This window comes from Faecalibacillus sp. H12 (assembly GCF_013361255.1).
GTDB lineage: Bacteria > Bacillota_I > Bacilli_A > Erysipelotrichales > Coprobacillaceae > Faecalibacillus > Faecalibacillus intestinalis.
In genome coordinates, this window is the sequence record NZ_JABWDK010000001.1 from 443,749 (window position 1) to 501,419 (window position 57,671).

Annotated in this window: 59 protein-coding genes and 1 other annotated feature (2 of these 60 only partly in view); of the genes, 1 reads left to right on the forward strand and 58 read right to left on the reverse strand. The window is 29.6% G+C overall.

Annotated features, from left to right (window positions below; genetic code table 11):
• From HUU89_RS02560 to HUU89_RS02695, 28 genes are all read right to left on the reverse strand, one after another.
• Window positions 1-2,980, reverse strand: the 5' portion of a protein-coding gene (locus tag HUU89_RS02560) for a PolC-type DNA polymerase III (protein WP_175300916.1). The gene continues 1,337 nt to the left of window position 1, outside the view; 2,980 of the gene's 4,317 nt are visible here — the first part of the coding sequence; the start codon lies at window positions 2,978-2,980; its stop codon lies off the left edge, out of view.
• A gap of 56 nt (window positions 2,981-3,036) precedes the next feature.
• The gene (locus HUU89_RS02565) at window positions 3,037-4,116 is read right to left on the reverse strand and encodes a M50 family metallopeptidase (protein WP_175300917.1); all 1,080 of its coding nucleotides are present in this window, start codon (window positions 4,114-4,116) and stop codon (window positions 3,037-3,039) included.
• Window positions 4,101-5,264 (reverse strand): 1-deoxy-D-xylulose-5-phosphate reductoisomerase, encoded by a 1,164-nt coding sequence (locus HUU89_RS02570; RefSeq protein WP_119363406.1) that lies wholly within the window; start codon window positions 5,262-5,264, stop codon window positions 4,101-4,103. Before HUU89_RS02570 ends, HUU89_RS02565 begins: the two co-directional genes overlap by 16 nt.
• A gap of 3 nt (window positions 5,265-5,267) precedes the next feature.
• Window positions 5,268-6,050 (reverse strand): phosphatidate cytidylyltransferase, encoded by a 783-nt coding sequence (locus HUU89_RS02575; protein ID WP_175300918.1) that lies wholly within the window; start codon window positions 6,048-6,050, stop codon window positions 5,268-5,270.
• Window positions 6,050-6,787, reverse strand: coding sequence for an isoprenyl transferase (locus HUU89_RS02580; protein ID WP_175300919.1), 738 nt, complete (start codon window positions 6,785-6,787; stop codon window positions 6,050-6,052). The genes HUU89_RS02575 and HUU89_RS02580 overlap by 1 nt, the downstream gene beginning before the upstream one ends.
• An 81-nt stretch (window positions 6,788-6,868) precedes the next feature.
• Window positions 6,869-7,414 (reverse strand): ribosome recycling factor, encoded by a 546-nt coding sequence (gene frr, locus HUU89_RS02585; RefSeq protein ID WP_022001526.1) that lies wholly within the window; start codon window positions 7,412-7,414, stop codon window positions 6,869-6,871.
• Window position 7,415: 1 nt separating this feature from the next.
• Window positions 7,416-8,132, reverse strand: coding sequence for a UMP kinase (pyrH, locus tag HUU89_RS02590; RefSeq protein ID WP_032090093.1), 717 nt, complete (start codon window positions 8,130-8,132; stop codon window positions 7,416-7,418).
• Window positions 8,133-8,183: 51 nt separating this feature from the next.
• The gene (tsf, locus tag HUU89_RS02595; protein WP_022001524.1) at window positions 8,184-9,065 is read right to left on the reverse strand and encodes a translation elongation factor Ts; all 882 of its coding nucleotides are present in this window, start codon (window positions 9,063-9,065) and stop codon (window positions 8,184-8,186) included.
• 87 nt (window positions 9,066-9,152) lie between these two features.
• Window positions 9,153-9,986, reverse strand: a complete 834-nt coding sequence (gene rpsB, locus HUU89_RS02600; RefSeq protein ID WP_022001523.1) for a 30S ribosomal protein S2 — start codon at window positions 9,984-9,986, stop codon at window positions 9,153-9,155.
• A 144-nt stretch (window positions 9,987-10,130) separates the two neighbouring features.
• On the reverse strand, window positions 10,131-11,030 hold the full coding sequence (gene xerC / locus HUU89_RS02605; RefSeq protein WP_032090095.1) for a tyrosine recombinase XerC: 900 nt from the start codon (window positions 11,028-11,030) through the stop codon (window positions 10,131-10,133).
• Window positions 11,020-12,321 (reverse strand): methylenetetrahydrofolate--tRNA-(uracil(54)-C(5))-methyltransferase (FADH(2)-oxidizing) TrmFO, encoded by a 1,302-nt coding sequence (gene trmFO / locus HUU89_RS02610; protein WP_032090096.1) that lies wholly within the window; start codon window positions 12,319-12,321, stop codon window positions 11,020-11,022. Before trmFO ends, xerC begins: the two co-directional genes overlap by 11 nt.
• 34 nt (window positions 12,322-12,355) lie before the next feature.
• Window positions 12,356-14,431 carry a type I DNA topoisomerase gene (gene topA / locus HUU89_RS02615; protein ID WP_117870872.1) on the reverse strand — a complete coding sequence of 692 codons (2,076 nt, stop codon included), beginning with the start codon at window positions 14,429-14,431 and terminating at the stop codon, window positions 12,356-12,358.
• 65 nt (window positions 14,432-14,496) lie between these two features.
• The gene (gene dprA, locus HUU89_RS02620; protein ID WP_107029456.1) at window positions 14,497-15,249 is read right to left on the reverse strand and encodes a DNA-processing protein DprA; all 753 of its coding nucleotides are present in this window, start codon (window positions 15,247-15,249) and stop codon (window positions 14,497-14,499) included.
• A 67-nt stretch (window positions 15,250-15,316) separates the two neighbouring features.
• Window positions 15,317-15,946, reverse strand: coding sequence for a ribonuclease HII (locus HUU89_RS02625; protein WP_032090099.1), 630 nt, complete (start codon window positions 15,944-15,946; stop codon window positions 15,317-15,319).
• Complete coding sequence (ylqF, locus tag HUU89_RS02630) at window positions 15,939-16,796, reverse strand: ribosome biogenesis GTPase YlqF (RefSeq protein WP_032090100.1); 858 nt, start codon at window positions 16,794-16,796, stop codon at window positions 15,939-15,941. Before ylqF ends, HUU89_RS02625 begins: the two co-directional genes overlap by 8 nt.
• Before the next feature lies 1 nt (window position 16,797).
• A complete protein-coding gene (lepB, locus tag HUU89_RS02635; protein ID WP_227391646.1) occupies window positions 16,798-17,343 on the reverse strand; it encodes a signal peptidase I in 546 nt (181 codons plus the stop codon).
• A gap of 82 nt (window positions 17,344-17,425) precedes the next feature.
• On the reverse strand, window positions 17,426-17,776 hold the full coding sequence (gene rplS / locus HUU89_RS02640; RefSeq protein ID WP_022001515.1) for a 50S ribosomal protein L19: 351 nt from the start codon (window positions 17,774-17,776) through the stop codon (window positions 17,426-17,428).
• 105 nt (window positions 17,777-17,881) lie between these two features.
• Entirely contained in the window at window positions 17,882-18,601 is a 720-nt protein-coding gene (gene trmD, locus HUU89_RS02645) for a tRNA (guanosine(37)-N1)-methyltransferase TrmD (RefSeq protein ID WP_022001514.1), read from the reverse strand.
• On the reverse strand, window positions 18,591-19,091 hold the full coding sequence (gene rimM / locus HUU89_RS02650) for a ribosome maturation factor RimM (protein WP_147580241.1): 501 nt from the start codon (window positions 19,089-19,091) through the stop codon (window positions 18,591-18,593). The genes trmD and rimM overlap by 11 nt, the downstream gene beginning before the upstream one ends.
• A gap of 35 nt (window positions 19,092-19,126) precedes the next feature.
• On the reverse strand, window positions 19,127-19,375 hold the full coding sequence (locus tag HUU89_RS02655) for a KH domain-containing protein (protein WP_022001512.1): 249 nt from the start codon (window positions 19,373-19,375) through the stop codon (window positions 19,127-19,129).
• A gap of 2 nt (window positions 19,376-19,377) precedes the next feature.
• Entirely contained in the window at window positions 19,378-19,650 is a 273-nt protein-coding gene (rpsP, locus tag HUU89_RS02660) for a 30S ribosomal protein S16 (protein ID WP_022001511.1), read from the reverse strand.
• Between the two features lie 86 nt (window positions 19,651-19,736).
• Window positions 19,737-21,125 (reverse strand): signal recognition particle protein, encoded by a 1,389-nt coding sequence (gene ffh / locus HUU89_RS02665; protein WP_032090102.1) that lies wholly within the window; start codon window positions 21,123-21,125, stop codon window positions 19,737-19,739.
• A 9-nt stretch (window positions 21,126-21,134) separates the two neighbouring features.
• Window positions 21,135-21,464, reverse strand: a complete 330-nt coding sequence (gene ylxM, locus HUU89_RS02670; RefSeq protein WP_022001509.1) for a YlxM family DNA-binding protein — start codon at window positions 21,462-21,464, stop codon at window positions 21,135-21,137.
• Window positions 21,464-22,450, reverse strand: coding sequence for a signal recognition particle-docking protein FtsY (gene ftsY / locus HUU89_RS02675; RefSeq protein ID WP_032090103.1), 987 nt, complete (start codon window positions 22,448-22,450; stop codon window positions 21,464-21,466). The genes ylxM and ftsY overlap by 1 nt, the downstream gene beginning before the upstream one ends.
• Window positions 22,451-25,411, reverse strand: coding sequence for a chromosome segregation protein SMC (locus HUU89_RS02680; protein ID WP_175300920.1), 2,961 nt, complete (start codon window positions 25,409-25,411; stop codon window positions 22,451-22,453).
• Window positions 25,412-25,428: 17 nt separating this feature from the next.
• Entirely contained in the window at window positions 25,429-26,001 is a 573-nt protein-coding gene (locus HUU89_RS02685; protein WP_032090105.1) for a xanthine phosphoribosyltransferase, read from the reverse strand.
• 10 nt (window positions 26,002-26,011) lie between these two features.
• A complete protein-coding gene (locus tag HUU89_RS02690) occupies window positions 26,012-27,385 on the reverse strand; it encodes an ATP-binding protein (protein ID WP_175300921.1) in 1,374 nt (457 codons plus the stop codon).
• Window positions 27,386-28,057 carry a response regulator transcription factor gene (locus HUU89_RS02695; protein WP_032090107.1) on the reverse strand — a complete coding sequence of 224 codons (672 nt, stop codon included), beginning with the start codon at window positions 28,055-28,057 and terminating at the stop codon, window positions 27,386-27,388.
• 149 nt (window positions 28,058-28,206) lie between these two features.
• On the opposite strand from HUU89_RS02695, the gene HUU89_RS02700 reads away from it, so the two are divergent.
• Entirely contained in the window at window positions 28,207-29,460 is a 1,254-nt protein-coding gene (locus tag HUU89_RS02700; protein ID WP_175300922.1) for an aminotransferase class I/II-fold pyridoxal phosphate-dependent enzyme, read from the forward strand.
• Window positions 29,461-29,499: 39 nt separating this feature from the next.
• On the opposite strand, the gene HUU89_RS02705 is transcribed toward HUU89_RS02700, so the two are convergent.
• From HUU89_RS02705 to HUU89_RS02850, 30 genes are all read right to left on the reverse strand, one after another.
• Entirely contained in the window at window positions 29,500-30,246 is a 747-nt protein-coding gene (locus HUU89_RS02705) for an SDR family NAD(P)-dependent oxidoreductase (RefSeq protein WP_147580236.1), read from the reverse strand.
• Between the two features lie 17 nt (window positions 30,247-30,263).
• On the reverse strand, window positions 30,264-30,821 hold the full coding sequence (efp, locus tag HUU89_RS02710; RefSeq protein WP_175300923.1) for an elongation factor P: 558 nt from the start codon (window positions 30,819-30,821) through the stop codon (window positions 30,264-30,266).
• A 120-nt stretch (window positions 30,822-30,941) separates the two neighbouring features.
• Window positions 30,942-32,168 carry a nicotinamide riboside transporter PnuC gene (pnuC, locus tag HUU89_RS02715; protein ID WP_175300924.1) on the reverse strand — a complete coding sequence of 409 codons (1,227 nt, stop codon included), beginning with the start codon at window positions 32,166-32,168 and terminating at the stop codon, window positions 30,942-30,944.
• A gap of 139 nt (window positions 32,169-32,307) precedes the next feature.
• Window positions 32,308-33,957 carry a CPBP family intramembrane glutamic endopeptidase gene (locus tag HUU89_RS02720; protein WP_175300925.1) on the reverse strand — a complete coding sequence of 550 codons (1,650 nt, stop codon included), beginning with the start codon at window positions 33,955-33,957 and terminating at the stop codon, window positions 32,308-32,310.
• A complete protein-coding gene (locus tag HUU89_RS02725) occupies window positions 33,950-34,882 on the reverse strand; it encodes a DHH family phosphoesterase (protein ID WP_119363424.1) in 933 nt (310 codons plus the stop codon). The genes HUU89_RS02720 and HUU89_RS02725 overlap by 8 nt, the downstream gene beginning before the upstream one ends.
• 61 nt (window positions 34,883-34,943) lie before the next feature.
• Window positions 34,944-36,143 carry an acetate/propionate family kinase gene (locus tag HUU89_RS02730; RefSeq protein WP_022001497.1) on the reverse strand — a complete coding sequence of 400 codons (1,200 nt, stop codon included), beginning with the start codon at window positions 36,141-36,143 and terminating at the stop codon, window positions 34,944-34,946.
• 149 nt (window positions 36,144-36,292) lie between these two features.
• Complete coding sequence (locus tag HUU89_RS02735; RefSeq protein WP_022001496.1) at window positions 36,293-36,505, reverse strand: alpha/beta-type small acid-soluble spore protein; 213 nt, start codon at window positions 36,503-36,505, stop codon at window positions 36,293-36,295.
• 59 nt (window positions 36,506-36,564) lie between these two features.
• Window positions 36,565-37,761, reverse strand: coding sequence for a tRNA uracil 4-sulfurtransferase ThiI (gene thiI / locus HUU89_RS02740; protein ID WP_119363426.1), 1,197 nt, complete (start codon window positions 37,759-37,761; stop codon window positions 36,565-36,567).
• 3 nt (window positions 37,762-37,764) lie between these two features.
• Entirely contained in the window at window positions 37,765-38,898 is a 1,134-nt protein-coding gene (locus HUU89_RS02745) for a cysteine desulfurase family protein (protein WP_175300926.1), read from the reverse strand.
• A 63-nt stretch (window positions 38,899-38,961) separates the two neighbouring features.
• A complete protein-coding gene (locus HUU89_RS02750; RefSeq protein ID WP_175300927.1) occupies window positions 38,962-40,704 on the reverse strand; it encodes a septation ring formation regulator EzrA in 1,743 nt (580 codons plus the stop codon).
• Window positions 40,705-40,771: 67 nt separating this feature from the next.
• Window positions 40,772-41,605: a DMT family transporter gene (locus HUU89_RS02755; RefSeq protein ID WP_175300928.1), complete on the reverse strand. Its 834-nt coding sequence runs from the start codon at window positions 41,603-41,605 to the stop codon at window positions 40,772-40,774.
• A gap of 40 nt (window positions 41,606-41,645) precedes the next feature.
• Window positions 41,646-42,554, reverse strand: coding sequence for a riboflavin biosynthesis protein RibF (gene ribF / locus HUU89_RS02760; RefSeq protein ID WP_254697681.1), 909 nt, complete (start codon window positions 42,552-42,554; stop codon window positions 41,646-41,648).
• A complete protein-coding gene (gene truB / locus HUU89_RS02765; RefSeq protein ID WP_022001490.1) occupies window positions 42,554-43,396 on the reverse strand; it encodes a tRNA pseudouridine(55) synthase TruB in 843 nt (280 codons plus the stop codon). Before truB ends, ribF begins: the two co-directional genes overlap by 1 nt.
• A 64-nt stretch (window positions 43,397-43,460) precedes the next feature.
• A complete protein-coding gene (locus tag HUU89_RS02770; protein ID WP_032090119.1) occupies window positions 43,461-44,300 on the reverse strand; it encodes a metal ABC transporter permease in 840 nt (279 codons plus the stop codon).
• A complete protein-coding gene (locus tag HUU89_RS02775) occupies window positions 44,293-44,982 on the reverse strand; it encodes a metal ABC transporter ATP-binding protein (protein WP_022001488.1) in 690 nt (229 codons plus the stop codon). The genes HUU89_RS02770 and HUU89_RS02775 overlap by 8 nt, the downstream gene beginning before the upstream one ends.
• Window positions 44,983-44,996: 14 nt before the next feature.
• Window positions 44,997-45,953 (reverse strand): metal ABC transporter substrate-binding protein, encoded by a 957-nt coding sequence (locus HUU89_RS02780; protein ID WP_052010865.1) that lies wholly within the window; start codon window positions 45,951-45,953, stop codon window positions 44,997-44,999.
• On the reverse strand, window positions 45,950-46,363 hold the full coding sequence (locus tag HUU89_RS02785) for a Fur family transcriptional regulator (RefSeq protein ID WP_147580228.1): 414 nt from the start codon (window positions 46,361-46,363) through the stop codon (window positions 45,950-45,952). Before HUU89_RS02785 ends, HUU89_RS02780 begins: the two co-directional genes overlap by 4 nt.
• A 117-nt stretch (window positions 46,364-46,480) precedes the next feature.
• Window positions 46,481-47,968 carry a L,D-transpeptidase family protein gene (locus HUU89_RS02790; protein ID WP_175300930.1) on the reverse strand — a complete coding sequence of 496 codons (1,488 nt, stop codon included), beginning with the start codon at window positions 47,966-47,968 and terminating at the stop codon, window positions 46,481-46,483.
• Between the two features lie 79 nt (window positions 47,969-48,047).
• The gene (locus HUU89_RS02795) at window positions 48,048-48,983 is read right to left on the reverse strand and encodes a carbohydrate kinase family protein (protein WP_032090122.1); all 936 of its coding nucleotides are present in this window, start codon (window positions 48,981-48,983) and stop codon (window positions 48,048-48,050) included.
• A 76-nt stretch (window positions 48,984-49,059) separates the two neighbouring features.
• Entirely contained in the window at window positions 49,060-50,049 is a 990-nt protein-coding gene (locus HUU89_RS02800; RefSeq protein WP_175300931.1) for an aldo/keto reductase, read from the reverse strand.
• An 8-nt stretch (window positions 50,050-50,057) separates the two neighbouring features.
• Window positions 50,058-50,633 carry a histidine phosphatase family protein gene (locus HUU89_RS02805; RefSeq protein WP_032090124.1) on the reverse strand — a complete coding sequence of 192 codons (576 nt, stop codon included), beginning with the start codon at window positions 50,631-50,633 and terminating at the stop codon, window positions 50,058-50,060.
• A 91-nt stretch (window positions 50,634-50,724) separates the two neighbouring features.
• Window positions 50,725-51,303, reverse strand: coding sequence for a TetR/AcrR family transcriptional regulator C-terminal domain-containing protein (locus HUU89_RS02810; RefSeq protein ID WP_147580225.1), 579 nt, complete (start codon window positions 51,301-51,303; stop codon window positions 50,725-50,727).
• 50 nt (window positions 51,304-51,353) lie between these two features.
• Entirely contained in the window at window positions 51,354-52,685 is a 1,332-nt protein-coding gene (locus HUU89_RS02815) for an MATE family efflux transporter (RefSeq protein WP_175300932.1), read from the reverse strand.
• An 83-nt stretch (window positions 52,686-52,768) separates the two neighbouring features.
• Window positions 52,769-53,302 carry a 2'-5' RNA ligase family protein gene (locus HUU89_RS02820; RefSeq protein WP_175300933.1) on the reverse strand — a complete coding sequence of 178 codons (534 nt, stop codon included), beginning with the start codon at window positions 53,300-53,302 and terminating at the stop codon, window positions 52,769-52,771.
• Window positions 53,292-54,149, reverse strand: a complete 858-nt coding sequence (locus HUU89_RS02825) for a YitT family protein (RefSeq protein ID WP_032090127.1) — start codon at window positions 54,147-54,149, stop codon at window positions 53,292-53,294. Before HUU89_RS02825 ends, HUU89_RS02820 begins: the two co-directional genes overlap by 11 nt.
• Before the next feature lie 99 nt (window positions 54,150-54,248).
• Complete coding sequence (locus HUU89_RS02830) at window positions 54,249-54,506, reverse strand: DUF1294 domain-containing protein (RefSeq protein WP_254697682.1); 258 nt, start codon at window positions 54,504-54,506, stop codon at window positions 54,249-54,251.
• Window positions 54,506-54,781: a helix-turn-helix transcriptional regulator gene (locus HUU89_RS02835; protein ID WP_052010867.1), complete on the reverse strand. Its 276-nt coding sequence runs from the start codon at window positions 54,779-54,781 to the stop codon at window positions 54,506-54,508. The genes HUU89_RS02830 and HUU89_RS02835 overlap by 1 nt, the downstream gene beginning before the upstream one ends.
• A 12-nt stretch (window positions 54,782-54,793) precedes the next feature.
• Window positions 54,794-55,591 carry a YihY/virulence factor BrkB family protein gene (locus HUU89_RS02840; protein ID WP_032090129.1) on the reverse strand — a complete coding sequence of 266 codons (798 nt, stop codon included), beginning with the start codon at window positions 55,589-55,591 and terminating at the stop codon, window positions 54,794-54,796.
• A 62-nt stretch (window positions 55,592-55,653) separates the two neighbouring features.
• Complete coding sequence (gene tyrS / locus HUU89_RS02845; RefSeq protein WP_175300934.1) at window positions 55,654-56,886, reverse strand: tyrosine--tRNA ligase; 1,233 nt, start codon at window positions 56,884-56,886, stop codon at window positions 55,654-55,656.
• Between the two features lie 31 nt (window positions 56,887-56,917).
• Window positions 56,918-57,115: a binding site (T-box leader), on the reverse strand.
• A 62-nt stretch (window positions 57,116-57,177) separates the two neighbouring features.
• On the reverse strand, window positions 57,178-57,671 hold the end of the coding sequence (locus HUU89_RS02850) for a LacI family DNA-binding transcriptional regulator (protein WP_032090131.1). Its footprint extends 511 nt past the window's final position; only the last 494 of its 1,005 coding nucleotides appear in the window; the start codon falls outside the window, past its right edge — the gene reads right to left on this strand; the stop codon is at window positions 57,178-57,180.

Here is a 57,671-nt window from a genome sequence, read left to right on the forward strand (position 1 = left end):
TTTCAGCAACTGTAGAAATTGTTCCTGCTCTAAAGACATGATCTTCTCCAAAAATAGTTTTAGTAAATGCATGAGCATTTGCTTGATACGCTCCCGAGAAATTTAAGTCGATATCAGGTACTTTATCCGCATTGAAACCTAAGAAAGTTTCGAACGGAATATTATGTCCTTCACCTTTCATTGGTTTACCACATACAGGGCAAATCTTATCAGGTAAATCATAACCATCAGCAGCAACACCTTCTTCTAAAAATTCACTATGACTACAATGAAGACATAGATAATGTGGTGGTAACGGATTTACTTCTGTAATTCCTGACATTGTTGCAACGAATGAAGATCCTACCGAACCTCTGGAACCTACTAGATAACCATCATCATTTGATTTTTTTACTAGTAAGTGGGAAATATAATAAATAACCCCAAACCCATGTTTAATGATATTACTTAATTCTTTTTCTAATCTTTTTTCCACAATTTCGGGTAATTTTTCACCATAAAGTCGATGTGCTGTATCATAACAAATCTTTGTTAAATTTTCATCTGCATTATCAATTGTTGGTGTAAATAATTTATCATGAATTGGTCGGATTTCTTCAACCATATCTGCGATTTTGTTTGTATTTGTTACAACATATTCATATACTTCATCCGCTGGTAGATAATCATAACATATTAACATTTCATCTGTTGTTCTTAAATATTGAGATGGTGTAAATGCACGTGGATTTTTTCGGTCACATAAAGGGTGAGCACGATGTCCAATCCCAATTTTGGGTTGTGATATAAAAACATCTCGATAAATTTTATCCTTTTCATCTAAAAAATGGACATCTCCAGTAGCTACAATAAGTTTATTTAATTTTTTTGCTGCTGTAATAAGACGTTTTATTGAAATAATTAAATTTTCTTCAGATTCAATTTGTCCACGATCAATTAAATGGTAGTAATCTTGAAAAGGTTGTATTTCCACATAATCATAAAATTCTAACAATTGTTCCAACTTTTCATCCGAAGAATTCAAAGCTGCTTCAAAAACATCTGAACGATAACAGCTAGTCCCATATAGCAATCCTTTACGATAATATTCCAATCTTTCTTTTGGAATACGAGAACCATCATGGAAATAAGTTGTATTTGCTTCAGAAACAATTTTAAACATATTTTTTAAACCTTCTTTGTTCAAAGCAAGTGCTGTCATATGATATGGGAAAACGATTTTATAAGCATCGTCTTTTTGTAATTTATTTAAATCAAGTAAATTATAATTTCCACTTTGCATAATAGAATGTAACATCGTTGTAAATACAGCACCTAAAACTTCAGCATCATAATCAGCTCTATGTGCTACATCATCGTCATAATTTACACGATAAACACGACATACATTTCCTAAACGATAAGATTTCATTGGTTTCATAATAGCTCTTGCTAATGCCAAAGAATCAATAACCGGATTAGTTATAGGTTTTTGATTTAACCTCTTTAAACTTTCATTTAAAAAACCAATGTCAAATTTAGCATTGTGAGCCACTAAAATAGCATCACCAAAGAATTCTAATATTTGTGGTAAAAACTCTTTAATTGTTGGTGCATCAGCAACCATTTCATTTGTAATATTTGTAAGTTGAGAAACACGTGTTCCAATCTTTTTACCAGGATTTACAAAACTTTGTAAGCGATCAATCACTTCACCATTTTTAATTTTAACTGCACCAAATTCTGTAATCCCATCATGGATAACAGAAAAACCAGTTGTTTCCAAGTCAAATGATACATATGTGGCATCTTCAATAGACATATCTTTTTCATTAAAAACAATATTAAAATAAGGTTCTATCATATTTAATTCAACACCATAGATCATCTTAATGCCCGCTTTTAAACTAGCTGCTTGAGCTTCAGGAAATGATTGAACGTTTCCATGATCAGTAACTGCAATTGCTTTGTGTCCCCATTTGGCCACTTGATTAATATAATCCGAAACATTGCCTATTCCATCCATTGCTGACATCTTAGAATGTGTATGAAGTTCAACTCTTTTAACTTCCGCAGTGTCTTGCCTTCTTGCTGGTTCTTTAATAACTTCTATTTGGCGAGCCATCATAACAGTTTCTCTCGCATAATTATCTAAACGAATTTCTCCTGTTGCTTTGATCCACACTTTACCTTTATCTAGTACTTTAATATCCTCTAAAGTATTAGTTGTATTGTTTTCAAAGCGTTTTACCATAATTGAATCCGTATAGTCAGTGATCCATAATGTTTGAATATGTTTTCCTGCACGTGTTTTGATTAATTCAGTTTTAAAGACATACCCTTGAATCGTACAATTATTTTCCATCGTTTGACTGTTAATTTCAGATAACTTTAAAAAAGTTGCATCACCCTTTGGTTTTCGATAATTATTTTTATAATCTACAGTTGATTTTACTGGTTCCGATTTTTTTATTTCGGACATATCTATTTTCATTGGTTCATAGCTGTCCATTTCTTGTAATAAATTATTTAATTCATCATTATCTTGTTTAACATAAAAACTAAAATCTTTCTCTATTCCAATTTCCACAAAATACTTTTTAATTATTGATTTTAATTGTTGGAATTGTTCCAATTGTATTTCATTTAACAAACCAATCGATATAGTTTGTTTAATTTCAATATCTTCGATTTTCAACGAAGAAAATAATGGTGAAATTTGTTTTAGTTTTTCAATAATATACCCTAAATAAAGTGAAACATCTTTTGACTCAAAATTAAAATCATCATAACAAATTACAAATTCAGCCGGGTAAGGAAAATCAAGACCATGATCAAGTAAGAGTTGATACTCTGTAAATGGAATCAAATCCTTACTCAATATATAAAATGTATAATGGTTATCATGATGTACAATAACTTTTTTCAATGAAGCATGTAATAAAACATTAACATCTTCGATTATATTCAATTGTTTTAATAGTATTATTAATTTGTTCATATTACACCTCAAAAATCTTACCTATTATAACACAAAAAAAGGCTTAAGCCCTTTTTTTAGAAAAATTTTCCAATATCATTTATAGTTACAAAAATCATTAGGCCAAAAGCAAGAATTAGTCCTGCCATTTGTAAAGCATATTTCATTTTTGTTGGAATTTCTCGACGAATAATTTTTTCAACTAATGCAAATAATACTTGACTACCATCTAGTCCTGGAATAGGAAGTAAATTAAACATTCCAATATTTGTTGATAGTAAAGCAGTCAATGACAACAATGTACTAATTGAACCAGATTGTGTAACTTGTGCAGTCACTGTATAAATTCCTACTGGGCCAGAAAGTTGTGAAACAGTATGTGTTAAATCTGTAATAAGTTTTCCTAATGTTGTAAAAATCAATAATGCATATTCTATAAATTGATTAATTCCTTGTCTTATAGCCTCAATAAAAGTCAATTTTTTAGTAGCCGCTGTTATTCCAATGACATAAGACTTGGATTCACTATTGTACTTTCCTTCAACTGTTTTTTCAATATTTTGATTCCCTCTTTTAAGGAAAATTTGCATTGTAACTGTATCCGTATCTAATTGCAAATTTTCATTAGATAAGACAGATTGAATATCTGAAAATGACGCAATGATATGTTCTTCACCATTAATTGTGATTTTATTAATGGTGTCTCCAGCTTGAACTCCAGCATTATAAGCACCATTGTTTTTAACAACACTTCCAATTTCAGAAGTATTTGTTTGTACTTCAACAAACGAATAAATACCTATTAATAAAACAAGGGCAAGTACAAAATTCATAAAAACACCAGCTAACATAATAATGCATTTTTTCCATGTTTTAATTCCTTTTAGAGTTCTTTCATAAGGAACATCTTTCATTAATTCGCTGTCTTCTTGATCAGCTTCACCTGCCATTGCAACATAACCACCAATAGGAAGTGCACGAATTTGATAATCTGTTTCTCCTTTTTTCTTAGAAAAAAGTTTAGGACCCATTCCAATAGAAAATTCAGCACAATAAACACCAAATAATTTAGCAGTTAGAAAATGTCCTAATTCATGGATTAATACAATAGCTCCTAGTATTACAAAAAAGACAAGAATATTTATAATCGTCTGCATGTTTCATTTATCTCCTTTAAAACAAAATCTCTCGCCCATTGATCAATATCTAATAATTGATCAATAGTTGGATCTTTAACCAACTCATGAGCATTCATAGCTTTTTCAACTAATTCCTCTATTTGTAAAAATTCAATTTTTCCTTCTCTAAACAAAAGATTAGCCATTTCATTTGCACCATTTAAAACACATGGTAAGCTTCCACCTGTTTTTCCAGCACGATATGCTAAAGAAAGCGCATGAAATCTATTGAAATCTGGCTTTTTAAAAGTAAGCGAACCAAGTTGTGTTAAATCTAAAGATTTACCATTAACTAATTTTTTTCTTTGTGGATAAGTTAACGCATACTGAATAGCCAAACGCATATCAGGTGTTCCCATTTGCCCAATGACAGAAGTATCTTCAAACTCTACAGCAGAATGTAAAATACTTTCTGGATGAATCAAGACTTCAATTTGATCATAATCTACATCAAACAACCATTTTGCTTCCATGACCTCTAATCCCTTATTAAATAAAGTAGCACTATCAATCGTAATTTTAGCCCCCATTGACCAGTTAGGATGATTCAACGCTTCTTTAACAGAAACACCTACAAGTTCTTCTCTTGTTTTATCTCTAAAACTTCCGCCACTTGCTGTTAATAAAATACGTTTGATTTTATTCATCTCATTTCCTTGAAGCGATTGGAAAATTGCTGAATGTTCACTATCTACTGGTAATAATTTTACACCATGTTCTTTAACTAATTTTGTAATAATATGTCCTGCAACCACAAGTGTTTCTTTATTAGCTAAAGCAATATCTTTTTTAGATTCAATAGCATGAATTGTTGGTAACAAACCTGCAAACCCTACAATTGCATTTAATACAATATCAACTTGATCAATTGTTGCAATTTCATCTAAACCAGCACTACCAAAAACAAAACGAATATGTGGATACTTTTCTTGAAGATAGTTACAATCCTTTTCATCGATAACACAAACAACTTGTGGATTGATTTTTTGAATTGTTGTTTCAAGTAATACAATATTTTTGCCCGCAGACATTGCAACAACATTAAATTCATCTTGATGATGCAAGCAAACATCAACAGTTTGTTGACCAATAGAACCTGTAACACCTAAAATCGTAATATTTTTCATTATCTATAACCCCACAATCATTAAAAAGAAACTAAAAATCAATACATTAAAAGTTAAACTATCAATACGATCTAAAATTCCGCCATGTCCTGGTAATAATTTTGAATAATCTTTAACTTCAAAATATCTTTTAATGGCACTAAAAATCAAATCTCCTATTTGACTTGTCGTTGTCATTACGATAATTGCTGGTACAATAATCCAATGATGTGCCAATATTCCTGTAAAATATGCAAAAACCAATCCTAAAATACTTCCTAGAACAATTCCACCAATTGACCCTTCAATTGTTTTTTTAGGAGATAATCTTGGAATCAACTTATGTTTACCAAAAGCCATACCAGCAAAATAAGCTCCTGTATCACTACCAAAAGTCGCAATTGCTAATAACAATAAATATTCCCAACCATAGTCAACTCTTAAAACAAGTAACGCATGTAATCCAGAACAAACAAGAACACCCATCGTAAAAACATAAGCACTTCTTTCAATATTACATTTATCATCAAAAATCATACATGCTAAAATAACCGCTAAATAAACCAAAATAGAATAGCTAGAAATAAGTAATTGATTTCTGTTAAATAAAAATCCTGTAACAAAAAACAAACCAACAATGATATACATATACATTCCAATACGTGGTCTAGAACAAATATGTAACATTTCATAAACACTAAGAGCCATTGCAACCCCTATAACAATTTTATAAAAAATACCCCCAAAAATGACTGCTGGAACTACAATTGCAATCAAGCACAGTGCAGTAATAATTCTTTCTTTCACTATTTTAAACCTCCATATCTACGCTCCCTATTTTGATAAAGCCAAATTGCTTTATGTAATTCTTTTTCATCAAAATCTGGCCAACAAACAGGAGTAAAAATAAACTCTGCATAAGCAAGTTGCCATAACATAAAATTAGATAATCTTTGTTCTCCACTTGTTCTTACCATTAAATCAACATCAGGTAAATTCGCAGACATTAATGTTGAACCAAAATAATTTTCATCAATATCCTCAATATCAAGTTTCCCATCTTTTACATCTTGTGCTATTTTTTTAGTTGAACAAACGATTTCATCTCTACTACCATAAATAAAAGCAAAACAAAGTTTTAGTCCAGTATTATCCTTTGTTCTTTCTATAGCAGTATTGATAATATCTCTTGTTGCCTTTGGAGCTTTTTCTAAATGCCCAATCATACAAATTTGAACATTATTTTCAATTAATTCTTTTAAATAAAGTTCAAAAAATTTTTTGGGTAATTTAAATATAAATTGTACTTCTTCTTCAGGACGAGAAAAATTTTCTGTAGAAAAAGCATAAACTGTCATTGCTTTAACACCAAGTCTATTAGCCTCTAAAGCAATCTTACGAATTGTCTTTGTCCCTTCGTTATGGCCATAAGTTCTTGGCATCATTCTCTTTTTAGCCCAGCGTCCATTGCCATCCATAATAAAAGCAATATGTGCTGGTATATTATTCATGTCTAATTCATAGTTTTCAATTTGATCATTCATAGAATAATCCTCCTTAAAGTCATGATTGATTATAACATAAAACCTTAAAATAAAAAAGCGCCTAATAAGACGCTTCAATAATTATACAGTCATAATATCTTTTTCTTTTACTTTACCAATTTCATCAACTTCTTTGACAAATTTATCAGTTAATTTTTGAACACGATTTTGACCGTCTTTAATTTCATCTTCACTACCATCGCATTTTTTAATTTCATCATTAGCATCACGACGAATATTTCTTATAGCAACTTTAGCATGTTCAGCGAATTTCCAAACATTTTTTGCATATTCTTTACGTCTTTCTTCTGTTAATGCTGGTACAGTAATACGAATAATTTCTCCATCATTTTGAGGAGTTAAACCTAAATCAGCTTCATAAATTCCATGTTCGATATCTTTTAAAGCAGATTTATCATAAGGTTTAATTACTAATTGTCTACCTTCTACAACAGAAACACCAGCCATTTGATTAATTGGTGTTGGTGATCCGTAATAGTTGACCATTACACGGTCTAACATTGCAGGAGTAGCTCTTCCAGTTCTAACTGTTGCTAAATCTCTTTGGTAAGCTTCGATTGCTTTTTGCATTCTATCACTTGCATCATCTAAGATCATATTTATCATATTATTTTCCTCCAGAGATAGTTGTTCCTATTTTTTGTCCATCACAAGCTTTGGCAATATTACCATCTTCTTGCATATTAAATACACATAAATCAATATCGTTATCTTTACATAATGTAATAGCTGTTTGATCCATTACTTTTAAATCTTTTGCTAAAACATCACTATATGAAATTTCATCAAATTTTACTGCAGATTCATCTAACTTAGGATCAGCAGAATAAACACCATCGACCCCATTTTTAGCCATTAAAATAACATCAGCATTGATTTCAGCGGCTCTTAATGCAGCTGTTGTATCAGTTGTAAAATATGGACTTCCAGTTCCAGCACCAAAAATAACAATTCTACCTTTTTCTAAATGTCTAACAGCACGTCTTCTAATGTATGGTTCTGCAATTTGTCTCATTTCAATTGCTGAAAGTAAACGTGTTTGAACTCCTAGTTGCTCTAAAGCATTTTGAACAGCTAAACCATTCATTACTGTTGCTAACATTCCCATATAATCAGCAGAAGAACGTTCCATACCCATTTGTGCACCAGTAACACCACGCCAAATATTACCACCACCACAAACGATGGCAATTTCAACACCTAAATCTTTAGCTTCTTTGATTTGTCTTGCAATATCGGCTACAGTATTAGCGTTTATACCAAAATGATCGTCACCGGCTAATGCTTCACCACTTAATTTTAATAAAACTCTTTTATATTTCATAAAATGTTCTCCTTTTTTAAAAAAAGGACACACTTGTAGTGTCCTTAAAAATTATTGTTTCATTTGTGCAGCTACTTCTTCAGCAAAGTTTTCTTCTTTCTTTTCGATACCTTCACCAACTTGGAAACGAGCCATTTCTAACACTTTAGCTTTTCCTAAGTATTTAGCAACTGATTCTTTTGGTGTTTTAATGAATTCTTGATCTAATAAACACCATTCAGAGAATACTTTATTTAATTTTCCACGTTTGATACCTTCTAATACTTTTTCAGGTTTGTTAGCTAATTTAGGATCATTAGCCATGATTTCTGTTTGAACTGCATCTTCTCTATCTTTTTCAACTTGTGGAATTTCATCTTGTGAGATATATTTTGGATTGATAGCAGCAACATGCATAGCAATGTCTCTTGCTTTTTCTTCATCACCGTCAGCTAATTTAACGATTGATACCATTTTTCCACCCATATGTGAATAAGCACCAAATACTTCATCATCATTTTTAGTGAAAGTTTTAATTCTTCTTAAAGATAATTTTTCACCAATTTTTCCAGATGCTTCTGCAATTGTAGTTTCAATAGTTTTTCCATCAACTTCAATTGCTTTTGCAGCTTCTAAATCAGCAGGGTTATTTGCAGCAACTGCTTCACATACATTATTTACTAATGCAACGAATTCAGCATTTTTTGCTACGAAGTCAGTTTCAGAGTTAACTTCAACCATAGCAGCTACATTTCCGTTAATAGCGAAAGCAGATAACCCTTCAGCAGCGATTCTATCAGCTTTTTTAGCAGATTTTGCGATTCCTTTTTCTCTTAACCAGTCGAATGATGCTTCGATGTCACCATCACATGCTTCTAATGCTTTTTTACAATCCATCATTCCAGCACCAGTTTTTTCACGTAATTCTTTTACTAATTTTGCACTAATTGCCATTTTCTTTTCCTCCATGAATTTTATTTTATTAAAAAGGGAAAGCTTTGCTTTCCCATCACAACATATTTATGATTTCCAGCCTTGAGATTATTCTTGAGTTGGTCTAGATTCTCTTCTTTGAGCTGGTCTACCAGCTTTATTTCTTGGCCCTCTTCTGTTGTTGTTTTCTACAGAAGATACAGCATCATTCATAGTAACTTCTTTTTCATCTTCATCTTTAACATAAGCAACAGTTAATGGTTCACTTTTAGCTTCACAAATTGCATCTGCCATAGCAGCAACAATTAATTTAACAGCTCTAATAGCATCATCATTTGCTGGGATTACATAATCAACTTCATCAGGATCACAGTTAGTATCAACAATACCAAATACAGGGATTCCTAAGATTCTTGCTTCAGCAACAGCGTTGTGTTCAGCTTTAGGATCTACAACGAATAAAGCACTTGGTAATCTTCTCATTTCTTTAATACCACCTAAGTTCTTTTCTAACTTAGCAGCTTCTTTTTTTAGTAAGATAACTTCTTTTTTAGGTAATAAATCGAAAGTACCATCTTTTTCCATTTTTTCTAATTCAACTAATCTTCTAATTCTTTTTTGGATTGTTTTGAAGTTAGTTAAAGTTCCACCTAACCAACGTGAGTTAACATAGAAACTTCCAGAACGGATTGCTTCTTCTTTAACAGCTTCTTGAGCTTGTTTTTTAGTTCCTACAAATAAAACTTTTCCACCTTTTTCGGCAATTTCATTCATTGCTTTATAAGCTTCATCGATTTTTTTAGATGATTTTTGTAAATCAATAATGTAAATTCCGTTTCTTGATGTAAAAATGTATGGAGCCATTTTAGGATTCCATCTTTTTGTTTGATGTCCGAAATGAACACCTACTTCTAATAATTTTTTCATTGAAATTACTGACATGTGTAATTTCCTCCTTTTCGTTTTTTTCCTCCATTATTTCAAACATTTACCACCATTAGGCACTAGATAAATGAATTCATAATGTGTGTATTTTTTAATACCTGAAACATAATAGCATAAGATTTAAAACAAAACAACCCTTTTTTATGCTTTATTTCGAGGATGTGCTTTTAAATAAACATTTTTCAAATGTTCTTTTGTAACATGGGTATAAATTTGTGTTGTCGAAAGGTTTTCATGACCCAATAATTCCTGTACAGTTCTTATATCTGCTCCCGCATTCAATAAATGTGTGGCAAAGGAATGTCTGAAAGTATGTGGATGTATTTTCTTGGTTGCATCATATTCTCTTCCAATACGCTTTACAATATCCTGTATTCCTCTATTGGTCATTTGTTCTCCTCTTTTATTAACAAAAACATATGGATGATCTTCTGAATTTACAAGTTTTCCCCTTACTTCTTCTATATATTTTAATAACCATTCACTAGCAAATTCATGGAAAGGAACATAACGGTCTTTGTTCCCTTTACCATGAATCAATAAAACTCGATTGTGAAAATCTATACAATCCAAGGTTAAATTCACTACTTCAGAACATCTTAACCCAGAAGCATACATGATTTCTAGCATCGCTTTATTACGAATTCCTAAATCATCTTGTGTATCAATACCATTCAATAAATCCATCATTTCTTCAGGAAACAAAAAATCAGGATTACGCTTTGCGGTTTTAATATTTTCAACAAGAATCATTGGATTATTTTCAGCCAATTCTTCTTTTACTAGATATTTATAAAATGATCTTAAACAACTGATTCGATTATTAATTGAACTCTTTGACAATTTTTTTTCATTTAAATAAGTTAAATATCCTCTTATATTTGTATACTTGACATCGTTAAAGTGAGAAATACTTTCACTTTTTAAAAAACCAATAAATTCATTTAAACTTCGTTGATAAGATTCAACTGTATTGATTGAGTAATGTTTTTGAAATTGAAGATATTTTATAAATTCTTCTTTATCTTGATTATAACTCATTGATAAATTGATCCATTACTTCTATTGCTCTGTTAGCATAAGCTTCTTTTCTTAGTTTCTTTTTAACGCGTACAGGTAAATCTGGTAGAATTCCAAAATTAGCTTTCATTGGTTGGAAATTACTTTCATCACAATGCGTAATATAATATGCAAGTGCCCCCATGATTGTTTCTTGTGGAAAAATAACAGGTTCTTGTTTATTTAAATAACGAACCATGTTCATTCCGGCAACGATTCCACTTTGAGCTGATTCAACATATCCTTCAACTCCTGTCATTTGTCCAGCAAAATAAATTCCAGAATGATTTTTTAAACTGTAATCTTGATTTAAAAATTTTGGAGAACAAATAAACGAATTTCGATGCATGACACCGTATCTTACAAATGTTGCATTTTCTAATCCCGGAATTAAATGAATAATTCTTCTTTGTTCAGGCCAAGTAAGATGTGTTTGAAAACCAACAATATTATATAAACTAGCTTGTACGTTATCTTGTCTTAACTGTACGACTGCATATGGTTTTGTACCATCAGGTTTTGTTAACCCAACCGGTTTCATAGGCCCAAACAATAAAGTTTGTTTTCCTCTTCTTGCCATTTCTTCAAAAGGCATACATCCTTCAAAAAATTTTTCTTCAAAATCTTTTGGTTTAACAACCTCTGCTTTCATTAATTCATCATAAAATACATTAAATTGCTCCTCATTCATTGGACAATTTATATATTCATTTTCTCCTTTGTCATATCTTGATTTATAATAAGCAATATTAAAATCAATACTATCTTTTTCAACAATTGGAGCCGCCGCATCAAAAAAATAAAAATATTCTTCTCCTAATAATTCTTTGATTTTCGTAGACAAAGCATCACTTGTTAAAGGTCCACTTGCAATAATTGTTGGTGCTTGGGGAATTTCTGTAACTTCTTCATGAATCACTTCGATATTTGGATGATTTGTTATAAATTCAGTAACATCCGCAGAAAACTTTTCACGATCCACTGCAAGTGCTCCACCAGCAGGAACACTATTTTTTCTAGCAAACCGAATAATAACACTATCTAGTTTTTCCATTTCATTTTTTAATACACCTACGGCATTATTGAAATTATCTCCTCTTAACGAATTAGAACAAACAAGTTCAGCAAATGATGATGTATGATGTGCCGGTGTCATTTTAACAGGTCTCATTTCATATAACTTTACTTTAATATTATTTTTTGCTAATTGATAAGCCGCCTCAACTCCAGCAAGACCAGCTCCAATTACATTGACTATTTTTTCACTTTCCATATTTTCTCCTTTTTAAAAAAGTAGAACAAATGTTCTACTTAATAATTGTTTTACATTTTGGATAATTTGAACAAGCTTTAAATTCTCCCCAACGTCCCTTTTTAATAACCACTGGAGAACCACAGTTAGGACAAACTTCATCTGTCATAACAGGTTCTGCTTTCTTTTTAGAATTCTTAATATATTTACATTGTGGGTAATTTGAACATGCTTCAAATTTACCATATCTTCCGGTTTTAAAAACCATTGGGCTTCCACACTTAGGACAGTTTTCTCCTGTAAATTCAGGTTCAACTTTTTCCTTTTTGATGTATTTGCATTCAGGATAATTTTCACAAGCTATAAATTTACCATAACGCCCATGTCTTTCAACAAGATCATGTCCACATTCAGGACATTTCTCTCCTGTTTTTTTAGGTGAAATGACTTCCATTTTTTCATTTGCTTCATCCAATAAAGGTTGGAATTTTTTAATAAATGTATCTATAGCATCAAAATAATCATCTTGTCCTTCTGCAATATCATCTAGTTCTTTTTCCATTTGTGCAGTATATTCGACATTAATAATATCATTAAAAAATTGTGTTAGTCGATCACTTGTTAAAATTCCACTTTCAGTAGGTTTGAATGTTTTATCAACAAGTTCCACATACCCTCTAGTTTGAATCGTATCAATAATCATCGCATAAGTACTTGGTCTACCAATTCCAAGTTCTTCCATTTCTTTAATTAGTTTTGCTTCACTATAACGAGCAGGTGGTTTTGTAAAATGTTGTGTTTTTTCAATATTTTGACTTTCTAAAATTTCTTGTTCAGTTAATTCAGGTAAAATTTCATCTTTTTGTTTTTCATATGGGCTATATAAACGTAAATAACCATCAAATTTTAATACTGAACCACTTGCGTTAAAATAATAGTTATTATTTTCTAATACTACACTTGTTGCATCAAAACGAGATGGTGCCATTAATGACGCTAATGCTCTGGCATAAATTAAAGAATACAATTTAAATTCATCCGCACTTAAATATTCTTTAACAGACTCAGGTGTACGCATTGCACTTGTTGGACGAATTCCTTCGTGAGCATCTTGTACATTTTCTTTCTTTTTACTTACTTTTACTTTTCCAACATAATTTTGACCATATTTTTCTTTAATATATTCTGTAGCACTTTCTACAAATAAATCTGACAATCTTGTCGAATCTGTACGCATATAAGTAATAAGCCCTACTGTTTCATCTTCTAAAGCAATTCCTTCATATAGCTTTTGAGCAATCATCATTGTCTTTCTTGCTTTAAAGCCTAATTTAGAAGACGCTTCTTGTTGTAATGTTGAAGTAATAAATGGTGGTTTTGATTCTCTTTTCTTACTTGATTTTTTTACACTATCAATAACAAATTCTTTAGAAAGTGCATTAAAGATTTCCAAAGCTTCTTGTTCATTTGAAATTTTTAACTTCTTTGTTCCTTTTTTATTAAGTTCACCTGTAAATTCAATTTCATCTTTTTCAAATTGTGCTTTGATTTTCCAGTATTCTTCTGGAACAAAGGCTTCGATTTCACGTTCTTTTTCAACAATTAATCTTAAAGCAACCGATTGAACTCGACCAGCTGATTTAGATTTAATTTTTCTTTGTAATAATTTAGATAATTTAAATCCAATAATTCTATCCAATACTCTTCTTGTTTCTTGAGATTTTACAAGATTTTGATCAATTTTACGAGGATGATTCAATGCATCAACAACTGCATCTTTTGTTACCTCATTAAAAACAATACGATTATCATCATCCATATCTAAACCTAAAACATCTGCTAAATGCCATGAAATTGCTTCCCCTTCACGGTCAGGGTCGGTAGCAAGATAAACTGTTTTTGCCTCTTTAACAGCTGCTTTCAATTCCTTAACGACATCTTTTTTATCCTTAGAAATAACATATTTTGGCTTATAATGATCTTCTTGATCAATCCCTAGCCCTTCTTTACCAGATGTTGATAAATCTCTAATATGCCCTTTAGAAGAAGTCACATGATATTCCTTCCCTAAATAATTTTCTATTGTTTTTGATTTAGAAGGAGATTCCACAATGACTAATTTATCATACATAATATAACCCCCTTATCGCAAAAACTATTATTATTGTTTTTTTTCACTTTGTCAACTCCATTTCATTAATCTTCAATAATATCATTTACAGTCAATACTAACTTGGCCCCTTGTTGAATCAATAAATTACACCCCATTGGATCCCCAATTCTTGATGGAATACAATAGATATCTTTTCCTTGATCTAATGCATATCCTACAGTAATCATTGTTCCTGAACGTTTTTCAGCTTCTGTAACAACTACAGATTCACTTAAGCCAGCAATTAACCGATTCCTACTTGGAAAATCCTTAGCCTGTGGTACATAATCACCAGGTTTTTCACTAATAATAAGATGATTACTTTTTAATTGAGCATATAAATCTTGATTTCTTTTTGGATAACAATAATTAATTCCACTTCCCAATACTGCAACTGTTTTCCCTTTGTTTTTTAATGCACTTCTATGAGCGAGAGTATCAATTCCTAATGCCATACCACTTACAATCGTATATTCATTTTTTACTAAATCACATACAATTTTATCCGTAATATTTGATCCATATTCACTAGGAACACGTTTACCAATAACACCTATGCATTTACCATTTAAAATATTCAAATTTCCATGATAAAACAATACAAATGGTGGACAAGATATTTCTTTTAAAGCATCTGGATAATCACTTGAAATAATCGTTGTATATTTTGAATTTACTTTGGCAACTGCTTCCCTCCTTTCTTCTTGAGAAACTTTCTCTTTTGCTTGCAATGCTTTTAAAATACTTTGAAAATCACCTTGATACTTCAAAGCAAAAAATAGTAAGATTTCTTCCATATTTATCACCTCACTATTTATATAGACATTTAATTTTGTTTTTTCTTCTTTTTTTATAAAAAAAGAACTAAATATCTAAATTTAAAGATATTTGTTCTTTCATTACTTCTTGTACTGGTTTAAAAGATTTCCTATGAATAGGGCATGGACCATATTTACTAAGTGCCTCTTTATGTGCCTTGGTTACATAGCCCTTATGTTTTTCAAAACCATATTGTGGATATTTTTTTGCATAATCTATCATCAAATGATCTCTTGTTACCTTAGCTAATATACTTGCTGCTGCAATAGACATAGAAAGGGTATCTCCTTTAATAATAGATAAATGTTCAATATCATGTAAAGGCATCGCATCTGTTAAAGCAAACATTTTTTCTCTCTTTAAAATTTGACAACATTTTTCCATTCCTTTTTGACTTGCGCTATATACATTTAATTGATCAACATCTTCAACAGAAATAACTTCAATGTGATAGGCTAATGCATTTTCTATAATTATTTGATACATCGCCTCTCTTTTTTTTGCTGTTAATTGTTTTGAATCAAAAATACGTTCATCATAAAATCCTTTAGGAAAAATGACTCCTGCAACAACTAATTCGCCAGCCATTGGTCCTCTTCCAGCTTCATCAAGACCAATAATATAATCATAACCTAAATCATAATATCTATTTTCATATTCTAATAAATTACTCATTTGGAAGCTCCCATGTTATTTTTGTAATAACACCATCAAATAAATCAGTAAAAAACATATCCATGACACGCTCATAATCAGTAATCCCTCTTACTGGTTTTATTTTTTTATTAAATGCGATATCATCATAACATTTTTCAACCCAATCACTTTGTAAATCAACAGCTATTTGATAACGATTTTCTAAAGTTCCAGGGTAATTTTTAACTAAATATTCAACTGCATAAATAAATAAATCTTCCCTTGGTAATATTTGCTGTTTAATAGAGCCAATAAGAGCAATATTTCTAGCAATATCCTCACTTTCGAATTTAGGCCATAAAACACCCGGTGTATCAAATAATTCAAAATCTTTATCTACCTTAATAATTTGTTGAGCTTTCGTTACACCTGGTTTATTCCCCGTAACAGTTGCTTTTCTTTTTGCTAAGCGATTGATGAAAGTAGATTTTCCAACATTAGGAATACCTAAAACCATTGCTCGCATTGCACGAGGTTTTAATCCCTTCTTTGCTTCTCGTGCCATTTTATCTTTCAAAATTTCTTTGCAAACTTGTATGATCTTTTTATATTCATTAAATTGCTTAAGATTAACACTTATAGCATAATAACCTTTACTTTTGTAAAAATCTATCCATTTTTGTGTTAGTTTATCATCTGCTAAATCTTCTTTTGTCATTACAATTAATCTTGGCTTATTATTAACAACACTATTAAATAATGGATTTTTACTTGAATATGGAGCTCTAGCATCCACCAATTCAACAACAATATCTATTAATTTTATTTTATCAGCGATTTCTCTTTTTGCCTTAGCCATATGGCCAGGAAACCATTGTATTTGTGCCATATTAGTTCATTCCTTTCATATGATTAAAAGGAAATAGTATAATTCCTTTTTTTGATAAAACATCTTCAATTTTAAAACATCCTAATTCTCTTGAATCAAGTGAATTTACTCTATTATCACCTAAAACGAAAATTTCATTTTCACCAACTGAAATTTCAAAATCATCAGTAAAATAAGAAATATTATATCGACTCTTTACATCTTTTATATGTGATTTATTAAGATAATTTTCTTTAATATACTTTCCATTAACATACAAACAATCATTTTTGTAAACAATTTTTTCTCCAGGTAACCCTATAACTCTTTTAATAATTACATTGTCTAATTGTTTACAGTCTATTGTGACAATATCAAATCTTTTAATTTGTTTTGAATTCAAATCAAGCCGAGACATAAAGGCAAGATCTCCGTCATGTAATGTTGGATACATTGAAGAACCATCAACTTTGACCGGCATAATTATGCCTTTAAAAACAAAAACAATTGCTAAACAAACAACAATAAATTCTAATATTGCCATCATTGTTTTTTTACTATATTTCATAGACATCACCTATCTTTATCTTATAGACGTGTTCTATTATACAACAATTAATGGTAGAAAAAAAGAAATGGTTACCCATTTCTTATTTTCTAATTTCTTTGATTCTAGCAGCTTTACCAGATAAACCACGTAAGTAATTTAATTTAGCTCTACGTACTTTACCAACTTTAGCAACTTCGATTCTATCGATGATTGGTGAATGAACTGGGAAAGTTCTTTCTACACCAACTTGGTAAGAAATTTTTCTAACTGTGAAAGTTTCAGCAATTCCTTTACCTTGTCTTGCGATACAAACCCCTTCAAATAATTGGATACGGTATTTATTACCTTCTTTAATTTTTACATAAACTTTTAAAGTGTCTCCAGCTTTGAAAACAGGGATATCAGATTTTAATTGTTTTTTAGTAATTTGTTCTACTAATGTTAAATTCATCTTTCTTCTCCTTTTCATTTATAGTCTTGTATGTTCATTCGATTAACCAGCGGAACATATGCAGTCACATTGACCTATGCTATTATAACATCGTTCAAAAAAATATCAACTCTTTTTTTTAATTTTTGTCAACATATTTGCCGATTCTTCATCAAATTCATAATTTTCTAATAAATCTGGTCTCTTTAAATAGGTTTTCTTTAGAGATTGGTATTTTCTCCATTTACGAATATTTTCATGATGACCAGAGACCAATACGTCAGGCACTCTATTTCCATCATATTCTATTGGTCTTGTATATTGTGGGTATTCTAATAATCCATCTGCAAATGAATCATCTTCATGGCTTTCTTGACGAATAGCTCCTTCAAGTAATCTTATTACCGCATCACAAGTAACCATACTTCCTAGTTCACCACCAGTTAGTACATAATCACCAATAGACAATTCTAAATCAACATAATCACGAATTCTTTCATCAAATCCTTCATAATGTCCACAAATAATAATAAGATGCTTTTCTAATGAAAGCTTTTGTGCTACTTGATGCTTTAAAGTAATCCCTTGAGGAGACATTAAAATAACAAGTGAATCATCCGTTGTTAATGTTTTTAAGCAATCAATGATTGGCTGACACATCAACACCATTCCCTGTCCTCCTCCATAAGGATAATCATCTACATGTTTATGCTTATCTTGAGTGAATTCTCTAAAATTATGAATCTTAATATCAACAACTTCTTTATCTATAGCTCTTTTGATAATTGAGGTATTTAAAAAGCCTTCAAACATTTCTGGAAATAATGATAAAATATCAATCTTCATCATACATTCCCTTAATCAAATGAACAAATATTTTTTTATTTTCAATATCTTCATTTTCAATAAATGCATCAACATATGGAATAGCAATCTTTTTATTTGCTGTTTGTACAGTTAAAACATCATGTGCACCATTAAAATAAACAGATTCTACTTTTCCAATTTCTTGATCATTATTAATGATCTGACAACCAATTAAATCATCGTAAAAATATTCATCATCATCTAATTCAACATCTTCTTTTAAACCATAAACATTATAACCAACATATTTTTCTACTAGATTAATATCTTGTAATCCCTCAAAACTGATTAAATAATTTCCTTTATGAACTCTTACAGTTTTGATGATAAAAGGGTCTACAATTTCATTTAAGTAAAGCTTATGTCCCACAACAAATCTTTGATCATTGAAATCACTAAAAGAACGTATTTTAAGTTCTCCTTTAAGTGCATGCGTTCCAACAATTTTTCCAATTTTTAATTTTTCCATATAACCTCCAAAAAAAATAGATGTGTAAAACACATCTATTCATATGATTCGAATTTAATATCTAATTTTTTATCAGAAAGACGTCCTGCAACAGACATTAATTGACGAATAGAATTAGCCATAACACCTTTACGACCGATTAATTTTGCAATGTCATTTTTTGCTGAATAAACATGTAAAACAACAACATTCTCATCTAAAGAAGGCATTTGCCTTACTTCTAAATGTTCTTTATCCTCAACTAATTCAATCGCTATATCTTTTAGTGTTTTTACATAATCCATAATTATTTACCTTGTTTTGAATCAGCAAATTTTTTCATGATACCTTGTTTAGATAATAAGTTTCTAACTGTATCAGATGGTTGAGCACCATTGTTTAACCATTTTAAGATTTCTTCTTCTTTTAAGTTAACTTGAGCTGGATTAGTACATGGATTATATGTACCTAATAATTCAATAAATCTACCATCTCTTGGTGATCTTGAATCAGCTGCTACGATTCTATAGAAAGGTCTTTTTTTAGCACCCATTCTTGTCATTCTTAATTTTACTGCCATTTATATTTCCTCCTTGTTTTCTTATTGCTTGTATAATTTAACATAGATAGAAACAGGTGTCAAGCATTTTTGCTTGACACCTTTCATTATTTTTTCTTTTTCTTTTTATGACGTACTTTTTTACGATTTGGACCACCTACAAAGTGACCTCCTCCCATTTTTGGAAGTCCTGTTGCCATATCCATATTTGACATTTGTTTCATCATTTGTTTAGATTGTTCAAATTGTTTTAATAATCTATTAATAGCTGCTAAATCTTTACCACATCCTTTAGCAATACGTTGTTTTCTAGATAATGTAATAATACTTGGATCACGACGTTCTTCTAAAGTCATAGAATAAATAATAGACTCTGTTTCTTTCATTCTCTTATCTGTTGTTTCATCGTTTAAATTAGGCATAGATGGCATACCAGGAATCATTTTCAAAATTCCTGAAAGTGGACCTAACTTCTTTAATTGATGCATTTGATCAAGCATATCATCCAATCCAAAACGTCCAGATTGCATTTTTTTCATAGCTTTCATTGTTTCTTTTTCATCATAGACATCTTGAACTTTTTCAACTAAAGAGACTACATCACCCATTCCTAAGATACGATCTGCCATACGATCTGGGTAGAATAAATCAATAGCATCTAATTTTTCACCTGTACCAATAAATTTAATTGGAACATGCGTAATATGTCTAATAGAAAGTGCTCCCCCACCACGAGAATCACCATCTAATTTAGTAAGCACAGCTCCTGTAATACTTAATTTTTCATTAAATGAAGCAGCTACATTGACAATATCCTGACCTGTCAATGAATCTACAACAAGTAAAATTTCATCAGGTTTTGCAATTTCTTTAACATTTGCTAGTTCTTGCATTAAAGGTTCATCAATGTGCAAACGTCCTGCCGTATCAATAATAATAACATCATTATTATTTAAAGCCGCATAATTCATAGCACCTTTAACAATATTTTCAGCACTTTCAGATGTTCCTTTTTCATAAACAGGCACATCTAATTGCTTTCCTAATGTTACCAATTGATCAACGGCTGCTGGACGATAAATATCTCCTGCAACCAATAATGGTTTTTTAGCATATTTTGTCTTAATTAATTTAGCAATTTTCCCAGAAGTTGTTGTTTTCCCAGAACCTTGTAACCCTACCATCATAATAACTGTTGGTTTTTTACTAAAATCAACTTCTGAAACCTCATCACCTAATAAATGTACTAATTCATCGTGTACAATTTTAACTAAAACTTGCCCAGGTTTTAATGAACCTACGACATCTGCACCAATTGCTTTTTCTTTTGTTGATGCAATGAACTCTTTTACAACTTGATAGTTGACATCAGCTTCAAGTAAAGCAAGTCGAATTTCTGTCAACATCTCTTCCATATTACTTTCAGTCAACTGACCTTGTCCAGATACCTTTTTTAAAGTTGACTGCAATCTTTCAGATAACGAATCAAACGCCATATATACCTCCTATAAATCTCTTAACATTTGTAAATGTTCATCAATATTTTTATGTTCTTCTTTTATATCTTTTTCTAAATCATCTATAATTTCAAGTCTTTTTTGATGTTTTTCTAATAAATTTAATTTTTCTTCATAATTTTCTAAATGTAAACAAGCTTTTTTTAAATTGTCAAAAACTGCATTTTTAGAAACATTTTTAATCAAAGATATCTCTGACAAAGACAAATCCTCATGATAATACAAATCTAAATACTCTCTTTGTTTTTCAGTTAATAAATCTTCATATAAATCCATCAAAAGATTTACTCTTTGCTTTTTTTCTAAACTATTTTCCATTATGCTTCCTCAACTAACCCTTTACATAATCCATAAATATATTGTTCTAAGTCAAATTCTTGTAAATCATCAACTTGTTCACCTAAACCAATAAATTTTACAGGAATATTTAATTGATCTTTAATAGATAAAACAATTCCACCTTTAGCAGTACCATCCATTTTTGTAAGAACAATCCCTGTAATATCAGTAATCTTAGAAAATTCAATAGCTTGTGAAACACCATTTTGTCCTGTTGTTGCATCTACAACAAGAAGTGTTTCATGTGGTCCTTCAGGAACAACACGCTTAATAATACGATTCATTTTTTCCAATTCGTTCATTAAATTCACTTTATTTTGTAAACGACCTGCTGTATCACAAATTAAAACATCCGCTCCTGTTTCTTTAGCTTTATTTAAAGCATCAAAAACAACGGCCGAAGGATCTCCTCCTTCTTTTCCTTTAACGATATCCACACCAACTCTTTCTGCCCAAACTGCCAACTGATCAATTGCTCCTGCTCTAAATGTATCACCCGCAGCAACAACGACTTTTTTACCTTCATCATGAACAATACGATGAGCAAGTTTCCCAATCGTTGTTGTTTTTCCAGCACCATTGACACCAACCATTAAAATAACAGTTAACCCTTCTGCTGCGTAATTGATTTTAGTTGACATAACACTTTCATTAGCATAAATAACAAACATTTTATCAACAATAATATCATTAATTTCTCTTGGATCAGTTATATTTCTGATTCTTACTTCTGTTTTAATTTCAGATACAATCTTCATGACCATCGAAACACCAACATCAGCCATAATTAAAATATTTTCTAATTCTTCAAAATACTCATCATTGATTTCTCTAAATCGGGCAGCTAATTCATTAATACGATCTGAAAATGTTTCAGAAGATTTATCTAAACCAACAACATATTTTTCATTTTGCTTAGTTGACTTTCCAACTAATTTTTCTTTTATTTGTGTAAAAAATCCCATCTAAATACCTCCCTTACGATTTTCATTAGAAAAATCTATTGCCTCTTCAAGTTTGACACTTACAAGTTTTGTAACACCTTTTTGTTGCATCGTCGCACCATATAACAAATCACATTCTTCCATCGTTCCCTCACGATGTGTTACTACAATAAATTGTGTTTGTTTAGAAAATTCTCTTAAGAATTTTGCAAATCTTTCAACATTAGCCATATCCAATGCTGCTTCAACTTCATCTAAGATACACATTGGCACAGGTCTTACTTTTAAAATAGCAAATAAACATGAAATTGCAATCAACGCTTTTTCTCCACCAGAAAATAATGTAATATTCGACACAGCTTTTCCTGGTGGTTGTACATCTATATCAATTCCCGTTTCTAAAATATTATCTGGATCAGTATATTTGATTTGTGCTCTTCCCCCACCAAATAATTCTCTAAAAACATTATTAAATTCTTTATTGATCTTTTCAAATGTTGTTGAAAATTTCTCAATCATAATTTGATCCATTTCATCAATTGCCTGTACTATTTTATCCTGAGCTTGTATTAAGTCAAGTCGTTGACTATTCATATTTTCGTAACGCGATGAAACTTCTTTATATTCTTCGATAGCATCAATATTAACATGACCAAGTGCTACTATTTCATTTCTAAGTGTAGCAACCTCTCCTCTAGCAAATTCAATATCTACTTCATCATGATAATTTTCACTTGCATACTCATAAGTCATGGAATATTCATTAGATAATCGACTTAAATAATTATTTAATGATCCTTCATATTTAGTAGATAAAATAGCTTTTTCATTAATTTGTCCTTGAATGTCTTTAAGCATCTTTCTTAAATCTTTCAATTTTGATTCTAATTGCTCATTTTCATTAACATAGGACATTCTTAATTCTCTTTTTGATTTTATTTTTTCTGTTAATTCATCTCGATGCTTGATGGCTTCATTTAATTGTAAAACAAGTTGATTATCAATTTTACCACTTTTAAACTCATCCAATTCAACGCTTTGATGCGATAAACTTTCATATTCACCTTTAGCAACTACAAGTTCTTCCTTTTTTCCTTGAACAACAACTTCTAACTTAGCATATGACATTTGTTTTTGTAGAAGTGTATGTGCCAATTCTTTAGCATCGTTTTCAAGTTTAAGTAATTCATTCTTTTCACGTACAAGTTTTTGTTCTAATTCATCCAATTTTTCTTTAACTTTTTCTAGTTCTCTTTTTTGAAGAATGGATGATTGTTGACGATTAACTGTTCCACCTGTAAGTGAACCTCCAACATTGACAATATTTCCATCCAAAGTAACAACTTTATATCGAGCATATGTTGCCTTTGATATTTCATAAGCATGATCAATATCATCAGCTAAAATAACATTTCCCAATTGATTCAAAATAACATTATCTATATTTTTAGAACTTGAAACAAAATCACTTAATACACCTAAATAACCTTCTAAAGCTGGACATAAAATAGCATGTTCTTCTCTTAAAGAACGTGGTTCCATATCCGCTAAAGGTAAAAAAGTAGCACGTCCTGCCTTATTATCTTTTAAAAACTTAATTGCTAATCTAGCTTGTAAATTATCTTTCGTAACAATAAATTGCAAAGCACTTCCTAAAGCAACAGAAACCGCTAAATCATACTTCGAATCATTTTCTAGTAAATCTCCAAAAACACCAATAATATCCGGATTATCATGAGCAAGTTCCATAATAGCCTTGACACCATGATGATAATTGGATTTATTTTCTACTAAATCCACTAATATTTCTTGTCTATTTTTATTTTTCGTAATTTCTTGATTAAGATTATTAATAGATTGATGTTTATGATTGATTTTGGATGTTAAAACCGTTTGTTCTTGAGATAAATCTTCAAGAGATTTTTCTGTTGTTTTTAATCGTTCAACACGGTCATTATATTCTTCAATCAAATCCGTCAAAATAGCTTTTAAGTTATCTAATTTCTTCTTTATATCACCACTGTTTTGAGACTGTAAAGCATGTTTTCTTTTTTGATCAACCTCTATTTTACTTGTTTCTAGTCTTGAAACTTCAGACATCGATTCTAATAATTGACTTTGTAGAGAGTTTATTTCATTATCTAAAACAAACATTTTCTTTTTTATCTCATCATCAGCACTTTCTTTCAATAAAATTTCTGCATCTAATGAACTGTGTCGTTCATTAAGGTCTTTTAATTGTAAAGATAGCGTATCTAGTTGATGTTTTAATTCCGAAACTTCATGAACAAGTACATTTACTTCGATTGAAGTAAGTTTTTCCTTCAACGTTAAAAATACTTCTGCTTTTTCTTTTTGTTTTTTTAATGGTGCTATTTGTTTTTCTAATTCATAAACAATATCTTTTATACGATTTAAATTATCCGTTGTTCTCTCTAATTTTCTAATAGCCTCAATTTTTCTTTTTTTATATTTAGAAACTCCTGCAGCTTCTTCAAAAATAACTCGTCTTTCTTCAGGACGACTATCAGCAAAATTAGAAATATTTCCTTGAGAAATAATAGAAAGCGAATCTCTTCCAAGTCCCGTATCTAAAAGCAGATCTGTAATATCTTTTAAACGACATTGTTGCCGATTTAAAAGATATTCAGCCTCATTTCCTTGTCGATAAAGACGTCTAGTAATTTCAACTTCATTATAGTCATAATTGAGCATATGATCACTATTATCAAATATTAAAGTAACTTCAGCTAAATTTTGTGCCCGACGATCTTGAGAACCAGCAAAAATAACATCTGCCATATTACTTCCACGTAAAGATTTTACAGATTGCTCACCCAATACCCATCTAACTGCATCCGAAATATTAGATTTTCCACATCCATTAGGCCCTACAATTCCTGTTATTCCCGGCTGAAATTCTATATTAACTTTATCTGCAAATGATTTAAATCCATGTAATTCTATTTTTTTTAAATACATAGATGCTCCTTTCTAGCCTATTTGAAAACTATTTTACCATTTTCAAACGATTCAATAATCGCAAGCGATTCTACTCTATAACCTAAATCAACTAATTTTTGATGTCCTTTTTGAAATCCTTTTTCAATAATAATACCGCATCCAACAATATGTGCTTTTGCTTGATTACACATATCGACTAATCCAAGCATTGCATTTCCATCAGCTAAGAAATCATCTACAAGTATCACATTTTCATTTTCATTTAAATATTTCTTTTTAACGCAAGCAATATATCTTGTTCCTTTAGTATATGAATATACTTCACTTGTATATAAATCATCATTAACTGTTTTAGATGTTCCTTTTTTAGCAAAAACAACAGGAATATCATTTAATTCATAGCTAAGTGCTAATCCCAGTGCAATTCCTGATGCTTCAATTGTTAAAATCTTATCGATTTTTTCCCCTGCAAATCTTCTTTTAATTTCTTTAGCAATTGATCTATAAGTTTTTGGATCAATTTGATGATTAATAAAACTATCTACTTTTAAAATATCTGGTTCAATAATTTCTCCATCACTTAAAATCTTTTCTTTTAATTCTAACATACTAATCCCCTTACCTTTTCAATCTTTCAATTAATTTTTGTTTTTCAATTGGCAGTCTTACAATAAAATTTGTACCCACATCTACTTGAGATAAAATATCTATCTTCCCATGATGTAAATCAACAATAGATTTTACAATTGCCAAGCCGAGTCCATTTCCTTCAACGTTTCTTGCTTTATCTTCTCTATAAAATCTTTCAAAAATATGAGAAACGACTTCTTTAGACATTCCAATACCCGTGTCTTCTATAGAAATTTCTATATCTTTAGAATTTTTTTTCATCGTAATTGTAATGAGTCCACCTTCATTTGTATACTTTATAGCATTTGAAATAATATTGGTCCAAACTTGTTCTAAACGTTGTTCGTCTCCTTCTATAAATATTTCTTTTTTAGGCATCTCAAAGACAATTTCTATATTTTTTTCCATTGCTTGATTTTCTTGAGTAGAAATAACTCGATTCATTTGTTCAACTAATGAATAATTTGTTAACTCTAATTCAATCTCTTCTCTATCAAGCAAGGTCAATTGTAACATATTTTTTGCTAGAGAAGATAATCTTTTACTATTATATAAAATAATATTCGCATATTTTACTCTTTGTTCTTTTGGCAAGTCTTCTTCTTTTAAAATATTGGCAAATCCTTGAATAGACGTCAATGGTGTTTGAAATTCATGAGAAATATCTGAAATAAACTTTTGCCTTGTTTCATCTTGTTTTGCAAGTTGCCTCGCCATTTGATTAAATCCTTGATTTAATTTAGAAATTTCATCTTGTCCAACATTATCAACACGAACATTATAATTCCCATTGCTCAGTTCTTTGATTGCATTTGTTAAACGTGTTAAAGGTTTAACAATAATATCGGCAATTACTAAAAAGACAATGCTTCCTGTTAAAAAAACACACCCCAAAATCAAAATTGCTGAATTAGCAATTGCACTTTTTTGACCACTGGTATCTTTTTGAACATAGATATAATACTCTTGCCCATTGATCATATTCTTTGTACCATACGCTAGCACTTCATTATGATGCTTAAAGGAAAGCTCATTGTTTGTACTTTTAAACATTGCCATCATCTGTTCAGGTGTTGGATTATATTTTTTGTTTCCATAAGCAACACAGCCTTCACTGCTTGAATAACATGTTATGGCCATTTCACTACTTTTTGCATATAAATCAATAATATCATCCCTATTTTCAATATTAATATTTGAAATCACTTTAGAAACATAATCATTTGTTGTAATCAAATCTTCTTCTACTGTGGATTCAATTTGTTGGTCATTTAATCTTAAAGATACAAAACCTGCTACTGAAAAGGAAGCTACGATTGTAATAAAAAAGCCAAAAATCAATTTTGAATAAATAGATTTCATCTACTCTACCTCAACTTTGTATCCTAATCCTCTAACTGTTACAACATTAAAACCTGGTAAATGCCCAATATTTTCTCTAATTCTTTTAATATGGACATCTACTGTACGATCAAACCCATCGTAATCCATACCCCAAATCTTTTCAATCAACTGTTCCCTTGAAAAAATTTGGTTAGGATGTTTAGCAAGTTCAAATAATAATTCAAATTGTTTTAGTGGCAAATGAATACATTCATCTTTATATCTGATTTCATATTTATCCCCATCCAATTCAACTTCATTTAAACGTACAATATGCGATGTATTAATATCATATCTTTTCATAATTGCTTTAACTCTAGCCATTAATTCATTAGGATCAAAAGGTTTAACAACATAGTCATCAACCCCTGAAGAAAAGCCACGTAACTTATCCTTGCTTTCCCCCTTGGCAGTAAGCATAATACAAGGAACATCTTTAAATTCTTTCATACTTTCAACAAGTTCAAAGCCATCCATTTTAGGCATCATGACATCGATAATTCCTAAATCAATATATTCATTTTCAAAAATGGTCAATGCTTCTTCACCATTGGCCGCTTCAATCACTTCATAGCCTTCTTTATTTAAATAAAATTTAAGCAACTCTCTAATATCTTGTTCATCATCAACAACTAAAATCCTTGGTTTCATCTTATACACCTCAATTCAATTCAAAATTATATCATAAAACAATAAAATAATACAATCTACTGGGATTTACTTTCTAAGAAGTTTGTCGATAAAGATACACAAAAAAAATATTTATTGTATAATATATCAGGATTAAAGGAGATGTAAAAATGATATTAGAAAAAATAGACCAAGATTTATTAGCTTTAGCTAAACAATCAGATAATGATTTAAAAGACATTTATGCCCAAGTAGATGAACTTTGCCTTGTTAATTCAAATAAAGTTTTATCTGCTTTTATAGAAAATCAAGTTTCTTATAGTGATTTTACCGATATTAATGGTTATGGTAACTATGATGAAGGAAGAGATAAACTAGAAAGAATTTTTGCTTCTATTTTAGGATGTGAAGATGCTTTAGTAAGACCTCAAATCATGTCAGGAACAAATGCATTATATTTAACTCTTTCTGCTTTATTAAAACATGGTGATACCATGATTTCTATAAGTGGTGAACCTTATGATTCTTTACAAGAAATGATTGGTATAAGTGGTGATTCAAATCAATCATTAAAAGCCTATGGTGTAAATTACGAACAAATCGATTTAATTGATAATGAATTTGATGAAGAAAGTATTGTTGAAAGACTCCAACAAAAAAATGTAAAACTTGTTGAAATTCAACGCTCTCGTGGATATAGTCAACGTTTATCACTTACAATCGATAAAATAGAATCAATTATTCATAAAATTAGAGAAGTTAATCAAGAAGTCATCATTATGGTTGATAACTGTTATGGTGAACTTGTAGAAACAAAAGAACCTGGAGATGTTGGCGCTGACATTGTTGTAGGATCATTAATGAAAAACTTAGGTGGTGGAATTGCTCCAACAGGTGGTTATGTTGCCGGTAAAAAAGATTTAGTTTACGAAGTCGCACAAAGACTTACTGCCCCTGGTATTGGTAAAGACTTAGGCGCTAACTTTAATCTTAACAATGCTTTCTTTAAAGGTGTGTTCATGGCTCCTAATGCTGTAAAAAATGCTTTAAAAACAGCTATTTTTACTTCATACATGTTAGAAAAATTAGGATATGAACATGTATCACCACGTTATAACGAAAAAAGAACAGACCTTATCCAAACATTAGATTTACATAGTAAGGAAAAATTAGTGAATTTCACTCAAGGAATCCAATCATCAAGTCCAATTGATTCCTTTGTACGTGTTCTTCCTGCCCCAATGCCTGGTTATCCTTTTGATGAAGTTATGGCTAGTGGAAGTTTTACTCAAGGAAGTACTATTGAATTAAGTGCGGATGCCCCTGTAAAAGAACCTTATACTTTATATATGCAAGGTGGTTTATCAATCGAATATGGTAAGCTTTCTATTTTACTTGCCTTAACGCAAATGAAAAACAAATAAAAAAAAGACTCAACTGTTGAATCAACAATTGAGTCTTTTTTACATACTTCCTATTTGTCCACCATCAATTCGAATAATCGAATTATTGATAAAATTAGCTTCATCACTAATCAAAAACTTCACTAAATAAGCCACTTCTTCAGGTTTGCCATAGCGTTTAACCATAATTTTTTCTTGTTCTTCTTTTAAAAATTCTTCATCATAGCCATCAAGTTCATTTTCTGTACCAATAAATCCTGGAGCAATACAATTTACATGAATATAGGGTCCAAACTCAAACGCCAAATTGTGTGTTAAAGAAATAAGCGCCGCTTTAGAAGCATCATAATCAATACACATAGGATAATATGTATTCATGCCATTTGTCGAGGAAATATTGATAATACGTCCATAGTCTTGTTTAAGCATATGTGCTGAAACACTTTTACTACAATTATAAGCCCCCACAACATTAACATCTAAAGTCTTTCTAAACTCATCCGCCGTTTTTAAATGAAATAAATTAGATAAATCAATTCCTGCATTATTGATTAAAATATCAACACCACCTAATCGTTCATCAATTTCTTGAATCATTTTTTTAACTTGATCTTCTTTAGAAACATCTGCTTTTAAAGCCAAACAACGTACATGATATTGTTGAATAATATGTTCTTTTAAACATTCTGCTTCTTGATTTGACGTTAAATAATTAATAACAATATCATATTGATTCTTCGCTAACTCTAAAGCAATGGCTCTACCAATACCTTTGGCCCCACCTGTAATTAATACAACTTTACCCATGATAAAAAAGAGCTTTATTAAGCTCTTCCTGCGTATTTTCCATCAGCTGAAAAAACAACGATTTTTTCACCTTGTTCAATAAATTGAGGAACTCTAAGAGTTAAACCTGTTTCAGTTTTAGCGTCTTTTGTTTGGTTAGATGGTGCCCCTTTGATAGCTGGATCTGTTTCTACAATAGTTAATTCTACTTTTTCAGAAACAGAAACGTTTAATAATAATCCTTCAAAGAATACTAAATAAACTTCAGTTCCTTCGACAATAAAGTATTTATTATAACCAACTTGTTCTTCAGATAATTCATATGTATCATATGTTTCCATATCCATGAAGTAGAAAATATTATCTGCTTCATAAGAAAATTGAGCTGCTTTTTTAGAAATATTAGCTTGATCAAATTTAGTTGAAGCATTGAAGTTCTTTTCTTGAATAGCTCCTGTTTTCAAGTTTCTCATTTTAGTTTTTAAAATAGCTGCTCCTTTACCAGGTTTAACATGTTGGAAATCCAACACTTGGCAAGGATCACCATCAATAATTAAAGTTAATCCTGTTCTAAAATCTCCTGCACTAATTGCCATACACTATCTCTCCTATTAATAATTTTTTACACGTCCTATTGTAACAGTTTCAATCAACATTCTCAAGTACTCCTGAAAAACTCTTAGTACTTTGAAAATATTTTATTTTAAATTAATTTTTTAAAACAAAGATACTTTTTCTTTATTTTGATGTTCTTTGATATATCTACTCCATTTAATATATCCATAAGTTGTATTTGTAAAATAACCCAGTTTTAAAGGAAGTAAAACATATTGTCCTGACATTATGTTAATAACTGCTTCTAAAAATGCACATATATACCAAGCAATCCATTGTTCTCTTAATCTAAAGAAAATAAAGAGACCGTTGGCGATTCCAACTGCTGATGCACAAGCGTCAATATAAATAATAGCTGTTTCTAATGTTTTATTGTTATAAAAATCAGTAGCGATATCTAAACCACTAATAAAATAACCTACAACAACTGTCCAAACAATAATACCAATAATAACTAAAACTTCTTGATATCCTTTTAATTTTCTTACCATTGTAAGTTCATCTTCTTCTTCATCGCGATGTTTAGACCAGTTAATATAACTAATAATATCAATAGGTAACCAGAAAAATAAAGTTGTTGCCATTGTTGCAAAACGATACATTAAAACAACACAAGAAACAATTTCCACAATTTCTACCAAGACAGAAACCAAGAAATTATACCTTGATTGTTTAGATATCAGTAGTTCACATAAAATATTTAAGAATGTATCTAATAAATAAAGAATCATAATGATAATACCGTTTACACCATTGGCACTATCTTCTGGGAATAACACAGATAAAATCGTAGCTAACACCATAATTGAGATAAACCATGATTTTTCATATGTTGTAAATTGTTTAGAGAATAACATCATAATCGCAACAGATAACATTAAAATAAATGTTGCACTCGCTAAATTGAAAACAGATAATGTTTCTTCTGCCATCATTTCTTTATAAGTATGACTTGCTTCTTGACGACTTACATCTTTATGATCAAAATAAAGATTTTGTCCATTTTCTGTTTTGAATTCATATGCTTTGATTGAATTTTTATTTAATTTAACATAATCTTCATAATCATAAGATACCACAAGTTTTTGATCACCTTTTCGATAAATGACATCACAAACTTTGTTATCCGAATCATAATCTTCTTCATCTTTATCTCTATCCATCATGACAGATTGAACATATTGCAGATCTCCTACGTCTTTATGAATTTGCATCAAACCATAAAAAACTGAACCAATTGAAGTAAAAACAAGTAAACATAAAACAATTATTTCAAATGTTCTTAGTTTTTTATTAGATTCGATATTTTTTTTGAAAAATTGAATCATTATTTAAACCTCTCCCTTATCTTAAAATGCTTTATCATTATAATAAATATTTATAAAAAATACACTCTTTTTTTTCTATTTATTATAATTATTTCATAAAATTACAAAAAATAGGAATAACTCGTATTCCTATTTTAAATTATTTAGCTTTAAATTGACTAATAACCACACTTTGATGTTCATTCGAAATAAATTGAATTTCAACTTCATCGCCAGCTTGTACAAGCGGTAACGAATTAGAAAGGGACAGATCCGCAATATAAATATGATCATCACCCTCTAGTTTAAAATAATAGACACTATTGCCTTCTTTAACAGCACTATTAATTGAAGAAATTTTGCCAGTTAAAGTATTTTCTTCAAATTCTTCATGACTTTTACCATTTTGAGATAAAACCTCATAATAAGCTTTTTCAGCCTCAGATACACTACTTCCTGTTGCTACAATTTGATAATTTTTAACACTGACAAAAGCATACATCTTAACAAGATTACTACTATCTTTTAAAGAAAGGAAATAAGTAGGCTCTCCTCCTGCATTGACTAAAATTGGAAATGTTGCTTTATATTTTAAGTTTTGTACCTTTCCTTCTGCCGAAGACATTGCTGAATATTCTTCTGCTCCAGAAATATGATAATATTTGCCTTCTTTTGTACGTAAATTAATTAATGCAAATCCAACATTACTTGCATCTTTAGAAACACTTGTAAGACCTGTGTACAAATAAACATCATCATCAATAACAATATAATTATATCCATCTGTTGATTGTAACACACCTTTTTGTGAGAAAACAGAATTAATATAACCATGTGTATATTTTCCATAATTTTCTAACTGTTGAATAACTAACTCTGCTGGATAAACACGATCTACCCAATTAGGAATATCTTTAATATCATAATATTTATGCTTACCATCAATAGCATTTACTAAAACTGCTCCAACAATATCTTTTCCACCAAAAGGACCTATTTTATATTCAAATACAGGAGCAATCCAATAAGGAATACCTTCATCGTTAATTTCAAAAGCTAATTCTTCAAACATTTTCGTAGGATAATTCATCCTTAAATGACGATTAATATTTCTACCAAAATGTTCAGATTTTGAATATTTCATGCCTTCTTTCAATTCAACAACTTCAGACTCTTGACTTACCATATTCACTTTAACATAAGCTGGTAAGCCTTCTTTTCGATTTGTTATCCATTTAATTAAATCACTATATTCTAATGGTGTAACTCGATAAGGAGTATCTTGATAATTAATTTGTTCATAAGATTCATCTACTTCAAACTGTGAAACATAATCTATCATTTGTCCCATTTTTCGATCACCTAGTTTAATAGCACTTTCACGATCTACAACAGGAATTGATTGATAAGAAATCGTCTCATTATCTTTATAAAAATCAGCTTTTTTATTTAATTGTAATTGATTTTGATATGTTTTTGCATGAAAAATAGGCAAACTATATACCGAACCAACACCTATATAAACAAATAAGGCAACGACTACAAACATTAAATATTTAGATGTTTTATCAAATGTACCTAATAATATCGCATGTAAAATAACAAAGATAACAATTAAAAAAATCAAATGGAAAATAAATGTTTGAGATTGATAATGAATTGGTAGTAATAAAACATACTCTCCTATAATACCTAAAAGACAAACGACAATCAATGGAATTAAATAGCTCCATTTTTTAGTTGTTTGTATTTTAGATGAAGAAAAATGTCTTTTTATTTCATCAATGATACTTTGTATAAAATTATTCATTTATTCTCTCCTTGATATCATTTAATAATAAAGATAATTCATCTAAAGATAAAAGTGTTGCCCCCGAAGCAAACGCATGTCCGCCACCTCGATATTTATTCGCAATTTCATTAACAGGAATATGTCTCGATCTCATTGAAACACGCCAATTATGATCTTTTGTATTTTCTGTTATAGCTAACCATACTTTATATTCATCAACTGAACTTAATAAATTAACAAAATCAGAGCCTCTTTCTCTTGAAATATTTAAATGTTTTAAATCTTCATCTTTTAAAACATAGTAAGCAACACCCTCATCTTCAATATAATGATTTAGGATAAAAGCATTCACTTTTAAATCTTTCACATGCTTCATATACATTCTTTCATAAAGTGCTTGCATATCAAAATCATAATTATATAAATACATTGCCGCTTCAAAAGTACGCTCATCAGTAGCTGAATACATAAATCTATTTGTATCCCCTATAATTCCCATATAAAGAGCTGCAGCTCCAAAGCTTGAAAGTTTTACACGTTTATTTTTTAAAAACAAAGCCACTATTTGACTACATGAAGAAGCTGTACTATCTTCTAAATTTAAATTTCCATAAGAATCAACAACAATATGGTGATCAATTTTTATAATTTCTTTACATAAACTAATATCACCATCGATTCTTTCTTGATTAGCTGTATCTAAAACAATTCCTAAAGTTGGTTTTTCAAAATTCGGTTCATTGATTTCTCCATTAAATTGATATTTAGCCACTAAATCAGAAGAAAAATCACCTGCAAAATAGACTTCTTTATTTTCAAAAGTATTTTGAATTAAATCATACATTCCAAATTGACTCCCAAAAGCATCATAATCCGGATTAACATGACGATATAAACAAATACATTCATATTCTTCTATTTTATTTAAAATCTTTTCTATCATAATTTTCACCCTATTTTATAATAACATACCTTAGACAAAGAAAAAACCTGTTTGCACAGGTTTATAAATCTAACAAACGAACTGTATCTCTTGCAATCATGACTTCTTCATTTGTTGGAATGACCATCACTTTAATTTGAGAATACTGATGTGAAATCACACGATTTTCATCACTTCTAATGCTGTTGAGCTCTTCATCTAAGAAAACACCAAATGCTCTTGAGACATTGTCAATAATTAAACGTCTTAAATAAGCAGCGTTTTCACCAACTCCCGCTGTAAAGCAAATAGCGTCACAACCACCTAATTCAGCGTAATATTGTCCAATATATTTTGAAACAATACGTGCATATAATAAACCGGTTAATAAAGCACGTTCATTTCCTTCGTTAAATAAGGCATTTTCAATATCTCTAGAATCAGAAGAAATGCCTGAAATTCCTAACATTCCAGATTTTTTATTATAGATTTCTAAAACTTCATCTGCTGTTTTATTTAATTTTTTACATAAATAAGGCATAACTGAAGGATCAACATCTCCAGAACGTGTTCCCATCATTACACCTGCAAGTGGTGTAAATCCCATAGATGTATCAATACATTTACCATCTTGAACAGCTGAAACACTTGCTCCATTTCCTAAATGACAAACGATAATTCTTGATTCTTTAGGATTTCCTAACATTTCAATAGCTTGTTGAGAAACATATTTATGACTTGTCCCATGTGCTCCATATTTTCTTACTTTTAAATCTGTATAGTATTCAAGTGGTAAAGGATATAAATATCTTTCTTTATCTAATGTTTGATGGAATGCCGTATCAAAAACAAAAACATGTCCTACATGATCAGGCAAAGCTTCTTTAAATGCTTTATAACCAATGATATTTGCTGGATTATGTAAAGGAGCTAACTCTGCTAAATCTGCAACTTTTTTTACTGCTTCTTCGTCAACGACTACAGAATCATCAAAATCTTCTCCTCCATGTACAACACGATGTCCCACTGCATCTATTTCTTCCAAACTTTCAACAATATGATGATCAACAAGAGCATTTAATAATAAGTCAACTGCCACTTGATGATCAGGAATTGGTGTTTGTGTTTGTATTTTTTCTCCATTTACTTTAATTACAAAATTTCCAACTTCTTGTCCAATTCTTTCAACTAATCCCGAAGTGATAACTTCTTCACTTGGCATATTGATCAATTGGAATTTTAAAGAGGAACTTCCTGCGTTTACCGCCATTACTTTTACCATAATTTACCTCCTAGCAATATAACTATATTGTACATAATTTAGTACACAAAAACAATATTTCTAGTGAAATTATCAAAAAAATGTAAGCTCTTTCAACGCTCGTAAAAAAAGAATAGTCCTCTTTTATTAAGAAAACTATTCTCGTATTACTATTTGTTATTATATGAAGAACGAGACATTTGTTCTTGTCCCATTTTAACTAATCTTTTAGTAATTTCTCCACCAACAGAGCCATTCGCTCTAGCAGTTGTATCAGGACCTAAATTAACACCAAATTCATTTGCAATTTCATATTTCATTTGGTCGATCGCATTTTGAGCTCCAGGTACAACTAATCTATTGCTATTATTACTTTGTGCCATGTTGTGTCACCTCCTGACACTTTTATTTTGCATCAGGAATAAAAAACTATACGCTTTTTTTAAAAAATATCTTCATCATTTTTATAATTTGCATCAACAACAATTGTTTCAACATTTTCTACACATTCATTAACATATGTTTCATAATCAAAAGTTACTTCAAAAGCTTCAGCCTTATAACTTTTTGGTTTTGTAGCAGGTGCTTTAGGTGTGAAAATTGTACAACAATCTTCATGTGGTCTAATAGAAATATCATAAGTATCTATTTTTTGAGCAATATCAATAATTTCTAATTTATCAAGACATAACACAGGTCTTAATACCGGAATTGAAATAACTTGATTGATTACATTCATACTATCTAATGTTTGTGAAGCCACTTGTCCAATACTTTCACCGTTAACAAGTGCTAAACAATGATTTTTTATAGCAAGTTTTTCTCCAATACGATACATCATTCTACGCATAACTGTCATGGCATAACTTTCATCACAATGATCATAAACTGCAAGTTGTAATTTTGTAAAATTAACAACATGAACTGTAATTTGACCATGTGTATAATGTCTTAATTTATCTACTAAATCAAAAACTTTTTCTCTAGCAAATTCATTTGTGTATGGTGGCGCTGCAAAGTGAACACATTCAATATCGACACCACGTTTTAAAGTTAAGTATCCTGCTACAGGAGAATCAATTCCACCCGATAACATTAACAATGCCTTTCCACCAATACCAACAGGATATCCACCTGCACCTTTGATAATATTTGTCATAACGTAAATAGCGTCATGTCTAATCTCAACTGTAACCAACATTTCTGGATGATGAACATCTACTTTTAACTGTCTATCTACATGATGAAAAACATGTCCTGCAATTTCTCTATTAATGTCTTGTGACTTTTTAGGAAATGTTTTATCACTACGTTTTGTGTTGATTTTAAATGTTGTTTTAGTATCTTCGTTGATCATTTTAGCAATTGCATCTTTAACAACATCTAGATCTTTTTCAAATTTATAGGCATTTGAAAAAGAATGAATACCAAAAACTGTTTTTAATTTTTCATTGACTAACAAATGATTTGCACCATTTAGATAAATGTATAAACGATCATATTGTAATTGATATTGTAATTGTGGAAATTCAAAAAGAATTTCTTTTGTGTTTTTTAATAATTTTTGTGTAAATAATTTTCTATTTTTACCTTTTGTTGTAAGTTCTCCAAAACGAACGACAATATAATTTGCTTCCATATCTTACCTCTGTTTTTTTATTGAATCTAATACTTCTTTCAAACAATAAATAAATTTATCAATTTCTTCTTCTTTTGTCAAATCACTTATACTTACTCTCAAAGCACTTTTTGCAACTTCATCAGGCAAATGCAATTGTTGCATCACCCTAGAAACATCACTTGTTTTAGAACTACACGCACTTCTTGTAGAAATAAGAATATCTTTTTCCTCCAAAGCATGCAAAATAACTTCTGGTTTATAACCAATACATGAAAAATTAACAATATGACTTGACACTTTACCTCCAGTGTTAATAATAACATCTGGAATTGTCTGTAATTCTTTTATTAAATATTTACTTAATTTCGAAACATATTTTTCTTTTTGATCAAAATTTTCTAATGCTAATCTTAAAGTTTTAGCAAGAACAATATACGTACAAGCATTACTAGTTCCTCCACGTAAACCAAACTCTTGCTGTCCTCCATTAATAAGTGGTACTAAAGTAGTAGATTTTCTTTTAAAAAGCAATCCGCTCCCCTTTAAACCATTTATTTTATGTGCAGAAAACGATGCACAGTCGATACCTTTTAAATCTATCTTTATCTTACCTAAAGCTTGCACCATATCAACATGAAACTTAACAAGCGGATAATCTTGGAGTACATTTTTTATTTCCTCAATGGGTTGAATAGATCCAACTTCATTATTAATACACATGACACTCACTAAAATCGTATCATTTCGAATACTTTTCTTTAAATCATCAATTTGAATATGTCCCGTATGATCAACAGGTAAATAAGTTACTTCAAATCCAAATACTTCTTCTAATTCTTTACATGTTTCATACACTGAAGAATGTTCTATCGAAGTTGTGATAATATGTTTCCCTCTATTTTGATATTGAAAAGCAATTCCTTTAATAGCCATATTGTTTGCTTCACTTCCACAACTTGTAAAAATCATTTCTTCTTCATCAACATCTAACATTTTAGCAAGTAAACCTCTCGATTTTTCTAATAAGCGATTCACTTCAATTCCTTGGCTATAAATACTATCAGCATTATAAAAATATTTTTCTAACAATTGTGTATATGTTTTTAAAACATCCTTATTATAAGGTGTTGTCGCAGCATAATCTAGATATACCATATTTCCCTCCATATTTTATTTTTATTCAATTTTCGATAACATATGACCCTCATGAAAAAAGTCCTATTCAGCCTTAGGACTTTTTTTATTAACCAACATTTCATAAGAATCCGGTTTTATTTTTTCAATAATATCAACAGCTGTTGATAATGCTTTAGTATATTCCCCATTTCTATAAAGTAATTCCGCTTTTGTAAGCTCTGTATTAACTTCTAAAAATGAAGAACGATATCTATTTCCAAAAACAATTGCATCCTCTACCATTTCAGCAGTAACAATCAAATTATGCACATTATCATACAATTTATAAATAACATCTCTTGCAGCATCTACTTGAAGTGATAAACTCTTTAAATCAATTGGTCTTTTTCTAATAAAATTTAAGATGGAATCTGCTTTTTGATAAGAGTCATCAATATAATCTTGATAAGATTCACTAATCATTGGTAAATGTTTATTTCTAATTTCAGATTTAATTTCTAATAAAACAATATTAATATTGTCTAACTCATCCAAAGCTCTCTTTTCTTGAATACGTAATGTTTCTGCTAATTCAATATGTTTAATCAAAGAATCATTATATGGTTTACTTTGTTCAACAATTCTTGAAAAATCATCAATCATTTCTATATAAGAAAAATCCTTAGTTTCAATAATCTTTGTAATTTCCGCTAAATCATCAACAATTGATTGAAATTGATTATAATCATCTTCTATTGTAATCGTATAATCATCTAAAATATAGTTTTTTTCTAACTCATGAATACTTTCTTTAGCCTCTAAAAGTCCACTTTCTATCTTATTAACGAATTTATAACATTCATTTCGTTTTTCTTCGTAGAGTGCATATGCATTCTTTTCTTTTTCAAAATCAGAATACAATAGATTTAGCTCATCCGTCATGACTTCTATATTTTGTCCAACGTTTTCCAATTTTAAATTCTTTATATTTTTTTCTGTCTCGTGTAAATCATTATCAATCTTAGAAATACGGATCGTAGCATTCATTCTTTCAACAGAAAAATCTTTTACTTGCATATCTTGCATAATTGACTTTAGTTCATTTAAGCGTTTTGGTAAATATTGACGAACAACAGAAATATATGTAGGTAAATCACTTAACTGTTGATCTAAAGCATCGATATATTTTGAAATATCTTCTGTATATGTCTTAGCTTCTTCAAATTGTTGATTATTCATATAATTTTCTAATTCAACAAAGCGTTCATCAATATCATGAAATACATCTTGTACTTTAGGAACGTAGTCCTCAACTTTAAAACGAATCTGTGCATAGTTATCATTTGTAGCACGATATTTTTCTTTAACTTTGATAATTTCTAATCTTTGAATATTTTCAATTTCTGTAATAACTTCTATATCTTTTAAAAGTTGTTTTGATTCCTTTGCATAATGAATCACTTTTTCCTCTAAAGAGTTCATCTTTTTTTGAACACCTCGTAATTTTCGATAATAAAGTGCTTCATCAATATCATTAACAAGCGGAATGATTTCATCATTTTGAAGATCTGTTAATTCAGCAAATTTTGCATCATAAGTTTCATATTTTTCTTGCAATTCTGGCATATTTTTAGCAATTCCTTTTACCCTTCCTAGTCGATATTGAATAGGTAAGGATTTAATTGCATTCATTTTATTTTCTAAATCAACAATTTCATTACGATAATGTTTTAATTTTAACAAGCGATATGTCAAAATAACCAATATCAAAACTAAAATACTTACCGAAATAATAATAATTGTTTTCATTCCTAATACATTTATAATTTCATTCAAATATTTCATGTTAACAACCTCTTTTAATCACATTTCTACATATAAGTATATCATGAAGTCATATACTTGTCTAAATCTAATTTTCTTTCTTTGAGATAAAATAAAACGAAGCTGTAAAAATCACTATAAATCCAATTAAAACAAAAAAATCAAATTTTTCTTTTAATAAAATCAAAGAGAAAAAATAGGTAAAAGCAGGACTAAATGCCATAAAAAAACTTGTTTTTAAAGGACCTATTGAATGAATTGATAAAAAATAAACACATTGAATATAGGCATATCCAATTCCAGAAGTTAAAATAAATAACCATAAAGAAAAAGTGTTTACTGTTTTAAATAAATCATTCTTTTGAAACAACAAAATAACAATAAATTCAAAAAAAGCTATTAATAACATATATAAGTTATAAATGAATGGATTATGTGTAATATCTTTTAATCGATAATTACCAAAATTGTAAATAAACAATGCCGTTATTAAAAAAAAGATTCCCTTTCCTATATTAAAAAGTCGAAAATGAATAGCTATTAAAAATCCTAAAAAACTTACCATAAATGAGATCAGAATTTTCCAATTCCATTTGCACAAAGAAACAGATACAATAAACATCATAACTGGTGCTAAACAATTAATCGTTGCTGTCATCGTCCCTTCTACATATTGCATACCATAATATGTCAACAAAAAATTAATAACATTAATTAAATTTGTTTGCACTATTAATTTTTTTATAGATACTTTTTCAAAAGAAATTTTTTTATAATAAATATAAAACAGCAACGCTAATACAGAAAAAAGTATCTTTAGCATTGCTAAAAAAAGAGGATGAAAAGAATCATAATTTAATTTTGTAACAATCACATTTAATCCCCATATTAAATTTGCTAGAAATAAATGAATATAAAGCAATTTTCTTCACCTCTTATATTTTAGACAAAAGAAAAACATATTAATCCAGAAATTGATCAATATGTTTTTTATCTTTTTGTAATTGTTCTTTTAAATGATTTAAAGATTTAAATTTCTTTTCATCTCTTACCCTAAACACAAAATCTACATCCACATCTTCACCATAAATATCTTGATCAAAATCAAAAATATTGACTTCTAAAGATAAGTTATCAATAAGCCCTACTGTAGGATTATAACCAATATTAGCCATTCCTTTATATTGCTTTCCTTTAATAGTTATATAGACCCCATAAACACCTTTTTTTAAAACAACATAGTGTCCATAATCAATATTGGCCGTAGGAAAACCAATCTTTCTTCCATTTTGCAAACCATAAATAACCTGTCCAGAGACACGATAAAATCGTGTCAATAAATGATTTGCTTTTTCAATATTTCCTTCATTTAACAACTTTTTTATGTACGATGAAGATACTTTTAATGCATCCTCACTGTACTCTTCTATGACAGTTACATCAAATGATTTATTTTCTTGTAAAACATGTACATCGCCCATTCCTTTTTTTCCAAAATGAAAATCAAAACCACATACAACATGTTTTATTTGATGATTTATAATATAATTTTGTAAAAAAGTATTGGGTTTTAAATTTGCAACAGTTTGATCAAAATCAATAATATAAAAATAGTCAAATTGCCATTGTTTTAAAATATTTATTTTTTCAGATAATGACATCAAATAATGATAATCATTATTTTCTAAAATTTGTTTAGGATGTACAGAAAATGTCATTATTGCTTTTTTTAGTCCCTTTTCTTTAGCAATATGTTCAACCTCTTTTAAAAGTTGTTGATGTCCTAAATGAACACCATCAAAAAAGCCTAGTGCACAAACAGAATCATGAACTTGCATGGGAGTATCAACTGACAAATGAATGATTTCCATCACCATAGACCTCTAACATTTTTCAAATAGCCTTGTCCCGTACTTTCATAAATGGCTAATAAATGATTCTGATTATCATAAATCGCTACTTGACCAGTCAAATCACTTTTAATTTGTTTACCATGATAAACTGGCGTTGGATCATCTAATTTTAATTGAGGAAAACCACACAAAGCGTCATCTATTGAATGTAAAGAATAATCATCATTTTCTAACTGTTCTAAAGTAATACAATCAGTAATTAAAAAGCGCCCTGCCTGTCTTCTTTCTAGATGAGACATATGTCCTGGATACCCTAGTTTTTTAGCAATATCAACACATAAAGAACGAATATAGGTTCCTTTAGAACATTTAACATCGAAAACAATCTCATTATTTGAAAAATCAATTAATTCAATCATCATAATCTCTATATCACGTTCTTTAATTTCTACTTCTTCACCATTTCTTGCATACTCATAAAGCTTTTTACCATTTACTTTAATTGCTGAATAAATTGGCGGTTTTTGCTTAGATTTTCCTAAAAATGAATTTAAAACATCAATAACTTGTGCTTTTGATATTTGTCCAACTTCTTTTTCTTCTAATATTTTTCCACTGGCATCATATGTATCTGTACTTTTCCCTAGCGATAAAGTTGCCCTGTATACTTTTGTATCGCTCATCAAAAATTGAATTGCTTTTGTTGCTTTATTGACACATACAACAAGTACACCCGTTGCATCAGGATCTAATGTTCCACAATGTCCTACTTTTTTTGTATGTAATTTTTTTCTTACTATTCCTACAATATCATGGCTTGTATAGCCTGCAGGTTTATTTATTAATAATATTCCATCCATTTATAATCACCTCGTATATTTTAACAAAATCCTTTCTTTTTGAAAAGAAAGGATTTTCAATCACTTATTTAAATATTGAAATTATCCAATTAATAATAAAGATCATAATATTAATAAAAACAACAGTTGCTCCAACAGGAGTTGAAAACAATATTGATAATATAATTCCTACAAATGCTCCAATAACTGATAAAATCGCAGAATAAATAACGACTCCTTTAAAACTATTCATTATTTTCATTGCTGACAAAGCTGGAAAAATAAGTAAAGCTGTAATTAATAATGAACCTACTAAATTCATCGCAAGAACAATAATTACGGCTGTTAAAACAGCAATAATCAAATTATATAATTCTACTTTTTTGCCCGTTGCCTTCATAAATTCTTCATCAAAAGTAACTGCAAAGATTCGATTATAAAATAAAACATAAAACAACACAACAAGCAATGACATAACAATACAAACGACTACTTCAAAATGTGTCAAAGTTAAAATTGTTGTTGACCCAAAAAGCGTTGAACAAACATCTCCAGAAACATTAGCTGAAGTTGAAAAAATGTTCATTACTAAATAACCGATAGCTAAAGCCCCTACAGATAGCATAGCAATAGCCGAATCTCCTTTTATTTTAGTATTTTGCCCCGTCCTTAAAAGAAAAATAGCTGCAATAACTGTAACAATCATGATAAATAAAGTTTGTGATGTAAACTGTAAAACCGTCGCCACAGCCATTGCCCCAAAGGCAACATGTGAAAGACCATCCCCAATAAATGAAAAACGTTTTAAAACAAGTGTTACTCCTAATAATGAAGAACATAAAGCAATTAAAACTCCAACAATTAAAGCATACTGTACAAAAGGATAAGAAAAATAATATTGTAATGTTGCAATAAAATTAGTCATTATAAATCTCCTTTCCATACCTTTCAATAAACATTTCTTTTTCCATAAAAATGGGGACTTTTTTCTTTAAATATAAAACATGTGTTGCATATTTTAATACAGATAAGTCATGAGAAACCATGACAATAGTCATTCCTTGTTCATTTAATGATTTTAATAAGCCATAAAATTCTTGTGTAACCTGAGGATCCAAACCAGTTACTGGTTCATCTAATAATATAATTTTATCTGAAGCACATAAAGCTCTTGCTAATAAAACACGTTGTTGTTGTCCACCAGATAACTGGCGATAACTTTTATTTTGTAAATGCGTAATTCCCAATTTTTCCATTTCTTGTTTTGCATGTTTTTTTTCTTTTTTTGTATAAAAAGGGCGATATTTTAATTGTGACAACATACCTGATAAAACAACTTCATAGACAGTTGCTGGAAAATCTTTTTGAACAACTGTTTGTTGAGGAAGATACCCTATTTCTGATTTTTTTAAATTTTCAGAAAATAAAATCTTACCTGCTTTTTTTTCTTTTAAATCTAAAATTGTCTTGATCAAGGTACTTTTCCCTGCCCCATTTTCTCCTATAATACATAAATAGTCATTTTTATTAATTTCAAAATTTATATTTGAACAAACAATTTCACTATCATATCCCAATGATAAATCTTCTACCTTTATATATGACATAATATCTCCTTATTCTATAATGCCTTTTTAAGCACTTTTAAATTATATTTCATTGCCTTTAAATAACTATAACCATCCTTGATTTTCTGATCATCAACTGACTGTAAAGAATCTAAATACATGATTTTTTGATTTTTCTTTTTTGTATTATCTTTAACTGTTTGTGCAATTTTTAAATTTGTTTGATCAATAACAAAAATACTTTTTAAATCCAATTGATCTATTTTATTTGCTAGAAAAGTAATCGTATAAAAACTTGCTTCGACATCTGCAGAACATCCAGGAAAAGCTGCATAATAATTAAGATCATAATCATCCAGTAAATATCTAAATGGAAAACGATCTGCAAAAAGTAATGTTTTAGTAGTGGCATTTTCTACCACTTGTTCATATTGATGATTTAAATCATCAATATCATTTAAATAGCGTATCGTATTTTCTTCATATGTTTTTTTGTGGACATCATCTAATTTTTGTACTTCATTTGATAGATAGCGAACCACTTCATGTGCATTAATAAGTGAAAGCCAAACATGTTCATCATATTCACTTTCATCTTCATTTTCGTCGTGATCTTCTTTCATTCCTTCCACATGTTCTTCTTCCTTGATTCTCTCTTTTAAAACATCCATCATATCAACAACTAACATATTTTTATTTTTTGCTTCTTTTAACGCATCACTTACCCATTGTTCGGATTCTCCACCAACATATACAAATAAGTCAGCAGATGATACCTTTGCTAAATCTTGAATTGTTGGCTGATAACTATGTAAATCAGCTCCATCTTTAATAAGTAAAGTAAGTTCAAATGTTGAATTATTCTCCCCAATAATTTCTTGTAACCAATTATATTGGGCATACGTTGTGCAAACAATACTTTTTTTATCTGTTTCTTTATCTAAAGGTAAACATCCCATCAGCAAAAAACAGCATAATAACATAAATGTGTATTTTAATAATTTGTTCATTTTAACTCCTTTTTCATCATACATGTTTTGCATAAACCACCAATAGTAGAAATATCACAGTCTAAAAAGAATTTATAATCTTTTTCTAGCATTGCGATGATAGAATCCATCGATTCTTTTTTTATATGAATAATTTTTCCACATTCTTTACATTGTAAATGAAGATGTTCATGACATTGACTAAACTGTTGATTGAGACGATACATCCAAACATCATTATTCCCCGATTTATATTTAATTAATTGTCCTGCTTCAACAAACTGTTCTAAATTCCTATAAACAGTTGAGATATTTACTTTCATTTCATTTGCTACGATATAATCGTAAACATCATGTGCTCGAAAGCATTTATCACAACACGTTTTCAAGTAATTTTCAATCAATTGAAAAGTTTTCGTTTTATAACGCATATTACCACCTCTAATTTGCAATTCATTTGCATTTTACTAGATTCTAGCATTCCTCTTTTATTATGTCAATAAATATGCAATTCATTTGCAAATTAAAAAACCATCTTTCGATGGTTTCTAATCATGTATAAATACCATGTCTCTCATAGAAACAAGATTGTAAATATTTTTAACATCTTCTAATTGTAAATTAACACATCCATGAGAACCTCTTGTTTTATATAATTCAGGCGACCATTTATCCCAATCACTTCGATTCATATAATGATATCCTGTTCCAGTCCATGTAATACGAACCCAATATTTAGTTGGTGTTGTATAATCCGCACCTGTTAAAGTATATTCGAGTTTTTTATCTTTTATATACCAGCATCCTGTTTTAGTAGAACGTGTTGCATCACTTGGAAGTCCTGTTACACATTTTGCACTATAAACAACTTGTCCATTTTGGAAAACATAAACCATTTGCTCTGAAATATCTACTTCACTATATGTTTGAGTATTATAATCTTCTGTTGGATTTTCAAAGTTCATTTTGTAAGCTTTATTTTTATAAATAGGTTCTAACTTCTTAAGTAATTTTTTCTTGTTTGTATTACTTTTATTTTTTACATATGCATCTACATCACTTTGCGTATTATTTTCTGTCAACGCTTTATAAACTTGATCAACAGTTTGACTATAATCAATTTGCCATCCATAATCTCCACCAGATACTTCTAATACTTCACCAGTATGTGACTTGAATTTTCTTGTTTTTCCTACTGTTTTGTATTTCAAACAGAATTTTTCAACCCATTGTGCCATTTTTTCTTGATCAATTGAAACAGAAGCATCATCACCAATAACTATCCAATCTTTAATTTCTTTAGGGGAAATTGTTTCATAGTGTTTTTCACCCATATCAAAACGAACCCAACGACATAAGTAATTATTATACTGGCTTAACTCATTTAGTACCTCTTTATCAGTTTGTACATATTTTGGTTTTAAATAAACATTTGCCTTATCTAAATTGACTTTTGTCTTTAATTGTTGAATAGACTTTTCAACATAACTATAAAACTTATCTTGATCTAATTGATTTCCTTGTTTTTCTTTAATAATTTTACCACTTTTAGCAGCCTTATCATATTCCACATGTGCATCTACTGGTGCTGTAATTGTATAATTATCTCCTGTTATTAAAAATGATTGAGAAAGATTATTTTTAAAGGCCTCTTTATTATAAGAAACATCAAAATTTACATCAAAATCTTCACCTGAAATTATTTTATAAAACGAAAATAATCCATGTGTCTTTTTAAAGCAATCTTCTACTTGTTTTTCATAATTAGCATTCAAATCAATATCCGTGCCTCTTAATTCATATTTTGCATTATTTCTACCTTTAATAACAAGAACATGATTTTTCAAATCCGTTTGAACAGCATTTTTAGCTTCTGACAAAGTCATATTTGAAACATCTATTCCACCTATTGAGGTATTTGGATAAAATTTATCATTATACAAAATAATAATGATAAAAAGAAGCATGATAATGGCGATAAGGAGACTCAAACATATTTTAGCTTGTTTTGTTATTTTTATTTTCTTTAAATCCATAAAATTCACCTACTTGCACATATTCTATAACTTTATTTATAGACTGTCAAAAAAAATATCCTAATCCTTTAGGATATTTTTAACAATCAGATACATCCATATCCAATCCCAATTCACGTGGTAAAAAACGTGGACATACATTTTCTGATGATGTAATAACAGAAGCTGCTAATTTTGTTCCAATTTCAACTGCATCAGAAAGATCTTTTCTATAAGTAAGTCCTATTGTTAACCCTGCACAAAAAGCATCACCAGCACCTGTTGTATCTCTAACAGTTACTTTTTTAGCAGGACAGATTCCTTTATTTCCTAAATGATCGGCATAAATACTTCCTTTGCTTCCCATTGTAACAACCATTGATTTAATAGCTCCTGCAGAAACTTTTTGATAAATGATTTCACATAAATCTTTTGGACTTTTTTTACTATAATTTTCAGCAAAGAAAATACCTGCCTCTAATTCATTGCATACCAAACAATCAAATTGTTGTAATAAGTCTCTTCTATCAACTGCAAGTGTCATATTCGAAATAACACCAAATACTTTTTTGTTATATTTTTTTGAATAATCTAAAACAGTTTTTATAATTTCAGGATCAATATCAGCTTCTAAAACAATTGAATCACAATCTTTGAATATTTCATCGCCCTTTTCATTAATTAAATCCAAAATTGGCATTAAATTTGGACGTTGAGAAATAGAACCTGCCAAATCACCATCATTATCAAATACAGCTAGCCATGTTCCCATTCCCTCAGGAATTTTTTGAACATATTCTGTATTAACTTTATGTCTTTGTAATTTACGAATAACATCTTCTCCCAAAGCACTATCATCAACAATTGATAAAAATGTTGGACGTAATTCAATGTTTGCTATATCTTCTACCACATTTCTACTTACACCACCATGAATATATTTAATATGTCCTGCATTTCTTCCAGTTGGAATATATGCATCTAGTGGAAATCCTTTAATATCTACAAAAACTGCACCAATTACTACAATACCCATATTATCTACTCTCTTTCTTGTTCATCTTTTATAATATAACAAAAAATAAAAAACAAGAAAAGAATCTTTCTTGTTTTTATTGATTATTTTCTTTCATGACACCCACTAATGGATGTGGTTTATAACATTCTTCTAAATATTTCATTTCCTCAACTGTTAATTTTAAATCACAAGCCTTACAAGCTGTATCAATATGACTTAATTTAGTTGCACCAACAACGGGTGAAGTTACTTTAGACATCAACCAAGCTAAAGAAATTTCTGACATTGAACAATTTCTTTTTTTGGCAAGTTCTTCAACTCTTTGAATGATAACAAGATCTTCTTTTTCACTTTCATCATATTTTCCTTTAGCATAGGCATCTTCTTTTAATCTTTTAGATGTTTCTCCTGGATGTCTAGAAAGTCTTCCAGAAGCAAGTGAACTGTATGGTGTCATCGAAACCCCCATTAAATCACAATAAGGTTTCATTTCTCTTTCTTCTTCTCTAAAAATAAGATTGTAATGTCCTTGAATTGATTGGAAAGTTGCCCATCCATTGTTTTTGGCAATTTCATTAGCCCGAGCAATTTGCCAAGCAAAACAGTTAGAAACACCAATGGCTCTTACTTTTTTTGATTTAACAAGATCATTTAAGATTTCCATTGTTTCTTTAATGGGTGTTACATTGTCCCATCGATGAAGAATATAAAGATCTACATAATCCATTTGTAACCTTTTTAGACTATTATTTAAACATGTTTCAATATGTTCTCGGGCACTGACTCCTTGGTCAATTTGTACTTGGCTACGTGGCATAAATTTAGTCGCAATAACAACATCTTCTCTTTTTGAATATTCTTTAATTGCACGTCCTAAATATTCTTCTGATGTTCCACCTTGATAACCCATTGCTGTATCAAAAAAGTTGATTCCTTGATCAAGGGCATGTTTAATGATTTTTTTGGATTCTTCATAAGGAAGTGTCCAAGAATGCATTCCTGCTTGTGGATTACCAAAGCCCATACATCCTAAACATACTTTTGAAACTTTAATATCTGTATTGCCTAAATTAACGTATTCCATATTTCCTCCTAGATTTGATGTCTAATTACATCTTTTAATGTAAATGTTCCATTATCGAATTCATAAATAAAAATACAACAGTTTCCAAATCCTTTTTTTAATTCTTCCATAGGATCTTGGAAAGCTCTTAAAAAGTTAAAACAAGCCCCACTGTGACTCACGGCTAAAACACTATGATGGTCTTCTTTATTCATAATTTCTGTTAAAGTTTTTACCATACGGTCTCTTGTCGTATTAGAGGATTCTCCTTTATATTGTAAATAGAATGTTTCACAATCTTTAGGTGTTAAATGAGAATTTAATCTTTCACTTTCTCCTTCTAACTCTCCATAATAGTTTTCTTTTAAACCTTTAGTACGTACATAAGGCATATCTGTCACAAGTTCTAATGTATCACAACATCTTTCACTTGTACTTGAATAAGCATGATCAAAAGTAATATCGTGATCTTTAAACCATTTTCCCGCAACTTTCGCTTGTTTGATTCCTAATTCTGTAAGTGGCGAATCACACCATCCTTGAATCTTATGTTGTAAATTAAATAAGGTTTGTCCATGTCTCATTAAATAAAGTGTCTTTTTCATACATTTCCCTTCTTTCACTCTTATTGTAATACGCTAAAAAAAAAGAGTAATTTATAATTAAATTACTCTGTCAACAAATTGACAAAAAAGACTATTTGTCAATTTTATAAGGATTTGTTGTACAATCACTTCCTTGAAATAAATCATCCATTCCAAGTCCTCGCATTTGGGTAATCATTTTTGCCATTTCTTCTACAGGGACTTTCATATCCGATAAAATCCATGACAAAGTCATTGCACTTGAAGCATTCGCATGATATATCGTTGCAAATTTTAAGGCGTCTGGCATTAGTTTTTCACCATAAAGTTGTTGATGCCATTTTAAATCAAATTCCTCACAATGTTTAGGAATGTATTCCTTTAAACAATTTTGTCCATCCATTAAGCAAGCCTGTTTTAAAAAGGTTTGATATTGTTTCATATGTTCAAAAGATTCGATAAGTGACTCATAGAAATCAAGATTTGTATTTTGTCCATTAAAATGATTGATAATTTTATGATTGTAAATATATTGAATTAAATCATTTTTATCTAGGAAATGATTATAAAATGTTTGTCTACTAACTCCTGTTGTTTCCAAGAGATCTTTAACTGTTACTTGAGATAAGTCTTTTTTGTGGCATAAGTCTAACAAACCATTTGCAAGTATTTCTTTAATATCAATTGCCATAAAAATACTCCTTTCTTAGCTTGAAAACATTATACCATAAAATCCTGTTTTTAAATAACTTCAAATTTTGTCCAAGCATTTGATTTATAACGATAATAGAAAATAATTGCTCGAATTGTCCAATCTCCACACATCGCAAGGGCAATACCAATAACACCTAAATGAAGTCCTAAAGCAAGAATAATAGATAAGACAAGTCTTCCACCAACAGTTGAAGCAATAGAAACAATCATCGTAAATTTGACATCTCCAGTTGCTCTTAATCCTTGAGATAAAGGTCCAGAAAGCGGGAAAACTACCGTATTGGCAATATTATGAATAATAACAAGAATAATAATCAAATGTTTTGTTTCATCTGCAAGATTATAAAATTGTAGGATAAATGGTGTAATTGCTAAAACAAGCACATTCCATACAATCGAAAAAACAAGCGACCATTTAATAAGTTTTGAAAAATAGCATTTTGCTTGATCTACATCTTTTGCACCCATGCATTGTCCAATAACGGTAATAAAGACTGGTCCCATTGCTGAACCCACAAGTGCCGCTAATGACCAAATACTTTGTGCAACCCCATTAGCTGCAATTTGATAGGTTCCAAACATCGCCACAATTGAACTTAAAGCCACTTTAACAAGTTGGAAAATTCCATTTTCGACCCCATTAGGAATTGCTATATTTAAAATACGTTTGAGCATCTTTCCATCAAATCTAAAAATATCTTTTGAATCATAGTAAGCTTCCAATTTTTTATTAAAACATAAAACTGTGATAATGATTGCTGAAAAAACACGTGAAATAAGTGAAGGATACGCAACCCCTGCAACTCCTGCTTTTAAAACATAAACACCGATAATATTTCCCACAACATTGATAATATTTGCAGCAAATGAAATATACATTGTTACTTTGGTTTTGGCCATTGAACGATATAAAGCGGCTCCTGCATTATAAATAGCAAGTGCTGGATAAGAATATGCTGAAATACGTAAATAAGTTACACACGCCTTCATAACATCTGATTCAACTTTACCAAATAGTAATCCTAAAAGTTGTTTATTAAAAATCAATACAAGAATTGATAAAACAATTGAAAAAACAATGGAAAACATCAATAACTGACTTGATGATAAAACCGTTCTTTTTTCATCTTTATTACCAATATATTGACTGACAATGATTGCTCCTCCTGAAGCAAGTGCTGTAAATAAATAGATAAAAATTGTATTAAATTGGTTAACTAGTGATACTCCCGAAACAGCCGCTTCCCCACAGCTACTTACAACAAAAGTATCAACAATTCCAACAAGCATAACCAGTAATTGTTCAAAAAACAAAGTAATGATCATACTTCTTAATTCTTTATTTGAAAACATTTTCATCTCTCCCCCTTGTCTTCATTATAAAAAAAGAAACATTTTATGTAAAATGCTTCTTTTTTAGCTTCTATCATGCCTTGCAAGCATTATAGATTCCATATCTTTATTTCCTGATACGGATTTGTCTTTACTAATGCAACCTGTATGACTTTCCCATAAAAAGGTTCAAAATAATGATTCAATATCTTAAACGCTTGATTGGTTTGTTGTTCATTTAACTTTCTACTTATAGAAACATGAGGTACAAAGTGGTACGGTAAATAACGATTTTTTGGTGAAATAGATACATATTCATCAAAAGTTTGATAGATTTTTAAAATTAGTTGATTTAAAAATTCATTATATACAGGTAATAAATAAAGCGTCGATTTTTGAAAACAACCTAACGAAACAAAATAGAGCTCTTGACTACTTTCTTTTTCAAAAAGCTGATTTGCCTGTTCAATAAATTTCTTTTCCTCTATTTCTTTATAAGTCGCAATTGTTAGATGAAAAGGAATATGATGATTTTCTAAATAATTTTGATGTAGTTCTTTTTCGACTTTTTTATTTAAAAAAGAAAACTTTTGATTTGTTTTTTCATCAAAATACAAAGCTAAATGAAACATCTTATTTTTCAATATATTCCTTTTCCAAGTTAAAGCCTCTACCTTGAACTTCATGAACATTTGAAATAATCATAAACGCATCTTCATCAATAGATTTTACAAGTCTTTCAACTTGAACAAGTTCTCTTGTCGAAATAACATTAATTAAAACTTCTGTATTTTCTAATAAATAGCCTGTTTGACCATGAAGCATTGTTACTCCACGATCGACATTCGTTAAAATAGCCTTTCTAATTTCTTCATATTTTGAAGAAATGATTTTAACTTCGATTTTTTGAGCACCCATTACTAAAATCTTATCAATAACCATTGTATAAATAAAAATTAACACGATTCCATAAAGACATTGTCTAACATCAGAAAAACCAAATTGCGCTAACACAATTAATGTATCAAAAACATACATTGAAATAGAAACAGGAATTTTAAATAATTTATTTAAAATAAGGGGTGGAATATCCATACCTCCTGTTGAAGCCCCTGCTTTAATAACAATAGCAATAGCAACCCCAACTAAAACACCCGCAAAAAGTGTATTAATTAAAATATCATCGGTTAAATAAAAACCTTGAAAAGAAAGTTCAAACACGCCTAGAATAAATGGATAATAAAATGTTGAAATAAGTGTTTGTAAAGCAAATTTCTTTCCCAAAATAAGCGCTCCAATAATAAAGACAATAAAATTAAAAATAAAAGTAAATAATGAAATTGGTAAATGAAAATAATGATTTAAAAACAAAGAAATACCTGTTGTCCCACCACTTAATAAATGTCCTGGAACAATAAATAAAATAACCGCAAGTGCAAGTAACGTATTTCCAAGTAATATACTAAGAATATCTTTTTTATTTGTTTTCATAAATTCCTCCATAAAAAAAACACACTGTTTTTTCCCTAACAATGTGGATCAAAGCATTCGCTTAATACGTTTGTATTATAGCATATACAAAATTCTTGTCTAGAATTTTGTATAAAAATAAAAACAATAAATCAAGATTTGTATAAATAAAATCAACGGTATACCTATATAAAATTTCATATGTTTCGTTTTATGATGAAAACAATACATACCTAAATAGCTTCCTAAACTTCCACCTATCAAAGCCACAAAAAGCAAAGTATTTTCAGAAATACGATATTTTTGTTTTTTTGCTTTTGCTTTATCAAGACCCATTATCAAAAAGCCTAATACATTTATTATTACTAAATAAATCATTAACAATCTCCTAATGAATACTGACATATTGTTTCTTTGATTACATAATAATTCATTTGTGTAACAACTAAATCATCTAGCGTACAATGAAACAAATAACTTAAAGCACATAAATGTTCTAAATTAGGTAATGACTTTCCTTTTAGCCATTTATAAACACTTTGTTTACAAGAAAGTCCTAGATAAGTCTGAATATCTTGAACACAATAGCCACCTTGATTCATATATTTTTGTATTTGTTTGCCTGTTTTTTCTAAATTGATATAAGGATACATTACTTTTCTCCTTTATAATTTTTTTATTAATCTTCGAATATGACATTCAAAAATAACATACATACCAAAATAAATAGCTTCTGAACATACAGCAATCGAAAACATCAACATAACCAACGCCGCTAACGGACCATAAACGTTGCTATAATCAACAATGGAAAAATAAATAGATAAAATACCTATAATCAATTCAATCAATAATGTTGCAACGACTGTTCCTTTAATTGTATCTAAAAAATCTACATTTTGATCAGGAATGATTTTATATAATAAAAATAAAATAACAAAAATAATGATAAATAAGAATAAAACTCTTGTTATAAAATTATGTTGATCAATAAAGATAATCTTAAAAAACGGAAAAATAATCAATAAAGAAATCACTGCAAGTATTAAAATAAAGATAAGAATGGTTTTTAAAAAAGTAATTCCTTGATCAATGAAAAATGGATATTCTTTATCATTAGGAAACATATTTTTAGAAATACGATGTAACTGATAAAAACCTCTACTTACAACAAAGATAGACGCTATTAAAGTGGTTATAGTTGTTATTGATAAAGAACGTGGTTCTATCAGTTGAATAACCATTTTTGTCACATCCGGTCTTAAATAATATGATAAAATTTCTTGTGCTGTTTTAATATCTAAAGGAAAAAACGGTGTAAAAAAAGCCAATAATGTACATATTGGGATAATTGAAAGTATCATATAATAAGCAAAAGACAAAGCAGATGCAGGTGGTACTTTATAGCGGTAATCTAAATAATATCCATATATAAAATTAAAAATACTTCTTAATTTTTCCATAGCCGTCCCTCCTTATTAGATAGTATACCATATTCTTTATGAAAAAAAGCTCCTAAGAGCTTTTATCCATTATATTTTAATACAAAATAATTTTTCTTTCCTCGACGAATAACTGTTTTGCTTTGTCCAAAAGCATCTTCTTTTTTAACAGTAAATTCTAAATCTTTAATACGTTCACCATTGATTAAAACAGATCCCCCATTAACAAATTCTCTCGCTTCTCTTTTACTTTTAGCAGCTCCAACTAAAATTAAAGCGTCTAAAATATTCATTTCATTTTCTTCAGTTTCAACTGTTGGTACACCTTCAAAAGCAACATCAACTTGTTCTAAAGTTAAATTTTGAATTTGACCAGAGAATAATGTTTGTGAAACTTGAACTGCTTCTTCATAAGCTCCTTCACCATGTAAGAATGTAATAACTTCTCTAGCTAAAGCTTTATGTGCTTCTCTTAAATGAGGTTGTGTTTTATTTTTTTCTTCTAATTCCATAATTTCTTCTGGTGTTAAGAAAGTTAAGAATTTTAAGTAATCAATAACTTTATCATCTTCTGAATTAATAAAGAATTGATACATTTCATAAGGAGAAGTTTTTTTTCGATCTAACCAAATCGCTTTACCATTTGTTTTACCAAATTTTGTTCCATCACTTTTAGTTAAAAGTGGCATTGTAAAACCATAGGCTTCTTTTCCAGTTTTCTTTCTAATTAATTCAATACCAGCAGTAATATTTCCCCATTGGTCTTGCCCAGCAACTTGTAATTGACAATTTTTATTTTCATGTAACCAGTAGAAATCCATTGCTTGCATGATCATATAAGAAAATTCAGTATAAGTAATACCTAAATCTAATCTTCTTTTTACAATGTCTTTATTCAACATATAATTGACATTGAAATATTTACCATAATCTCTTAAAAAGTCAATAAAGTTTAAATCTTTTGACCAATCATAGTTATTAACCACTTCAAAACCAAAAATCTTTTGAGCTTGTGCTTTTAAACAGTCAAAGTTATGTTGAACTTGTTCCTTTGTAATCATTGGTCTTTCTGTATCAGGTTTAGGATCACCAATTAATCCTGTTGCTCCTCCAACTAATAAAATTGGATTATGCCCGGCATCTTTTAATCTTTTACTAATTAAAAATGATGAAAAGTGCCCAATGTGCAAACTATCTCCTGTTGGATCAGTTCCAATATAGAAAGTTAATCCTCCATTATTTAATTTTTCTTCAATTTCTGGAGAACTGACATCTTTAATTAATCCTCTCCAAACTAATTCATCATAAATCTTCATAATTTCCTCCTTGAAATAAAAAACTCATTCCCATAGGAACGAGTTGATCGCGGTACCATCCTAAATTCATGTCAAAGACATACACTCAAGTAGATAACGGCTTGCACCGTCTAAGCTTTGCACTTAGAAGCTCCAGAGTGTATTCATATTACCTCTTGGCTTGTTTCCACCAACCACAAGCTCTCTATAACAATTAAGTAATATTACTTGTCTCCTTCATTGCTGTAAATACATCATATTAAATTTCATATTCAAAGTCAAGTGAATATAAAAATAAACCACTTTCGTGGTTTATTGAATAGTTGATTTACGATAAATATTTGTATAGCCTACGCACACTTCTTTTGTTTCTAATTCTTCTTGATTTAAAATTTTAGTAAGTAAACGTACAGCCAACGCACCCATATCATAAATTGGAAGATGAATCGTTGATAGTGATGGTCTACAAATAAGCGAGTAGCTTGTATCCATCATAGCCATAACTTCCATATCATCTGGAATGCTTATGTTATTATCGATTGCTGCATTAACAACTGCAACCCCTTCTTTATCATAACTTGCAAAAACTAAATCATGTTTATGATTTCTAAAATGTTCAACAAATTGTGTATAGCTTTCTTCATAGTGAGTAGAAGTATTAATAACCTGTGTTGACTCATCAAATGGTAATTGATGATCTTGATAAGCTTTTTTCATTCCTTCAATCAAATCAACTGTACGAATAAGATTTTGTTGAGGACTTACAAAAATAATATCATTTTTACCTTTTTCTAAATAATTATTAA

Excerpts from the sequence above, each read along its gene's own strand:
- HUU89_RS02565 (WP_175300917.1), bottom strand. The coding sequence starts at position 4,116 with ATGCAGACGATTATAAATATTCTTGTCTTTTTTGTAATACTAGGAGCT.
- HUU89_RS02570 (WP_119363406.1), bottom strand. The coding sequence starts at position 5,264 with ATGAAAAATATTACGATTTTAGGTGTTACAGGTTCTATTGGTCAACAA.
- HUU89_RS02580 (WP_175300919.1), bottom strand. The coding sequence starts at position 6,787 with ATGAATGATCAAATTGAAAACTATGAATTAGACATGAATAATATACCA.
- frr (WP_022001526.1), bottom strand. The coding sequence starts at position 7,414 with ATGATAAATATGATCTTAGATGATGCAAGTGATAGAATGCAAAAAGCA.
- pyrH (WP_032090093.1), bottom strand. The coding sequence starts at position 8,132 with ATGAAATATAAAAGAGTTTTATTAAAATTAAGTGGTGAAGCATTAGCC.
- tsf (WP_022001524.1), bottom strand. The coding sequence starts at position 9,065 with ATGGCAATTAGTGCAAAATTAGTAAAAGAATTACGTGAAAAAACTGGT.
- rpsB (WP_022001523.1), bottom strand. The coding sequence starts at position 9,986 with ATGTCAGTAATTTCAATGAAAAAATTATTAGAAGTAGGTGTTCATTTC.
- xerC (WP_032090095.1), bottom strand. The coding sequence starts at position 11,030 with ATGAGTTATAATCAAGATAAAGAAGAATTTATAAAATATCTTCAATTT.
- trmFO (WP_032090096.1), bottom strand. The coding sequence starts at position 12,321 with ATGGAAAGTGAAAAAATAGTCAATGTAATTGGAGCTGGTCTTGCTGGA.
- topA (WP_117870872.1), bottom strand. The coding sequence starts at position 14,431 with ATGTATGATAAATTAGTCATTGTGGAATCTCCTTCTAAATCAAAAACA.
- dprA (WP_107029456.1), bottom strand. The coding sequence starts at position 15,249 with ATGGAAGAAATCTTACTATTTTTTGCTTTGAAGTATCAAGGTGATTTT.
- HUU89_RS02625 (WP_032090099.1), bottom strand. The coding sequence starts at position 15,946 with ATGAGTAATTTATTAGAATATGAAAATAGATATTATGATTTAGGTTAT.
- ylqF (WP_032090100.1), bottom strand. The coding sequence starts at position 16,796 with ATGGCACAAATACAATGGTTTCCTGGCCATATGGCTAAGGCAAAAAGA.
- lepB (WP_227391646.1), bottom strand. The coding sequence starts at position 17,343 with ATGAAATATAGTAAAAAAACAATGATGGCAATATTAGAATTTATTGTT.
- rplS (WP_022001515.1), bottom strand. The coding sequence starts at position 17,776 with ATGAATTTAACATTAGTAGAACAAATTACTAAAAAACAATTAAAATCT.
- trmD (WP_022001514.1), bottom strand. The coding sequence starts at position 18,601 with ATGAAGATTGATATTTTATCATTATTTCCAGAAATGTTTGAAGGCTTT.
- rimM (WP_147580241.1), bottom strand. The coding sequence starts at position 19,091 with ATGGAAAAATTAAAAATTGGAAAAATTGTTGGAACGCATGCACTTAAA.
- HUU89_RS02655 (WP_022001512.1), bottom strand. The coding sequence starts at position 19,375 with ATGGATTATGTAAAAACACTAAAAGATATAGCGATTGAATTAGTTGAG.
- rpsP (WP_022001511.1), bottom strand. The coding sequence starts at position 19,650 with ATGGCAGTAAAATTAAGAATGACAAGAATGGGTGCTAAAAAAAGACCT.
- ffh (WP_032090102.1), bottom strand. The coding sequence starts at position 21,125 with ATGGCGTTTGATTCGTTATCTGAAAGATTGCAGTCAACTTTAAAAAAG.
- ylxM (WP_022001509.1), bottom strand. The coding sequence starts at position 21,464 with ATGGAAAATAGTTTAGAAAAAAAGCAAAGAGTAAATCTTTTGATGGAT.
- ftsY (WP_032090103.1), bottom strand. The coding sequence starts at position 22,450 with ATGGGATTTTTTACACAAATAAAAGAAAAATTAGTTGGAAAGTCAACT.
- HUU89_RS02680 (WP_175300920.1), bottom strand. The coding sequence starts at position 25,411 with ATGTATTTAAAAAAAATAGAATTACATGGATTTAAATCATTTGCAGAT.
- HUU89_RS02685 (WP_032090105.1), bottom strand. The coding sequence starts at position 26,001 with ATGTTAGAATTAAAAGAAAAGATTTTAAGTGATGGAGAAATTATTGAA.
- HUU89_RS02690 (WP_175300921.1), bottom strand. The coding sequence starts at position 27,385 with ATGAAATCTATTTATTCAAAATTGATTTTTGGCTTTTTTATTACAATC.
- HUU89_RS02695 (WP_032090107.1), bottom strand. The coding sequence starts at position 28,057 with ATGAAACCAAGGATTTTAGTTGTTGATGATGAACAAGATATTAGAGAG.
- HUU89_RS02700 (WP_175300922.1), top strand. The coding sequence starts at position 28,207 with ATGATATTAGAAAAAATAGACCAAGATTTATTAGCTTTAGCTAAACAA.
- HUU89_RS02705 (WP_147580236.1), bottom strand. The coding sequence starts at position 30,246 with ATGGGTAAAGTTGTATTAATTACAGGTGGGGCCAAAGGTATTGGTAGA.
- efp (WP_175300923.1), bottom strand. The coding sequence starts at position 30,821 with ATGGCAATTAGTGCAGGAGATTTTAGAACAGGATTAACTTTAATTATT.
- pnuC (WP_175300924.1), bottom strand. The coding sequence starts at position 32,168 with ATGATTCAATTTTTCAAAAAAAATATCGAATCTAATAAAAAACTAAGA.
- HUU89_RS02720 (WP_175300925.1), bottom strand. The coding sequence starts at position 33,957 with ATGAATAATTTTATACAAAGTATCATTGATGAAATAAAAAGACATTTT.
- HUU89_RS02725 (WP_119363424.1), bottom strand. The coding sequence starts at position 34,882 with ATGATAGAAAAGATTTTAAATAAAATAGAAGAATATGAATGTATTTGT.
- HUU89_RS02730 (WP_022001497.1), bottom strand. The coding sequence starts at position 36,143 with ATGGTAAAAGTAATGGCGGTAAACGCAGGAAGTTCCTCTTTAAAATTC.
- HUU89_RS02735 (WP_022001496.1), bottom strand. The coding sequence starts at position 36,505 with ATGGCACAAAGTAATAATAGCAATAGATTAGTTGTACCTGGAGCTCAA.
- thiI (WP_119363426.1), bottom strand. The coding sequence starts at position 37,761 with ATGGAAGCAAATTATATTGTCGTTCGTTTTGGAGAACTTACAACAAAA.
- HUU89_RS02745 (WP_175300926.1), bottom strand. The coding sequence starts at position 38,898 with ATGGTATATCTAGATTATGCTGCGACAACACCTTATAATAAGGATGTT.
- HUU89_RS02750 (WP_175300927.1), bottom strand. The coding sequence starts at position 40,704 with ATGAAATATTTGAATGAAATTATAAATGTATTAGGAATGAAAACAATT.
- ribF (WP_254697681.1), bottom strand. The coding sequence starts at position 42,554 with ATGGAAATCATTCATTTGTCAGTTGATACTCCCATGCAAGTTCATGAT.
- truB (WP_022001490.1), bottom strand. The coding sequence starts at position 43,396 with ATGGATGGAATATTATTAATAAATAAACCTGCAGGCTATACAAGCCAT.
- HUU89_RS02770 (WP_032090119.1), bottom strand. The coding sequence starts at position 44,300 with ATGACTAATTTTATTGCAACATTACAATATTATTTTTCTTATCCTTTT.
- HUU89_RS02775 (WP_022001488.1), bottom strand. The coding sequence starts at position 44,982 with ATGTCATATATAAAGGTAGAAGATTTATCATTGGGATATGATAGTGAA.
- HUU89_RS02780 (WP_052010865.1), bottom strand. The coding sequence starts at position 45,953 with ATGAACAAATTATTAAAATACACATTTATGTTATTATGCTGTTTTTTG.
- HUU89_RS02785 (WP_147580228.1), bottom strand. The coding sequence starts at position 46,363 with ATGCGTTATAAAACGAAAACTTTTCAATTGATTGAAAATTACTTGAAA.
- HUU89_RS02790 (WP_175300930.1), bottom strand. The coding sequence starts at position 47,968 with ATGGATTTAAAGAAAATAAAAATAACAAAACAAGCTAAAATATGTTTG.
- HUU89_RS02795 (WP_032090122.1), bottom strand. The coding sequence starts at position 48,983 with ATGGGTATTGTAGTAATTGGTGCAGTTTTTGTAGATATTAAAGGATTT.
- HUU89_RS02800 (WP_175300931.1), bottom strand. The coding sequence starts at position 50,049 with ATGGAATACGTTAATTTAGGCAATACAGATATTAAAGTTTCAAAAGTA.
- HUU89_RS02805 (WP_032090124.1), bottom strand. The coding sequence starts at position 50,633 with ATGAAAAAGACACTTTATTTAATGAGACATGGACAAACCTTATTTAAT.
- HUU89_RS02810 (WP_147580225.1), bottom strand. The coding sequence starts at position 51,303 with ATGGCAATTGATATTAAAGAAATACTTGCAAATGGTTTGTTAGACTTA.
- HUU89_RS02815 (WP_175300932.1), bottom strand. The coding sequence starts at position 52,685 with ATGAAAATGTTTTCAAATAAAGAATTAAGAAGTATGATCATTACTTTG.
- HUU89_RS02825 (WP_032090127.1), bottom strand. The coding sequence starts at position 54,149 with ATGAAAACAAATAAAAAAGATATTCTTAGTATATTACTTGGAAATACG.
- HUU89_RS02830 (WP_254697682.1), bottom strand. The coding sequence starts at position 54,506 with ATGATTTATTTAGTAATAATAAATGTATTAGGCTTTTTGATAATGGGT.
- HUU89_RS02835 (WP_052010867.1), bottom strand. The coding sequence starts at position 54,781 with ATGTATCCTTATATCAATTTAGAAAAAACAGGCAAACAAATACAAAAA.
- HUU89_RS02840 (WP_032090129.1), bottom strand. The coding sequence starts at position 55,591 with ATGGAAAAATTAAGAAGTATTTTTAATTTTATATATGGATATTATTTA.
- tyrS (WP_175300934.1), bottom strand. The coding sequence starts at position 56,886 with ATGAAGATTTATGATGAATTAGTTTGGAGAGGATTAATTAAAGATGTC.